47 protein-coding genes (2 of these 47 cut by a window edge) are annotated in these 57671 nt (G+C 66.3%); 19 read left to right on the top strand and 28 right to left on the bottom strand.

Features of this window, described 5'->3' with window-relative positions:
• The 4 genes from G342_RS0116995 to G342_RS24460 all read right to left on the bottom strand — a co-directional run.
• Positions 1–396 carry the 5' portion of an EamA family transporter gene (locus tag G342_RS0116995; RefSeq protein WP_018184371.1) on the bottom strand. The gene continues 30 nt to the left of window position 1, outside the view, so the window shows 396 of its 426 coding nt (coding positions 1–396); the start codon lies at positions 394–396; its stop codon lies off the left edge, out of view.
• Positions 397–742: 346 nt separating this feature from the next.
• Positions 743–1240, bottom strand: a complete 498-nt coding sequence (locus tag G342_RS0116990; protein ID WP_026304539.1) for a GNAT family N-acetyltransferase — start codon at positions 1238–1240, stop codon at positions 743–745.
• A 59-nt stretch (positions 1241–1299) separates the two neighbouring features.
• On the bottom strand, positions 1300–3735 hold the full coding sequence (locus G342_RS0116985) for a penicillin-binding protein 1A (protein ID WP_018184369.1): 2436 nt from the start codon (positions 3733–3735) through the stop codon (positions 1300–1302).
• Between the two features lie 322 nt (positions 3736–4057).
• A complete protein-coding gene (locus G342_RS24460) occupies positions 4058–5242 on the bottom strand; it encodes an N-acetylmuramoyl-L-alanine amidase (protein ID WP_018184368.1) in 1185 nt (394 codons plus the stop codon).
• Positions 5243–6198: 956 nt separating this feature from the next.
• Between G342_RS24460 and G342_RS0116975 the strand changes: the two genes are divergently transcribed.
• Positions 6199–9102: an Rne/Rng family ribonuclease gene (locus G342_RS0116975; RefSeq protein WP_018184367.1), complete on the top strand. Its 2904-nt coding sequence runs from the start codon at positions 6199–6201 to the stop codon at positions 9100–9102.
• Between the two features lie 85 nt (positions 9103–9187).
• Here the strand turns inward: G342_RS0116975 and G342_RS0116970 are convergent, their stop codons facing one another.
• On the bottom strand, positions 9188–9616 hold the full coding sequence (locus G342_RS0116970; RefSeq protein ID WP_018184366.1) for an organic hydroperoxide resistance protein: 429 nt from the start codon (positions 9614–9616) through the stop codon (positions 9188–9190).
• A 190-nt stretch (positions 9617–9806) separates the two neighbouring features.
• Here G342_RS0116970 and G342_RS0116960 point away from each other — a divergent pair, with 190 nt between their 5' ends.
• The 4 genes from G342_RS0116960 (at position 9807) to G342_RS0116945 (ending at position 16072) form a co-directional block, all read left to right on the top strand.
• The gene (locus tag G342_RS0116960; protein WP_018184364.1) at positions 9807–10292 is read left to right on the top strand and encodes a MarR family winged helix-turn-helix transcriptional regulator; all 486 of its coding nucleotides are present in this window, start codon (positions 9807–9809) and stop codon (positions 10290–10292) included.
• Positions 10293–10398: 106 nt separating this feature from the next.
• Entirely contained in the window at positions 10399–10803 is a 405-nt protein-coding gene (locus tag G342_RS0116955) for an NADH:ubiquinone oxidoreductase subunit NDUFA12 (RefSeq protein ID WP_018184363.1), read from the top strand.
• An 879-nt stretch (positions 10804–11682) separates the two neighbouring features.
• A complete protein-coding gene (locus G342_RS0116950) occupies positions 11683–15390 on the top strand; it encodes a vitamin B12-dependent ribonucleotide reductase (RefSeq protein WP_018184362.1) in 3708 nt (1235 codons plus the stop codon).
• A 394-nt stretch (positions 15391–15784) separates the two neighbouring features.
• Complete coding sequence (locus tag G342_RS0116945) at positions 15785–16072, top strand: GIY-YIG nuclease family protein (protein WP_026304538.1); 288 nt, start codon at positions 15785–15787, stop codon at positions 16070–16072.
• 297 nt (positions 16073–16369) lie between these two features.
• On the opposite strand, the gene G342_RS25390 is transcribed toward G342_RS0116945, so the two are convergent.
• Positions 16370–16846, bottom strand: a complete 477-nt coding sequence (locus G342_RS25390) for a porin (protein WP_018184360.1) — start codon at positions 16844–16846, stop codon at positions 16370–16372.
• Between the two features lie 66 nt (positions 16847–16912).
• Positions 16913–17395 (bottom strand): YadA C-terminal domain-containing protein, encoded by a 483-nt coding sequence (locus G342_RS0116935; protein WP_156830986.1) that lies wholly within the window; start codon positions 17393–17395, stop codon positions 16913–16915.
• Positions 17396–17677: 282 nt separating this feature from the next.
• Between G342_RS0116935 and parS the strand changes: the two genes are divergently transcribed.
• On the top strand, positions 17678–18106 hold the full coding sequence (gene parS, locus G342_RS0116930) for a type II RES/Xre toxin-antitoxin system antitoxin (RefSeq protein WP_018184358.1): 429 nt from the start codon (positions 17678–17680) through the stop codon (positions 18104–18106).
• Positions 18107–18173: 67 nt separating this feature from the next.
• A complete protein-coding gene (locus G342_RS0116925; RefSeq protein WP_018184357.1) occupies positions 18174–18611 on the top strand; it encodes an RES family NAD+ phosphorylase in 438 nt (145 codons plus the stop codon).
• An 84-nt stretch (positions 18612–18695) separates the two neighbouring features.
• On the opposite strand, the gene G342_RS0116920 is transcribed toward G342_RS0116925, so the two are convergent.
• From G342_RS0116920 to G342_RS26090, 3 genes are read right to left on the bottom strand one after another with little or no spacing between them, the layout of a single operon-like run.
• Complete coding sequence (locus G342_RS0116920; protein WP_018184356.1) at positions 18696–19697, bottom strand: TRAP transporter substrate-binding protein; 1002 nt, start codon at positions 19695–19697, stop codon at positions 18696–18698.
• Positions 19698–19708: 11 nt separating this feature from the next.
• A complete protein-coding gene (locus G342_RS0116915) occupies positions 19709–21559 on the bottom strand; it encodes a TRAP transporter large permease (RefSeq protein ID WP_018184355.1) in 1851 nt (616 codons plus the stop codon).
• 10 nt (positions 21560–21569) lie between these two features.
• Complete coding sequence (locus tag G342_RS26090) at positions 21570–21884, bottom strand: NIPSNAP family protein (protein WP_018184354.1); 315 nt, start codon at positions 21882–21884, stop codon at positions 21570–21572.
• Between the two features lie 264 nt (positions 21885–22148).
• Between G342_RS26090 and G342_RS25740 the strand changes: the two genes are divergently transcribed.
• The 5 genes from G342_RS25740 (at position 22149) to G342_RS0116885 (ending at position 26988) form a co-directional block, all read left to right on the top strand.
• Positions 22149–22847, top strand: coding sequence for a pentapeptide repeat-containing protein (locus G342_RS25740; protein WP_018184353.1), 699 nt, complete (start codon positions 22149–22151; stop codon positions 22845–22847).
• 92 nt (positions 22848–22939) lie between these two features.
• Positions 22940–23113, top strand: coding sequence for a hypothetical protein (locus G342_RS26085; protein WP_018184352.1), 174 nt, complete (start codon positions 22940–22942; stop codon positions 23111–23113).
• A 224-nt stretch (positions 23114–23337) separates the two neighbouring features.
• The gene (locus G342_RS26080; RefSeq protein ID WP_018184351.1) at positions 23338–23505 is read left to right on the top strand and encodes a hypothetical protein; all 168 of its coding nucleotides are present in this window, start codon (positions 23338–23340) and stop codon (positions 23503–23505) included.
• A gap of 211 nt (positions 23506–23716) precedes the next feature.
• The gene (locus tag G342_RS0116890) at positions 23717–24859 is read left to right on the top strand and encodes a hypothetical protein (RefSeq protein ID WP_018184350.1); all 1143 of its coding nucleotides are present in this window, start codon (positions 23717–23719) and stop codon (positions 24857–24859) included.
• Between the two features lie 161 nt (positions 24860–25020).
• Entirely contained in the window at positions 25021–26988 is a 1968-nt protein-coding gene (locus tag G342_RS0116885; protein WP_018184349.1) for a hypothetical protein, read from the top strand.
• A gap of 61 nt (positions 26989–27049) precedes the next feature.
• On the opposite strand, the gene G342_RS0116880 is transcribed toward G342_RS0116885, so the two are convergent.
• Positions 27050–27688, bottom strand: a complete 639-nt coding sequence (locus tag G342_RS0116880) for an FMN-dependent NADH-azoreductase (protein ID WP_018184348.1) — start codon at positions 27686–27688, stop codon at positions 27050–27052.
• 111 nt (positions 27689–27799) lie between these two features.
• Between G342_RS0116880 and G342_RS0116875 the strand changes: the two genes are divergently transcribed.
• Complete coding sequence (locus G342_RS0116875) at positions 27800–28411, top strand: TetR/AcrR family transcriptional regulator (protein ID WP_018184347.1); 612 nt, start codon at positions 27800–27802, stop codon at positions 28409–28411.
• Here the strand turns inward: G342_RS0116875 and cydC are convergent, their stop codons facing one another.
• Together cydC and cydD are read right to left on the bottom strand one after the other, a co-directional pair.
• The gene (gene cydC / locus G342_RS0116870; RefSeq protein ID WP_018184346.1) at positions 28412–30064 is read right to left on the bottom strand and encodes a thiol reductant ABC exporter subunit CydC; all 1653 of its coding nucleotides are present in this window, start codon (positions 30062–30064) and stop codon (positions 28412–28414) included.
• The gene (gene cydD / locus G342_RS24450; RefSeq protein ID WP_083931259.1) at positions 30064–31848 is read right to left on the bottom strand and encodes a thiol reductant ABC exporter subunit CydD; all 1785 of its coding nucleotides are present in this window, start codon (positions 31846–31848) and stop codon (positions 30064–30066) included. The genes cydC and cydD overlap by 1 nt, the downstream gene beginning before the upstream one ends.
• Before the next feature lie 148 nt (positions 31849–31996).
• Here cydD and G342_RS0116860 point away from each other — a divergent pair, with 148 nt between their 5' ends.
• Genes G342_RS0116860 through cydX form a run of 3 tightly spaced genes read left to right on the top strand, consistent with a single transcriptional unit; the run spans position 31997 to position 34898 of the window.
• Positions 31997–33586, top strand: a complete 1590-nt coding sequence (locus tag G342_RS0116860) for a cytochrome ubiquinol oxidase subunit I (RefSeq protein ID WP_018184344.1) — start codon at positions 31997–31999, stop codon at positions 33584–33586.
• Between the two features lie 15 nt (positions 33587–33601).
• Positions 33602–34753 carry a cytochrome d ubiquinol oxidase subunit II gene (gene cydB / locus G342_RS0116855; protein ID WP_018184343.1) on the top strand — a complete coding sequence of 384 codons (1152 nt, stop codon included), beginning with the start codon at positions 33602–33604 and terminating at the stop codon, positions 34751–34753.
• A 16-nt stretch (positions 34754–34769) separates the two neighbouring features.
• Positions 34770–34898: a cytochrome bd-I oxidase subunit CydX gene (gene cydX, locus G342_RS25735; protein WP_018184342.1), complete on the top strand. Its 129-nt coding sequence runs from the start codon at positions 34770–34772 to the stop codon at positions 34896–34898.
• Between the two features lie 84 nt (positions 34899–34982).
• Here the strand turns inward: cydX and G342_RS24445 are convergent, their stop codons facing one another.
• The gene (locus tag G342_RS24445; RefSeq protein WP_018184341.1) at positions 34983–35996 is read right to left on the bottom strand and encodes a CorA family divalent cation transporter; all 1014 of its coding nucleotides are present in this window, start codon (positions 35994–35996) and stop codon (positions 34983–34985) included.
• Positions 35997–36185: 189 nt separating this feature from the next.
• On the opposite strand from G342_RS24445, the gene G342_RS0116840 reads away from it, so the two are divergent.
• The 3 genes from G342_RS0116840 to G342_RS0116830 all read left to right on the top strand — a co-directional run bounded on the left by G342_RS0116840 (position 36186) and on the right by G342_RS0116830 (position 40639).
• Positions 36186–37469: an NAD(P)/FAD-dependent oxidoreductase gene (locus tag G342_RS0116840; protein WP_026304534.1), complete on the top strand. Its 1284-nt coding sequence runs from the start codon at positions 36186–36188 to the stop codon at positions 37467–37469.
• Between the two features lie 36 nt (positions 37470–37505).
• Entirely contained in the window at positions 37506–39050 is a 1545-nt protein-coding gene (gene amaB, locus G342_RS0116835) for an L-piperidine-6-carboxylate dehydrogenase (protein ID WP_018184339.1), read from the top strand.
• Positions 39051–39514: 464 nt separating this feature from the next.
• Positions 39515–40639, top strand: coding sequence for an ABC transporter substrate-binding protein (locus G342_RS0116830; protein ID WP_018184338.1), 1125 nt, complete (start codon positions 39515–39517; stop codon positions 40637–40639).
• Between the two features lie 112 nt (positions 40640–40751).
• On the opposite strand, the gene G342_RS0116825 is transcribed toward G342_RS0116830, so the two are convergent.
• The 14 genes from G342_RS0116825 to cofH all read right to left on the bottom strand — a co-directional run.
• Positions 40752–41249, bottom strand: a complete 498-nt coding sequence (locus G342_RS0116825) for an Lrp/AsnC family transcriptional regulator (protein ID WP_026304532.1) — start codon at positions 41247–41249, stop codon at positions 40752–40754.
• Between the two features lie 241 nt (positions 41250–41490).
• Positions 41491–42258 (bottom strand): GntR family transcriptional regulator, encoded by a 768-nt coding sequence (locus G342_RS0116820; protein ID WP_018184336.1) that lies wholly within the window; start codon positions 42256–42258, stop codon positions 41491–41493.
• 229 nt (positions 42259–42487) lie between these two features.
• Positions 42488–43720, bottom strand: coding sequence for a xanthine dehydrogenase family Fe-S subunit (locus G342_RS0116815; protein WP_018184335.1), 1233 nt, complete (start codon positions 43718–43720; stop codon positions 42488–42490).
• Positions 43717–44556: an FAD binding domain-containing protein gene (locus tag G342_RS0116810; protein ID WP_018184334.1), complete on the bottom strand. Its 840-nt coding sequence runs from the start codon at positions 44554–44556 to the stop codon at positions 43717–43719. Before G342_RS0116810 ends, G342_RS0116815 begins: the two co-directional genes overlap by 4 nt.
• Positions 44553–46919 (bottom strand): xanthine dehydrogenase family protein molybdopterin-binding subunit, encoded by a 2367-nt coding sequence (locus tag G342_RS0116805; protein ID WP_026304531.1) that lies wholly within the window; start codon positions 46917–46919, stop codon positions 44553–44555. Before G342_RS0116805 ends, G342_RS0116810 begins: the two co-directional genes overlap by 4 nt.
• A 219-nt stretch (positions 46920–47138) precedes the next feature.
• Complete coding sequence (locus tag G342_RS0116800; RefSeq protein ID WP_018184332.1) at positions 47139–48527, bottom strand: NAD(P)(+) transhydrogenase (Re/Si-specific) subunit beta; 1389 nt, start codon at positions 48525–48527, stop codon at positions 47139–47141.
• Positions 48524–48847 (bottom strand): NAD(P) transhydrogenase subunit alpha part 2, encoded by a 324-nt coding sequence (locus tag G342_RS0116795; protein ID WP_018184331.1) that lies wholly within the window; start codon positions 48845–48847, stop codon positions 48524–48526. The genes G342_RS0116800 and G342_RS0116795 overlap by 4 nt, the downstream gene beginning before the upstream one ends.
• Before the next feature lie 156 nt (positions 48848–49003).
• A complete protein-coding gene (locus G342_RS0116790) occupies positions 49004–50143 on the bottom strand; it encodes a Re/Si-specific NAD(P)(+) transhydrogenase subunit alpha (protein ID WP_018184330.1) in 1140 nt (379 codons plus the stop codon).
• A gap of 249 nt (positions 50144–50392) precedes the next feature.
• A complete protein-coding gene (locus tag G342_RS0116785) occupies positions 50393–51676 on the bottom strand; it encodes an ArgE/DapE family deacylase (RefSeq protein WP_018184329.1) in 1284 nt (427 codons plus the stop codon).
• A 99-nt stretch (positions 51677–51775) separates the two neighbouring features.
• Positions 51776–52762 (bottom strand): LLM class flavin-dependent oxidoreductase, encoded by a 987-nt coding sequence (locus G342_RS0116780; RefSeq protein WP_018184328.1) that lies wholly within the window; start codon positions 52760–52762, stop codon positions 51776–51778.
• A 21-nt stretch (positions 52763–52783) separates the two neighbouring features.
• On the bottom strand, positions 52784–53554 hold the full coding sequence (locus G342_RS0116775; protein WP_018184327.1) for a CoA-transferase subunit beta: 771 nt from the start codon (positions 53552–53554) through the stop codon (positions 52784–52786).
• On the bottom strand, positions 53547–54512 hold the full coding sequence (locus tag G342_RS0116770; protein ID WP_018184326.1) for a CoA transferase subunit A: 966 nt from the start codon (positions 54510–54512) through the stop codon (positions 53547–53549). The genes G342_RS0116775 and G342_RS0116770 overlap by 8 nt, the downstream gene beginning before the upstream one ends.
• Positions 54513–54549: 37 nt before the next feature.
• Complete coding sequence (locus tag G342_RS0116765) at positions 54550–56052, bottom strand: pyridoxal-phosphate dependent enzyme (protein ID WP_018184325.1); 1503 nt, start codon at positions 56050–56052, stop codon at positions 54550–54552.
• A 134-nt stretch (positions 56053–56186) separates the two neighbouring features.
• Positions 56187–57671: the 3' portion of a 5-amino-6-(D-ribitylamino)uracil--L-tyrosine 4-hydroxyphenyl transferase CofH gene (cofH, locus tag G342_RS0116760; RefSeq protein ID WP_018184324.1), read on the bottom strand. 945 nt of this gene lie beyond the right edge of the window; the window shows 1485 of its 2430 coding nt (coding positions 946–2430); its start codon lies off the right edge, out of view; its stop codon occupies positions 56187–56189.

Here is a 57671-nt window from a genome sequence, read left to right as displayed (position 1 = left end):
AGCGATCAGCAGCACGCCGAGCCAGTTGCGGAAAGAGAGGTTTTCGCCAAGGAAGGCGACGCCGAACACGGCCACCAGGACGACGCTTAGTTTGTCGATCGGCGCCACCCGCGCCGCGTCGCCGAGGCTCAAGGCGCGGAAGTAGCAGAGCCACGAGGCGCCGGTGGCGAGACCCGACAGGACGAGGAAGGTGTAGCTGCGGGGAGAGACCGAGCCGAAAGGCTGCCACTGCCCGCTCGCCGTCAGGATGAAGGCGATCGAGAGCAGAATGACAAGGGTGCGGATGAAGGTGGCGAAATCGGAGTTGACGCCGCTGATGCCGATCTTGGCGAAGATGGCGGTGAGCGCCGCGAAGGCCGCCGAGAGCAGCGCCCAGAAGATCCAGGACGTCAGCATAGTCCGCACCACCCGCGTCCCTCGGCACCGACACGAAGCGAGCGTTGCAGAAGGCGAGGCCGGACGCAATGCGGGCTGCAAGCTGCGGGGACAGGTGCGCTCCGTCCGGGACGGCGTGCGAGCTCCGATGCTGGCAAGCAAGCCTCGTACCGGGGGCGCCAGTTGATGTCGCTCCGCCGCCAGTTCCACCCTCGCCGTCATCCCGGGCTTGACCAGGGATCCATTCAGGCGCTGCTCCCGAACTCGGTCGCCGCCTTCGCGGGAGTGACGCTCGAGCACGCACGGCGCGCACCGTCTTTTCCGATGCCGCCGCAGCAGAAGTCCGAGCCGACGACGGGCGGTGGAACTAGTCCAGCGGCCGGATCATGTAGCAGGCGTCGTCGTCATAGCTGCGGAGCTTTTCGGCAAGCTCGGGAACGTCGACGGAGCGAAAGCCGTGCCGGCTCCAGAACCCGGTCGAGCCGTTGACGGCGACCAGCGAGACATCCGGGCAACCCGCCCGGCGCGCGCTGTCCAGCAGAAGGTCAACCACCGCCGAGCCCGCCCCCTGCCCGCGCGTCTCGGGCAGCAGGGCGAGGTCGTGGATGTAATAGGTGGTCGGCGGCTCGGGCAGCGCGCCGAGCAGCGAATTGAGCGGCGGCGGCGCGAAGGCGTGGCCCGGGTGGCTCAGCACATAGGCGATCGGAACCCCGTCGCGCTCGTAGACGAGGCATCCCTCCGGCCAGAGCCGGAGCCGCTCGGCGAAGACAGCCGGATCCTCCGGATAGGCCTCATGCACGCGATCGGCGATCGTCTCGACCGCCGCCAGATCGTCCGGCCGCATCGGCCGCCAGTTACCCATCATTCCACTCAACAGTCCCGCAAAAGCGATCGGGCCGCGGAGAGTTTCCGCGGCCCGCTGGATCAGTACAGTCCGCCGGTACCGGACATCGCCGCTCCGGCGTCCGGCGGTGCCGGATCGCCATAGGAATTGCCCTGGCCGATGATCGAATAGGTATCCGGCGGCCCCGTTCCCGGCTTGAAGGCCTCGAGGATGGTACCAGCCGCGCCGGCACTGGCGCGCATGCCCGTCTTGCGATCGATCGGGATCAGCGTCAGTCCTTCCGGAACACGGAACGGGATGGCCGCCTTGTCGGCGAGCGCCAGCTTGAAGAAATCGCCGGCGATCGGCGCCGCGATCTCGCCGCCGGTCATGCCGCGGCCCATCGGCTTCGGATTGTCGTAGCCGATGAAGACGCCGACGACGAGGTCAGGCGAGTAGCCGATGAACCAGGCGTCCTTGTAGTCGTTCGAGGTGCCCGTCTTGCCGGCGAGCGGCTTGCCGACGCTCTTCAGCACCGTCGCGGTACCGCGCTGGACGACGCCTTCCAGCATCGACGTGACCTGGTAGGCCGTCATCGGATCGAGCACCTGCTCGCGATTATCCGTGATCACCGGCTCGTCCTGATGCGCCCACTGCTCGACGTCGCATTCCTCGCAGATCCGCTCTTCATGCTTGAAGATGGTCTTGCCGAAACGGTCCTGGATACGGTCGATCAGCGTCGGCTTGACCTGGCGGCCGCCATTGGCGAACACGGAATAGCCGGCGACCATGCGCAGCACCGTCGTCTCGGCCGCGCCGAGCGCGTTCGGAAGGAACGGTCCGAGCTTGTCATAGACGCCGAAGCGCTTGGAATATTCGGCCACGAGCGGCATGCCCATGTCCTGCGCCAGGCGCACGGTCATGACGTTACGCGACTGCTCGATGCCGACACGCAGCGTCGACGGGCCATAGAACTTCTGGGCGTAGTTTTCCGGCCGCCAGATCGGCTGACCGAAGCCGGGATCGACCTCGATCGGCGCATCCAGCACCACCGAGGACGGCGTGTAACCATTGTCGAGGGCTGCGGCGTAGACGAAGGGCTTGAACGACGAACCCGGCTGGCGCAACGCCTGGGTGGCGCGGTTGAACTGGCTCTCCGCATAGGAGAAGCCGCCATCCATCGCCAGCACACGGCCCGTATGCGGATCCATCACCACCATGGCGCCGGCGATGTTCGGCACCTGACGCAACCGGTAGGAACCGGGCTTGCCGTCGGCGGGCTCGACATAGACGACGTCGCCGACGGCCAGCGCATCGCTGGCACCGGTCAGCTTCTTTCCGGCGGGCTTGGCCCACTTCATCTCGGAGAACGGAATGACGCCGGTCTCACGGTCCGGCAGCAGCTTGCCGGTGCCGTCACGGCCGGGCTGCAGGCCGATCTGGGCCTCGTCCTTGTCGACGCCGGTGACGATGGCGAGGCGCCATTCGATGATGTCGGCGAGCGCCGGCACCGAGCCGACGGCGACGCCCCAATCGGCCTCGATCGGAACGTTCTTGACCGGGCCGCGCCAGCCATGCTGTTCGTCGAAGGTGACGAGGCCGTTCATCAGCGACTGCCGCGCCATCACCTGCATGCCCGGATCGAGCGAGGTGCGGACCGAGAGGCCGCCGTCATAGAGCGCCTTCTCGCCATAGATCTGCATCAGCTGGCGGCGCACTTCCTCGACATAATAGTCGGCGGCGAAGATATGCGGGCTGGCGACGCGGGTCTTGACGCCGAGCGGCTGCGCCTTGGCGGCCTCGCCCTCATCGGCGGTGGCGAAACCGTTGTCGACCATGCGGTCGATCACCCAGTTGCGGCGTTCGATCGCGCGATCGGCATAGCGGAACGGATTGTAGTTGTTCGGGCCCTTCGGCAGGGCGGCGAGATAGGCCGCTTCCGAAAGGGTCAGCTCATGCACCGACTTGTCGAAATAGGACAGCGACGCGGCGGCGACACCATAGGAACCAAGGCCGAGGAAGATCTCGTTCAGGTACAGCTCGAGGATCTTGTCCTTCGAGTTGGCCTGCTCGATGCGGAGCGACAGGATCGCTTCCTTGATCTTGCGGTCGAGCGAACGCTCGTTGGTCAGGAGGAAGTTCTTCGCGACCTGCTGGGTGATCGTCGACGCGCCGATCAGGCGCTTGTCGGACGAAATCGCCGAGATGTTCTGCAGGGCAGCGCGGGCGATGCCGTAATAGTCGAGGCCGGCATGCTGGTAGAAGTTCTTGTCCTCGGCCGCGATGAACGCAGCCTTGACGCGATCCGGGATTGCCTGGATCGGCAGATAGAGGCGGCGCTCGCGGGCATATTCGCCGACGAGCTGACCATCCGACGCGTGGATACGCGTCATCACCGGCGGTTCATACTTCGCCAGGACCTCGACCGAGGGCAGCCCGCCCGTCAAGCCGGACACGTACCAAGCCACACCTGCAGCAACAGCCAAGAAAAACACGGCGCCAATCCCGAATAAGTAGCCGATCAGTCGCAGAAACATATCGCTCGCGTTCCCCGCTGGATCGCCTTTCGGCGACTAGCTCAAGCCGACGAGACGAACCCCGGTTCGAAATGGGTTGATCCGTTCGGCATCCGTCGCCTCGCGGGTCCTGAATCACTAACGACACCGATCGCGCCTGTTGCACGACCAACGCCTGGAGGCACCGGGCTCAACCGCCCGTTGCCCGCCGGCGAACTACTGGTTCGTCTGGCTTCGATAGACCCAATGGGTCTGTTCTTCCAGTCGATTTGTGGAGAAACTTGGGCGATCCCACCGATCAGGAACGGCGGAGCCGACCCGTGGTGTTCAGGCAACAGCCCCGTCATGGCTCGCCGACCCCCGTCGTCACCGGAGCCGAAGCGGCCATGTTTGCAACCCGGGTGCGAAAAAACTCGTCGATGGCGCGGGTCACGGCGACCGCCGTCTTGTCGCGCCATTCGGGCGAAGTCAGCAGTTTCTCGTCATCCGCGTTGGAGAGATAGCCGAGTTCGACCAGGGCCGAAGGCACGTCCGGCGCCCGCAACACCATGAAGCCCGCCTGCTGGTGTGCCCGCTTGAACAGTCGCACGTCGGGCTTCAGTTCCTTGATGACATTGCGTGCGAAGACGACGGCGAAATTCTTCGTCTCGCGCCGCGCCAGGTCGATCAGGATGTCGGAAACCTCGTTGGTATCCTCCGGCACGTCGACGCCGGCGAGAATGTCGGACTTGTTTTCCGATTCCGCGATCGAGGCCGCCATGCGGTCGGAGGCGCGCTCCGACAGCGTATAAACCGTGGCGCCGCGGACATCGGCGCCCGAGAAGGAATCGGCGTGGATCGAGACGAACAGATCGGCGTGTTTCTGGCGGGCGAACTGCACGCGGCCGCGCAGCGGCAGGAACGTGTCGTTGTTGCGCGTCATGATGATCTCGTAGCGATCATTCGCCTCGAGCTTTTCTTTCAGCGTCTGCGCGAAGGCGAGAACGACATGCTTCTCCAGCGCGCCCGACTTGCCGATGGCGCCGGAATCGATGCCGCCATGGCCGGGGTCCAGCACGATGCGCAGCTTGCCATCATTCGGCGCCGGCCCGGGGGCGACATCCGGCTTGTGCGCGGCGTTCTGGCGATCGCGGTCGCGCGACACGCGCAGCGTCTCCAGGAAGGCGGTGCGAGTGCTCTTGACCAGATCGACCACGACGCGGGCCGGCTGATCCTTTTCGGCCGGCAGGACGAAGGCCTTGTCGATGGCGACCGGACCGGTGGCGTCGAGCACGATGCGCGACTTGCCGGCCGAGATCAGGCCGTAGCGGAAGGCCGAAACCAGGCCCTTGCCGCTCTTGCCGGTATCGACCGGCAGCTCGAAATGCGTCTCGGGCAGGTCGACGACGACCCGGTAGGGCTCGTCGAGCATGAAGACGGAAAGTGCCGCGGGTCCGGAAAGATCCATGACGAAGCGGGTACGCGAGCCGTCGCCGACTACCCGCGCTTCGCGGGCGACCACCGGCAGGCCGGCATGCGCCGCGGCCACCGGGGCCGCATCCGGCGCGGCGGATTGGGAAGCTTCAGCCGCGGCGGCATCCGCCGGAATGCTCGGCCGGGTCTCGGCGGCGGGCGCCGTGACAGCCCCGTCTCCGGGGGCAGGCTGGGGCGATTGAGCGACTGACGTCAGCGCGGAAGACAGCAATAGAATGCCCGCGACGAGCAGTCGTCCTGCCCCTCGCCCGCTATTGCGCCGACCCTGTCGATCGGCGGTGACGCCTGTTTCTGCCTGCATCTGCTCGTGTCGTCCGGTGCCAGCCCCACCTCGCCCCGATATTCGGCTGTTTAGACGATTAGGCCGCAATGGTTAAGAGCCGATAACCAGAGCGTCTCCAAGTTTAGCCTATCCACACCCATCCTGTCCGATGGATCGGGCGGAGGGGCCGCCTCCCCCCGCACGACCCCCAATATCCTTGCCAAGAATCGCGGCCTTCCATAAAAGGAGATTACGGAATTCATCCTCCGGCCGGTTAGCTGCCTTACGTGGCGTGATCGGCGTGATGCGGAGGGGGCGCTGCGGGTCGATCGGCGAATATTTTATGCCGCCCGATTCATGTGCGTCCCGGTCACTTCGGTGCACGGCCAGGGGATGGGGACAGGGATCCGGCTCGTGCAGCTCTTCTGATTTCTCCAGAGCGCACGATGAAGGAACCTGCAGTCCGGCGACGGTGCGGCGCGGAAGCGTCGCCTGTCGAGTTCCCGTCGGGGTTCGCCCCGGCGGTATGTTCTTCAAGAGGCTCAAAGCGCGTACCCAATGTTTTTGCCGACCCCCTACCGTCACGCCAACCTTGAACCGGCCATCGCCGGTCGTGTGGCATCGACGGTGCTGGCGCAGGCGCGCGCACGTTCACTTTTCCCCCATCACGGTCCGCTCGCGATCAACACGGCATCGGCGCCTGGCGCCGGCCGCAGACTTGCGCGCGTGGGCCATGGAGAGTTTCCAATATGGCAAACAAGATGCTCATCGATGCCACCCACCCGGAGGAGACCCGGGTTGTGGTGGTTCGCGGCAATCGGGTCGAGGAATTCGACTTCGAATCCGCGAGCCGGAAGCAGCTGCGTGGCAACATCTACCTAGCCAAGGTCACCCGCGTCGAACCTTCGCTGCAGGCGGCCTTCGTCGAATATGGTGGCAATCGCCACGGCTTTCTCGCTTTCTCCGAAATCCATCCGGACTACTACCAGATCCCGGTCGCCGACCGGCAGGCCCTGATCGAAGCCGAGGAGCAGGAAGAGCGCGAGGCTGAAGAGCGCGCCGCCGCCAAGGCCAAGAACGGTCGCCGCCGCGGCAGCAATCGCTCGGCCGCCGCCAAGGCCGCCGACGAAATGCGCACCGGCGAAGTCCGGGCCGACGGCGACAACGCCGACGCCCAGAATGGCGACGGCCATTCCGATGATCACGCCCATGGCGACGAGCATCATGGCGACGACCACCACCATGATGATCATCATGACGACGATCACCACGACGACGCGTCGCATGACGAGGACAACGCTCCGGCCGAGGCTTCCGCTTCGGGCGAGCATCACGACGACCATCATTCCGAGCTGGACGCACCCGCTTCCGACCACAGCGTCGAAGAAATCGGCGGCGTCGAGGAGATCGGCAGCGACGAAGAGCATGACGAGGACGCCGTCGACACCGTCGGCGCCGAGGACGCGCTCGAGGAGCTGCCCGAGCGGCGCCGCGCCCGTGCGCGCCAGTACAAGATCCAGGAAGTGATCAAGCGCCGCCAGGTGCTGCTCGTCCAGGTCGTCAAGGAAGAGCGCGGCAACAAGGGCGCGGCTCTCACCACCTATCTGTCGCTCGCCGGCCGGTATTCGGTCCTGATGCCGAACACCGCGCGTGGCGGCGGCATTTCCCGCAAGATCACCAACACCGCCGATCGCAAGCGCCTCAAGGAAGTCGCCGCCGATCTGGAGGTGCCGGAGGGCATGGGCGTCATCCTGCGGACCGCCGGTGCGACCCGCACCAAGGCCGAGGTGAAGCGCGACTTCGAATATCTGCTGCGTCTGTGGGAGAACGTCCGCGAGCTGACGCTGCGCTCGGCCGCCCCGACCCTCGTCTATGAGGAAGGCAGCCTGATCAAGCGGTCGATCCGCGATCTCTACAACAAGGACATCGACGAGGTTCTCGTCGCCGGCGACGACGGCTATCGCGAGGCCAAGGACTTCATGCGCATGCTCATGCCGAGCCATGCCAAGAACGTCCAGCCCTACCGCGAGAGCCAGCCGATCTTCGCCCGCACCGGCATCGAGGCGCAGCTCGACGCGATGTTCTCGCCGCAGGTGACGCTGAAGTCCGGCGGCTACATCGTCATCAACCAGACCGAGGCGCTCGTCGCGATCGACGTCAACTCGGGCCGGTCGACGCGCGAGCACAATATCGAGGACACCGCCTACCAGACGAACCTGGAGGCCGCCGAAGAGGTGGCACGCCAGCTCCGCCTGCGCGATCTCGCCGGCCTGATCGTCGTCGACTTCATCGACATGGAGGAGAAGCGCAACAACCGGGCGGTCGAGCGCAAGCTCAAGGACGCGCTGAAGAACGATCGCGCCCGCATCCAGGTTGGCCGGATCTCGCATTTCGGCCTGCTCGAGATGTCGCGCCAGCGCCTGCGCACCGGCGTCGTCGAGAGCTCGGTCGAGACTTGCCCGCATTGCCACGGCACCGGCTATGTCCGCGCGCCGGCTTCGGTGGCCCTGCACGTCCTGCGTTCGCTCGAGGACAATCTGCTCAAGAGCGCCACGCATAATCTGACGATCCGCACCAAGACGGTCGTCGCGCTCTACATCCTGAACCAGAAGCGCAACCACCTGGCCGAGATCGAGGCGCGCTTCGGCATCGCCATCACCGTTCTCGCCGACGAGACCGTCAACTCCGCCCAGCATTACATGCTTGAGCGGGGCGAGCCGGTTGCGCCGCGCGACGTGCCGCTGGTCGCGGCCCCATCGCCCATCGTCCATCCGGATACGATCTATCCGGAAGACGAGGAGATCGAGGACGAGGCCATCGCCGACGAGGCAGAGGCCGAGACGGAAGCCGCGAGCGAAAGCTCGAGCGAGGCGGCCCGCGCAGATGAAGGTGGACGCCGCAAGCGTCGTCGCCGTCGTCGGCGGCGGGGTGGCGAGGCTGGTGCTGCCGGCCAGGACGGCGCATCCGGCGAGCATGGCGACGAGGACGAGGACGGCGAAGGCTCCGAATCCGGCGAGACCGACGGCGCTGCCCAGGAAGCTTCCGACGAAGCGGCCGAGGCCGATGGCGAAGGCCAGGACCACGACGAGAATGGCGAGCCGCGTCGTCGGCGCCGCCGGGGCCGTCGTGGTGGCCGTCGCGGTCGTCGCGGCGCCGAGGGTGAAGGCGCCGAGGGCGAGGGTTCCGAAGAGGGCCAGACGCTGGAACTCGACGAGACCGGCGAAGTCCTTTCCGAGGACTATGTCGAGGTCGAGGAGCGGGGCATCCGCGATGTCGAGCCGGAAGATGCGGGCGACCGTCTGATCGCCGCCGACATCCCGGTCGCCGATATCGGCGACATGTCGCAGCCCTTCCTGGACGATATCCAGGACGAGCCGGAGCTCGACATGCCGGAAGTCGGCGACAATGAAGACGACGCGCCGGCCGAGGAGCGCCCGAGCTTCACGGTGATCACCGATGACACGATCGAGGCGGAGCAGGTCGCAGCGGCGGAGGAAGCGGCGCGCGAGCCGGCCGCCGCCGAGGCCTCACAGCCGGAGCCGGTCGCAGCCCAGGCCGAGCCGGCGCCCGCGCCGAAGGTCGAGGCCGAGGCCCAGCCCGAGGACGATCGTCCGAAGCGCGGCGGCTGGTGGCAGCGCCGGTCCTTCTTCTAGGACCGTCGCGGCGCAATCCGCCGACTGACGAAACAGGAAAAGGCCCGGCGAACGCCGGGCCTTTTCTTTTGTCGCGACGGAACCGTCAGACGGTGACCGAGGGGCGAATGTCGAGATTGGCGCGGGTGGCCTCCGAATAGGGGCAGACCACATGGGCCTTGGCGACGAGGTCCTCGGCGACCGCCCGGTCAAGGCCGGGGATGGCAACGGCGATCGCCACGTCGAGGCCGAAGCCGGTGCCGTCGGCACGCGGACCGATGCCGACTTCCGCCGTCACCGCCGTATCGTCCGGCAGCTTGTGCTTCTCCTTGCCGGCCACGAAGCGCAGCGCCCCCATGAAGCAGGCGGCGTAGCCGGCGGCGAACAGCTGTTCCGGATTGGTGCCGGGGCCATCATTGCCGCCCATCGACTTGGGGATGCTCAGCGGCAGGTCGAGCCGGCCATCGGAGGTGGTGGCGCGGCCGTCGCGGCCGCCGCCGGTCGAAGTCGCTTCGGCAGTATAAAGGATCGTCATGATGTGGCTCCTGGAGACAGCGGCGACGATGGCGCCGGAATGGGAACAGGCAATCGCTGGACGATCGATTAAATCGCACACGATCTAATCGTTGACGATGCATAAATGTGCATGGCCGGGATGCGTTTCCAGCGCTTCCGCTTGTATCGTGCACGATGTAATAGAGGGGATTTCACCGGAGACGACGCCCATGCCCCAGCCGGCCTCCCCCGCAACGACGCTCGATCTCGACCGCATGCTCTGCTTCGCGATCTATTCGGCCAATGGCGCGTTCAACCGCGCCTATCGTCCCCTGCTCGATCGGCTCGGCCTGACCTACCCGCAATATCTCGTGCTGATGACGCTTGGCGAAGCGGACGGCCTGACCGTCGGCGAGATCGGGGCGCGGGTCTTCCTCGAATCGAACACGCTGACCCCGCTGCTGAAGCGGCTGGAGGCGGCCGGCCATCTCGTCCGCCGCCGCGACGCCGCCGACGAGCGCCAGGTCCGCGTCTCGCTGACGACGCAAGGGCGGGCGCTGCTGCAGGATGCCTGCGCGGTGACGCAGTCGCTGGCCGGCCGGCTTTCGATCTCGGAAGCGCAGGCGATGGCGCTGCGGGACAGCATCGCCGCTCTGCGCGACACCCTTGCCGAAGCGGGATCGATCGAGACAGCGGCAGGCGACCGCGACGGATGAGCGCAAGACAGACGGCAATCCCGCCTCGGACCGCTCGCAACCTTTGACTCGGGCGCGTCAGGACGGCATAAGCAGGTCGAAATACCTGTCGAGAGAAGGGTCGAAAATGGGCTGGTTCCTGACCGAGCTGTTCACCTGGTGGAACGGCCAGACCATGGGCACGCGCCTCTATACGCGCCGCAAGGGCGAGAAGGTCGGCACGGACGAGTTCGGCAATACCTATTACCGCACTCCCGACAAGGATCGCACGGCCGGTGGCTTCCCCGAGCGGCGCTGGGTCATCTACAAGGGCTATGCCGACGCCTCGACCATCCCGACCGGCTGGCATGGCTGGATCCATCACCGGATCGAGACGCCGCCGTCGCAGTCGAGCTATACGCCGCGCGAATGGCAGAAGCCGCACAAGCCGAACGCCACCGGCACGGCGAACGCCTATCGCCCCAAGGGCTCGATCGTCGGCGCCGACCAGCGTCCGCGCTCGACCGGCGACTACGAAGCCTGGACGCCCTAGTCGCCTCCAACGCCTATCGGTTGATTTCGAGAGCCCTCCCAGCGGAGGGCTCTTTTGTTTTGGCGGGGCGGATAGTGCGCCCACCTCTCGCTCCGGCGGGATGACAATGACGCCTTCCCCTTCCGCGCGCGCCTCTAGCGACCCTTCAGCCCCCTTTCCGACGTCCCACGGCCCGCCGAGACACGAAGCGCGGATCGGATGCGGTGCGATTCGCGCGGTCCAGAAATGAGGATTGTGGGCCGCCCGGAACAGGACGGCGGCTTTCCGCCGTTTCGAGTTTCGCAAGGCCGCATGGGCAACATCCGGGCCCGAAATGGCCATCTGTGGAGATTGAGGATAAGGCGACGATCCGACCGCCCGCCCCCGGTCCGGCAAGCCGGCGTCGCCAATCGGGCTGTTCCGGCGCAAGGCTTTGTTAACCTTGAAACTCCCGCCGTTTCAAACAGCTGCCCCGGCTCGCTACGCAACCTCCGCCTGAGATTGCAACCGAAATCCACATCTAGCCGGCTCAGAATTGACCACCACTATTCCTTGACGGTTTCGCCGGACTCGGCATAGCTTCCGGCTGAGAGTTGGAATGCGCTCTGGGTCGCTCGACCCAGATTTTCCAGGACATTGTCGGCAGGACCAACATACGCGGACGGGCGGACTCCCCTCCTCGTCTGATCGCCCTATTGTGTCTTGGGTGCGGGTTCGCGGCGCGTGACTTTTGGCTGTGTAAATACTATATTTAGAGTCTCAGCGTATCTTGAGCACAAGATGATGGGTGGGTAGAACCCCAGCCACGTGTAATGCGTTGGGCAAGGGACAGAGCGGGCGCGCTGGCGCCGGCCGGTGGTGCGCCAGGGCGCGCCACCAGAAAGCAAAGGGCTTGAGACGATGCGGATCGAACGGCGCTACACGACAGCGGGCCAGTCAGCCTATGCCGGCATCGAGTTCCGAACGACCAAGAGCGAGATCAAGAACCCCGATGGTTCGATCGTGTTCCGGCTTGAGAACATCGCTGTCCCCGCGACCTGGAGCCAGGTGGCGAGCGACATCATCGCCCAGAAATATTTCCGCAAGGCAGGCGTCCCGGCGCGGCTGAAGCGCGTCGAGGAGAACGACGTGCCGTCGTTCCTCTGGCGCTCGGTCGCCGACGAAAAGGCGCTCGCCACGCTGCCCGAGAAGGAGCGCTTCACCGGCGAAACCGATTCGCGCCAGGTGTTCGACCGTCTCGCCGGTACCTGGACCTATTGGGGCTGGAAGGGCGGCTATTTCGACACCGAGGAAGACGCCCAGGCCTTCTTCGACGAACACCGCTTCATGCTGGCGACGCAGAAGGTGGCGCCGAACTCCCCGCAATGGTTCAACACCGGCCTGCACTGGGCCTATGGCATTGACGGCCCGAGCCAGGGCCATTTCTACGTCGACTTCAAGACCGGCAAGCTGGTCAAGTCGAAGACCGCCTATGAGCACCCGCAGCCGCATGCCTGCTTCATCCAGTCCGTCTCCGACGATCTGGTGAACGAAGGCGGCATCATGGACCTCTGGGTCCGCGAGGCGCGCCTGTTCAAGTACGGCTCCGGCACCGGTTCCAACTTCTCCGCGCTCCGCGGTGAAGGCGAAAAGCTTTCCGGCGGCGGTAAGTCGTCCGGCCTGATGAGCTTCCTGAAGATCGGCGACCGCGCGGCGGGCGCCATCAAGTCGGGTGGCACGACACGTCGCGCCGCCAAGATGGTCGTCGTCAACGCCGACCACCCGGACATCGAGAAGTACATCAACTGGAAGGTGCACGAGGAGCAGAAGGTCGCCGCCCTCGTCACCGGCTCGAAGATCAACGCGCAGCACCTGAAGGCCATCATGAAGGCCTGCGTGAACTGCGAGGGCTCGGGCGATGATTGCTACGACCCGGCCAAGAACCCGGCCCTGAAGCGCGAAGTGCGCGCCGCCAAGAAGGCGCTGGTGCCGCAGAACTACATCCTGCGCGTGATCCAGTTCGCCAAGCAGGGCTACACCGACATCGAATTCCCGGTCTACGACACCGATTGGGACTCGGAAGCCTATCTGACCGTCTCCGGCCAGAACTCGAACAACTCCGTCTCGATCTCGGATGATTTCCTGCGCGCAGTCGAGACCGACGGCGACTGGAACCTGATCCGCCGCACCGACGGCAAGATCGCCAAGACGCTGAAGGCAAGGGACCTCTGGGAGCAGATCGGCCACGCCGCCTGGGCTTCCGCCGATCCGGGCCTGCACTTCAACACGACGATGAACGAGTGGCACACCAGCCCTGCATCTGGCCGCATCAACGCGTCCAATCCGTGCTCGGAATACATGTTCCTCGACGACACGGCCTGCAACCTCGCCTCGCTGAACCTTCTGCAGTTCCGCAACGAGGACAAGTCGTTCGACGTCGAGCGCTACGAGCATGCCTGCCGGCTCTGGACCGTCGTGCTCGAGATCTCCGTGCTGATGGCGCAGTTCCCGTCCAAGGAAATCGCCGAGCTCTCCTACGAGTTCCGCACGCTCGGCCTCGGCTACGCCAATATCGGCGGCCTGCTGATGACCGCCGGCATCCCGTATGACTCGGCCGAAGGCCGCGCCATCTGCGGCGCGCTGACCGCGATCATGACCGGCACCGCCTATGCCACCTCGGCCGAGATGGCCAAGGAACTCGGCCCGTTCCCCGGCTTCGCCAAGAACCGCGACCACATGCTGCGGGTCATCCGCAACCATCGCCGCGCGGCGCATGCGGAAGCATCCGGCTATGAGGGCCTGTCGGTGCTGCCGGTGCTGCTCGACCACGCCTCGCTCAGGGATGTCCGCCTCGGCGAGCATGCCAAGGCCGCCTGGGACAAGGCGCTTTCGCTCGGCGAACAGCATGGCTACCGCAACGCCCAGGCCACCGTGATCGCGCCGACCGGCACGATCGGCCTGGTCATGGATTGCGACACCACCGGCATCGAGCCCGACTTCGCGCTGGTGAAGTTCAAGAAGCTCGCCGGCGGCGGCTACTTCAAGATCATCAACCGCGCCGTTCCGGAAGCCCTGCAGGGCCTCGGCTATGCCGAGCACCAGATCGCCGAGATCGAGGCTTACGCGGTCGGCCACGCCTCGCTGCGCCAGTCTCCCGGCGTCAACCACACGACGCTGAAGGCCAAGGGCTTCACCGACGAGGTGCTGGAGAAGCTCGAAGGCGGCCTCGCCTCGGCCTTCGACATCAAGTTCGTCTTCAACAAGTGGGCGCTCGGCGAGGACTTCCTGAAGTCGCTCGGCTTCACCGAGGCGCAGCTGAACGACCCCGCCTTCGAGATCCTGCCGGCCCTCGGCTTCTCGAAGAAGGAGATCGAGGCCGCCAACGTCCATGTCTGCGGTGCGATGACGCTGGAGGGCGCCCCCTTCCTGAAGCTCGAGCACTATGCCGTGTTCGATTGCGCCAATCCCTGCGGCAAGCTCGGCAAGCGCTATCTCTCGGTCGACAGCCACATCCGCATGATGGCGGCGGCGCAGCCCTTCATCTCGGGCGCGATCTCCAAAACGATCAACATGCCGAACGACGCGACCGTCGAGGACGCGAAGAACGCCTACATGCTGTCGTGGAAGCTGGCGCTGAAGGCCAACGCGCTCTATCGCGACGGCTCGAAGCTGTCGCAGCCGCTCAACTCGCAGATCCTCGCCGATGACGACGAGGATGCCGACGACGTCGTCGAGGCCTTCGTCGCCAAGACGCCGGCGGCGCGCGCCGAGCAGCTCGCCGAGCGCATCGTCGAGCGGATCATCGAGCGCGAAGTCCGCAAGCGGGAGAAGATGCCGGATCGCCGCACGGGCTACACCCAGAAGGCGAATGTTGGCGGCCACAAGGTCTATATCCACACCGGCGAATATCGCGACGGCCGCCTCGGCGAGATCTTCATCGACATGCACAAGGAAGGCGCCGCCTTCCGTGCGATGATGAACAACTTCGCCATCGCCATCTCGCTCGGCCTGCAATATGGCGTGCCGCTGGAAGAGTATGTCGAGGCGTTCGTGTTCACCCGCTTCGAGCCGGCCGGCATGGTCACCGGCAACGAGGCGATCAAGAACGCGACGTCGATCCTCGACTACGTCTTCCGCGAGCTCGCCGTCTCCTATCTCGGCCGCAACGACCTGGCGCATGTCGTCCCCGACGACAACAACGCCACGACGCTCGGCGGCGGCGACCAGCCGACGTCGAAGCCGCCGCAGGTCAGCCACGGCCTCGTCCGCGGCAAGACCGAGCGCTTCAAGCTGGTCGACAGGGCCGGTGAATCGAAGGGCGCGGCGACGGCCCCTGCCCCGACCGGTTCGACCGTGACGGCGCTGCGCACGACGGGCATCGGCGGCGCCGCCGCCACCGCCTTCAAGCGCGACGTGGCGAGCGAGACGGAACTTGCCGTCGGCCATGCCGAGCCGGTTGCCGCGGCGCCCGCCGCCCAGCCGAAGCCGAAGGCGGCCGAGCAGGTCGCGATCGCGCGGATGAAGGGCTATGAGGGCGAAAGCTGCACCGAATGCGGCAACTTCACCATGGTGCGCAACGGCACCTGCCTGAAGTGCGACACCTGCGGAAATACGAGCGGCTGTTCGTAAGAGGGAATCATCTGAGCCGGGCTTCACGCAAGCGGAGTCCGGAATGCGGATGACCACAAAGGCCGGTTGCCGACGAGGCGGCCGGCCTTTTTCCTTTTCGGGGGCGACCTTCAGGTCGCTTCTTGTAGCCAAGAGCCCGGCTGCATGGATCCCCGCTTTCGCGGGGATGACTCCGGAGATTTTGCCGGGGCGGCACCGCGTCCGCCTCACGCTCGCCGTCATCCCGGGCGGAGCGTAGCGGAAGCCCGGGATCCATCCAGCCGGGGTGCTCATCGAGACCATAAACCCGGCTGCATGGATCCTCGCCTTCGTGAGGATGACGGCGGAGCGCGGCACAGCGGCGGGGTATCTCGGAGGGACTGACAAACATCTCGCCGACGCGCATCCTTGCGCCATGCAACCCTGCGCCTACATCCTTGCCAGCGGCTACAACGGGACGCTCTACATCGGCGTTACCAGCGCGCTGCCGCAACGCGTCTGGCAGCACCGGGAAGAGATCTTCGACGGGTTCACCAAGCGCTACGGCGTCAAGACGCTCGTCTACTACGAGCCCCATGACAGTATCGGAGAGGCCATCCGTCGCGAGAAGCAGCTGAAGCACTGGAACCGCGCCTGGAAGATACGCCTGATCGAGAAAGACAATCCCGACTGGCGCGACCTCTATCCGGAAATCGCGATCTAACCACCACCGTCGTCCCGGGCGGAGCGCAGCGAAGACCCAGCCCCATTCAGCCAAAGCGCAAATCGCGACGGAGAATCCGGCTGCATGGATCCTCGCCTTCGCGAGGATGACGCCGGAGTGAGTGGCTGGCAGGTGCCGCCACGCGCGCCCCACCCTCGCCGTCATCCCGGGTGAAGCGTAGCGGAAGCCCGGGATCCATTCAGCCGAAGCGCTGTTCGCGGCCAAGAACTCGGCTGTATGGATCCCCGCCTTCGCGGGGATGACGCCGGAGCGTGCGGCAGCGGATACTCCGCCCCCTTACCACGACACGTTCAACCCCACCCTGCCGCCGACGCTGCCTTCTTCCGCGCCGACCGCGACACCGCCGTTCAGCGTCACATTGGCGTTGATGCGGAAGGCGCCGGCGAGGCCGAAGGCGCCGTCGTCCTCGAACTGGGCGTAGTTGCCGGCGATCGCGAAATTATGCCCCTTCTCGATGATGGGCACCGGCAGCGCGCCGATCACGGCGGCCGCCCGGCTCGTATCCTCGGCGGCGGCGAACGCCTGGTCGATCCGCTCAGCGAGTTCCGTCTTGCCGTAGACCGGGCCATTTTCGGTTTCGACGGCGGTCTCGCCGGTATCGACCCGGACGCAGGTCTCCGTCCCCGGAATGTACTGGTACCCGACGCCGAAGCGGTGACAGACGCGCACATATTCCTTCGGATATTCTTGGGCGACGGCCTGACAAGGGCCGGCCGCGAGCGCGGCGGCTGCCCAGATGACTTGCTTCCACATGATTTGCCCCGATCAGAACGGGCCGTGAGCGCCGAAGGTCCTCCAACGAACCGGACGGCGACGGCGCTACCAGGAAAGGTTGAAGCCGACGCGGCCGCCGACATTGCCCTCGTCGGCCCCCACCGCGACGCCGCCGTTGAAGGTCAGGTGGCTGTTGACGCGAAAGGCGCCGGCAAGGCCGAAGGCGCCGTTGCTCTCGAACTGCGCGAAATTGCCGGCCAGAGCGAAATTGTGGTTCTTCTCGACGAAGGGCACCGGCAGCGAACTCATCACCGCCGCGCCTTCATTGGCGTCGTCGATCGCCTCGAAGGCCTGGTCGACGCGCTTGGCGAGCGCGGTCTTGTCGCGGACGACGCCGTCCTTGGTATCCGTCCGTGTCTCGCCGGTCGCGACCTTCACGCAGGTCTCGGTGCCGGGGATGTACTGGTAGCCGGTGCCGAAGGCATCGCAGACGCGGACATATTCGATCGGTGCCGCCACCGCGGCGCGAGGCATGAGAATAGCGCTCGCCGCGACGGCCGCCGCGGCGCCAAAAGCCGACATTTTCATTTGTAGCCCCCAAATGATGAAGCTGTGCCGTAGCGACACCGCTTGATCCGGCGTGAGACTAGCGCCCCGGTTTCGATTCCATCAAGGACGGCTTACGCATGGTAAGGAGCCCCATTAATCAATGATTAAGACTGTTGCAGGATTGCAACCGTCAGGTGCGCCGGGGTTGCAGGAACGGCCGCGTCGGCGAACGGCGCCCGCCCCGACCGCGCGACCCAACTTGCCGTTGCGGCCACATGCCCCTATCTTTGGTGCATATCGCCATATGGCGGGGAGATCCGAATGAGCCATACCCATGCCCTGGACATTGTCGGCGGCGAAACCGCGCTCGGGCTTTCGATCCGCAGCGGGCGCGACCTGATCGCGGCGGTCCGGCACGGGCTTTCGGTCAAGGCGGTCGAGCATGTTCTCGACACCGGCCGAATGACCCTCTCCGAGATCGACCTCGTCGTGCTGCCGCGCAAGACGCTGTCGCACCGCCGCAAGATCGGCACGCTGACGGCCGACCAGTCCGACCGGCTGATGCGCGCCGCGCGCGTCCTCGCGGCGGCCGAGGATACGTTCGGCAGCCAGGAGAAGGCGGCGAAATGGCTGCGCCGGCCGACAAGCGCTCTGGACGGCGAGACGCCCCTGTCCCTGCTCGACACGTCGGAAGGCGCGCTGCAGGTGGAAAACCTGCTCGGCCGGATCAGCCACGGCATCGCCGCCTGATGGCGCGCGCCGGGGCCAGTGGCCGCGCGACCCTGCCCGCCGGGCCTCCTCCTCCGGGGGATGTCCGTTGATCGCCTGGCGCATCAGCCGCGCCCCCTTCGCCGATCTCACGGGCACCGGCGCGCGCCTCTATGGCGGGCGCTGGAACTCGCCCGGCCGGGCGATGGTCTACGCGGCCGAAACCGCGGCCCTCGCTGTGCTGGAAGTGCGCGTCCATCTGGACCTGACGCCTGATTTGCTGCCGGACGATTATGTGCTGACGGCGATCGAGTGCGGCGCTCCGGCGATCGAGATGGTAACGGCCCTGCCCGACGATCCACGCGCCTTCGGCGATCGCTGGCTCGCCGAGGCGCGGACGGCTGTACTGCGGGTGCCCTCCTTCATCGTACCGGAGAGCGCCAACCTGCTCCTGAACCCGGCCCATCCGGACGCAGGCCCGTTTGCCGTGGAGAGCCAGCGCCCCTTCCGCTTCGACGAGCGTCTCTGGCTGCCGGCCAACGCATGAGCGACCGTCCTCGCATCTTGAATCGAGAACGACCGCCAACCCGTTGTTTTGACTGCCCTAATGGTGGAAAGGCCCGCGAAGGTCTCAGTCGATGGCGCGGATGGCCTCGATTGCCTCCATGCCGCCGACCTTGTCGGCGAACTGCTGCCAGACCGTACGGGCGCCCGCTTCCCAGGCGGGGCGATCCTCCGGCTGGGTGACATGGCCGCCATTCTCCAGCGCGATCTCCATCGAGGCCGCCTCGTCGGCGACGATCAGCGCGTCGAAATAGGTGGCGCCCGCCACGGCGGCCTGCTGGAAGACTTCCTTCTCGGCGTCGCTCAGACCTTTCCAGAACGGAGCTGCGAACATCACCACGCCGGAGGCCCAGATATGGCCGGTCTCGGTCAGCCAGGGCACCACCTCGTAGAGCTTGAAGCCGGCATAGGCCGATTTGGTCAGGTCCATGGCGTCGACGACGCCGGTCGCCAGCGCGTTGTAGGTCTCCGGAATCGGGATCGCAGCCGGGTTAGAGCCGAAGGCCGACCAGAGCGCGGTATGCAGCGGGCTCTGGATGACGCGGATGCGCTTGCCAGTGAGCTGCTCCGGCACGGTCACCGGCTGCTTGGTCAGCAGGTGGCGGGCGCCGTAATTGATGTAGTCGGCGACGACGAACTGCTCGGCCGCGAATTTCTGCTTGAGAGCGGCGCCGAGATCGCCGTCGAGCACCCGGTTCAGATGGCCGCCGTCGCGGAACAGGAACGGCAGGTCGAGGATCTGCGCCTCCGGCACCCAGCCGGAAAGCGCCGAGACGGTCGACAGCGACGCCTGGATCGAGCCGAGGCGGAGGCCTTCCGCGACCTCCTTCTCGCCGCCGAGCGCCGCGTTCTGGACGATGTTGAAGCGAAACGCGCCCGGCAGTTCCGCCTCGACGCGATCGCGGATGTTCTGCCAGATCATCGTCTCCGGCTTGTCGGGGCCAAGCAGCGAGGCGACGGTGAGCGAGCGCGCCGCCTGGGCCCGGCCGATCAGGGCGGGCGTTGCCAGCGCGACGGCGCCGAGGGCGGTGGCGGAACGAAGGAACTGGCGACGATCGAAGGCGGACATGGCAGGGCTTCCTAGCGGGCGGAGAGGAACGCGCTGGCAACGACCGCGCCCGCCGAAAGCAGGGCGAGCGAGGCGATCAGCGCGGCGAGATAGGGCAAGATGGCCCGGAACAGCGCCCCGGCCGGCAGGCGGGTGACGCCGCTGACGACATAGACCAGCATGCCGACCGGTGGCGTCAGGCCGCCGATCATCAGATTGACGACCAGAATGACGCCGAAATGGATCGGGTCAATGCCGGCGGCGATCGCGAGCGGCATCAGCAAGGGCCCGAACAGCAGGATCGCCGCGCCGATATCGAGCACGAGGCCGACGACCAGCAGCAGGACGTTGCTGAACAGCATGACGGCGATGGCGCCGCCGCCAAACAGCGCGGCGAGGCTCGCCACCATGCCGGAAATGTCGTCGACGGCGAGCAGGAAGGCGAACGGCGCCGCCGTGCCGATCAGAAGGCCGATGGCGGCCGCCTCGGCGCCGGCCTGGCGGAACGCGCCATAGAGGCTGGCGACGCCGAGCCGCCCGAACAGGCCGAGCGCCAGCGTATAGAGCGCGGCGAGCGCCGCCGCCTCGGTCGTCGTCACGATGCCGAGACGGATGCCGGCGACGACGATGAAGCCGAGGCCGAAAGCCGGGATCGCCGCGACGCCGGCGCGCCATTTCTCCGCGCCGGAGGACGGTGGCGCCGTGCCGCCGGACCGGGCTGTCCAGTGGATGGCGATCGCCAGCGCCACCGCCATCACCGTGCCGGCGACGAAGCCGCCGACCAGCAGCTTACCGACGGAAAGATTGGTCGCGGCGGCGAGGATCAGGAACGCGATCGACGGCGGGATGACGTTGTCGAGCACCGAGGTCGAGGCGATGATGGCGCCGGCCTGCGCCGGCGGATAACCGTGCTTGACCAGTTCCGGCTGGAACGTACTGGCGCCGAAGGCGGCATTGGCGACCGAAGAGCCGGAGGCGCCGGAGAAGAGCACGCTGGTCAGCAGAGTCGTCTGCGCCAGCCCGGCCCGCTTGTGGCCGACTAGTGCCGCGGCGAAACGCACCAGCTGGCCGGCGACGCCGGAGGCGGTAAGCAAGCCTCCCGCCAGCAGGAAGAACGGAATGGCGAGCAGCAGGAATTTCGACAGGCCCGACACGACCGAGGCGACCATCGCCGGCTCGGGCATGGTGCTGCCGAACGGAATGGCCAGATAGGCGGCGGCAAGGAGGGCGTAGGGCAAGGGCGCGGCGACGACGAGGCCGGCGAGCGCGATCAGCCCGAGCACGAGGCTCGGCGGCAGTGCGGTCGCGACCTGGAGATTGCCGGCGCCGGCATAGACGATGGCGGCGAGCCCCGCAGAAGCGAAGATCGGCACGCCCCGCCCCGCCGCGAGGCGCTGCAGCAGGACGGCCAGGACCGTCAGCGCGCCACCCGCGCCGAGCACGGCGAAACGGATCCATTCCGGAAGGCCGAGCATCGGCGACACGCCGCCGAGCAGGGCTGCGATCTCGGCGCCGCCGGAGACCAGCACCAAGCCGCCCAGGACGACGAAGGCGTCGGCGAGGATCTGGGCGGCGCCCTGCCCCCGGGCCGGCAACAGGCGCGTGAAGACGTCGAGCCGCATGGCGAGCGCGCTGTTGACGGCGAGCGGCGCACCAGCCGCGACCAGCGCCACATGCAGCCAGATCGCCAGTTCATCCGAGCCGAGGAAGCCGCCGCCGAAGCCGTAGCGGAGGATGACCGCCGTGATCACCACGCCGAGCAGCGCGACAAGCAGCAGGGCGCAGACGAGGCCGAGCCCGCGTTCGAGGCGACGCAGCCAACGGGCCGCCGCGACCGATCCGAAGGCCGGTTCCGGCGCCGCCAGGACGTTGCTCTGCGCCAAGGCCTCGCTCCTAGCGCAGCGGCGAGAAGGCGGTCGGCCGCAGGATGCGGCTACGCATGCTCTGGACGAAGCCCGAGGTCTTGGCGCGGAATTTCAGCCATTCGGGATCGGCTTCCATGGCGGCGCGGCGACGCTCGCGCTCGCCCAGCCCGTCAAAGCCCCACATGTGCACCACCTCGTTCACCGTGCCGACATCGGTGGTGAACCAGCCAATCAGATGGCCGAGATGATGGACCTGCAATTCCATGCCTTCGCGGACATAGAGGTCGAGATAATCGCGCACATGGGCAGGGTGAATGGCATAGGTCCGCTCGTCGACGATCATCGCTGGCTCCGCTTCTTCCGGCCCGCCTCCCGCCGCCACCATGGCGGAGGAAAGATCCCGAACCTTCTGATCGGACTACGCAAACCGCTCGATCCACCCAAATCCGACCGCCATCGACTTAGGGTAAATCCCCCGGCTTGGCGACCGCATTCGAGACCGGCGCAAGGATATTTCCCGATTGGCGCCTCCGGTTGGAAAGCCATCCCGCATGGCGCCGGTTCCGGCGCGGCGGTACAACGGAGGGACCAACCAAGGTCCGATTCGATGCCCAAAACCTCGCCGCGCCTCTTCGAGAACCTCGTCGCACAGGATGTCCGGCTGACGAAGCTGCTCGACGGCGCGAGCCAGCTCACAGGGGCGCGCTTCGTCAATTGCCGGCTGACCGATTGCGACATGACCGGCGTCGCGCTTGCCGACGCGGTGTTCGAGCATTGCGATTTCAGCGGCAGCGATTTGCGCGGCGTCGACGCCACCGGCACGAGCTGGAACGCGACACGCGGCCTGAAGATCAACTGCGCCGGCACCGACCTCGCCGAAGCCCGTTTCAGCCACTGCAATTTCAGCAATTCGGACTTTGCCCGGGCGCGGCTCACCAATGCGAGTTTCGAAGACTGCAAGCTGACCGGCGGCGACTTCCAGGCCGCCGCGACCATCGGCATTTCGTTTCGGCGCTCCCGCCTCAACGGCGCGATGCTGCGCAATGTCTCGTTCCGCAAGGAGACGATCGACGGCGTCGATTTCGCCGATGCCGATCTTGCCGGATCGGATTTCCGCCACGCCATCTTCGTTGACTCGTCGCTTCGCTCCGCCAATCTGCGGGCGGCGAAGTTTGAAAGCGCCGACCTGCGCGGCTGCGATCTGGGCGCCATCACGCTGGCGGATGCCACCCTGTTCCGGAAGGCGATCATCTCGAAGTCGCAAGCGACCGAACTGCTGAAGGGCGTCGGGCTGATCGTGCTCTGAGCGCACCCGCAACCGCTCCTACAACCCGCCTAGCCAAAGGGCTGCCCGGCGCTATATTGTGGAGCTTCGGAGACAACCAAGGGTAAGCCACCATGCGCGCTTTTCTGGCAGTTCTCGCGATCAGCACCGGGCTTGCCGGTCTCACCGGTCTCGCCGGCTGCACGACCAATCAGAATGCTCCCGCCATCGAGGCGATGAATCCGGTGAATGCGTGCGGCCCCGGCGGCTCGTCCAACGCGGAAGACTGCCCGAGCAGCCGTCGCTAACCCAGGTCGAGCCCCAGGCTCCGCCCTTTCCGGCATTGATCCATGTCCACCGCCCGGCGGCCTGGCCTGGACCAGATCCCGATCGTTCCCGGCACGCCGGCAGTGCCGCCTATCGGCTTCGTCTGATCACTACGACGCACGGACTCTTCGGACGGCGACGTATGGCCATCCGATCGGCCGACGCTATTTGCCCCTGCAACGCATCGAAACAACGGTCCGTCATCATGCGCCAGTTGCCTGCGACCCTCTTCGTACTTGCCAGCCTGCTCAGCGTCGGCGGCTGCACCAGCGACCCGAACTCGCCGGCCATCAAGGCGATGCAGCCGGTCAATGCCTGCGGCCCCGGCGGCACGCCCGACATCAACGCCTGTTCCTCATCCGGGACGCGTTGAGAACGATGTCGGGAGCGGACGCGAATCGGCCAACGGCAACAACCGCGAGGGCAGGCCGCGCGCAGCTGCAACCCTTCAATTCATCATAGGTGACCCGCGTCACAGCCGGTGCGCGCGTTCTTGCTCTCGCCATGAACTCCGTCCAGAATGCCGCCCAGTCATTGCCCGGGCTCATTCCCGGGCACTCTTGATTCGTTCCTTGGAGGACATAATGAACCTGACGGTTTCCGGCTTCGCGGTGCGCAGCCTCACGCTGGCTTCGGCGCTGATGCTGTCGACGGCGGCCTTCGCTGCCCCCGATGCCAAGAAGATCGCAGACGCCTTCGTCGCCGCGGCCCAGACCCGCGACGAGGCGAAGGTTACCTTCGAGGCAGCCAAGGCCGACGGCGACAACGTCACCCTGTCGAACGTGCTGATCAAGGCGAAGGACGGCGGCGACGTGACGATCCCGCTGGTCGTCATCGAGAGCCCGCTGGAGCGGACTGCCGGCGGCTTCACGGCGGCGAGCATCAGCTTCGATTCGGGCAAGATCGCCGACGCCGAGACGACGATCACCTGGGCCAAGGGCATCGCCAAGGACGCGATCGTTCCGGCGCCGAAGGAGATCAACTCCCAGGCCAAGATCACTCCGTTCTCCAACCTCGAAGTGTCGACGATCAGCGTCACCTCGACCGAGACGCCTGCGCCGATCAGCATCGACAGCTTCACCGTCGCGCTCGGCAACGTGATCGAGGGCGCGCCGAACGACGGCCAGCTCAACATCAAGGGCATCAACGTCCCCGGTGACGTGCTGAAGTCCGACGAGCAGACCAAGGACTGGGTCGAGCAGCTCGGCTATGACAAGCTGAACTTCGACGTCGCCATCGACGGCGGCTATGACGGCGGCAACAAGACCTTCACCTTCCGCTCGATCAGCTTCGACGGCGCGGACGTCGGCAAGCTCGCCATCACCGGCACGTTCGGCGGCCTGCCGCGCGAGAAGCTGCAGGATCCGGACAAGCTGTCGGAGCTGGCCGCGACCGCTACCGTCGACGCAGCCACGATCCGCTTCGACAATGCCGGCATTGTCCAGCGCATCATCGACATGCAGGCGAAGGCCATGGGCGCGACGCCGGACCAGTTCGTCGAGCAGATCTCCGGCGCGCTGCCGCTGCTGCTCTCCGTCGTCGGCAACCAGGGCTTCCAGGACCGCATCGCCACCGCCGCGACCGCCTTCCTGAAAGATCCGAAGTCCCTGACGATCACGGCCGCTCCGGGCAACCCGGTCCCGGTCATGCAGATCTTCGGCGCCGCCTCGACCGCTCCGCAGACGCTGCCGGACGTCCTGGCCGTCGACATCAAGGCCAACGACTGATCCTTGCGCTCCAGCGCCCGCGCCTGAAGCGCCTGAAGCGCCTTGAATGAATCCCGGGCGGTGCAGACCGCCCGGTTTTTTCTTTCCGCGATCGGAAAGACCGCCTCTGAGAGGGCGACGCCGGCACAGCGCCGATCGCCCCGCCGCCATGGAGCCTTGTTATGAGTCGTTCGTCGCTACGCCACCGTCTTCTCGCCGTCGGCGTCAGCGCCGCCGCGATGACGGCCTCGCTGCCTGCCCTTGCCGAGGAACCGGTCGAAACGGCGATCCGCGGCTGGGTCGCCGCGCTCGATGCCTCGCCGAACTGGGTCGCCGGCTTCGCCGAGCTTTCCTATGACGAGAGCCAGCGCGCAGCCACCATCCGCAACCTGACCATTCGCAGCGAGACGCTGGCGACCAAGATCGAGATCAGCTTCGGGACGCTCGGCGTCACCGGCTATGCCGAGACCTCGGATGGCGGCTTCAAGGCGATCGAGCTCAGCGCCGACGACAGCAAGATCGTGGTTGGCGACATCGCCGACGTGAAGATGCGCGACATCCGCGTCGACAATCTCTCCGTGCCGAGCTTCGCCAATTTCGTCTTCGATCCGGCCCGCGCCTTCACCTCGGTGGTCAAGGGCCTTTCGATCGCCGCCAAGACGTCGATCGACAGCATCCGCATCGGCCATGTCGAATCGACCCAGTCGGCCGAGGGGCAGACCTCCAAGGCCTCCTATGGCAGCTACGAGCTGAAGGGCATGGCCGACGGCAAGATCGACCAGGTCACGCTCGGTCCGGTGTCGCAGGAGATGCCCTCGCCCGACGGGCTGGTGACCTTCAAGGTCGACAAGATCGAGGCCCGCAAATACGACCTCGACGCGCTGATCGCGGTGCTCGATCCCGATCGCTTCGTCGGCGGTGTCGGCGACGGCAAGTGGCGCGACGTTCTCGGCCTCGAAGTCTATAGCAACTTCGCCGTCGACGTGCCCGGCGCCTCGGTCCGGGTCGGTTCGTTCGAGGCAGAGAATCTGCGCGTCCGGCAGCCGAAGCGCAGCTTCTCCGAGCTGTTCGACACCCTGTTCGCCAAGCCGGATATGTCGGAAGACGACATGGCCCAGCTCGCGCGCGACCACATCGCCGGCCTGTTTAGCGTCGTCGGCGTCGGCGCGCTGCGGATGAACGATCTCGACATCACCGCGCCCGAGGTCGAGCGCTTCCACCTCGGCGATTTCCACATCAACGACTTCTCGAGCGACGGCATCGGCGAGATCGGCCTCAGCGACCTCGACGCCGCCGTGCAGGACAAGGGCTCGATCGGCGCCGAGCGCCTGGCGATCGGCGGCTTCAAGTTCCCGGATCCGGACCTGCTGGTGCAGGCGATCTACGCCAGCGAACGCGGCATCGACGTCAATCCGCTGCCGCTGGTGCCGACCTTCGGCTTCGCCGAGGCGATTAATTTCGACGTCACGCAGAGCGGCAAGAAGCTCGGCTCAGTCGACCGCGCCCGCACGGATCTCAGCGACTATATCGGTCCGGTGCCGACGAAGATCGTCACCGACATCCGCGGCCTCGACCTCGACCTGTCGCAGATCGAGGATCGCCGGGCGCGCGAGATGATCCGCGGCCTCGGCTATGACCGGCTGATGGCCGACTACGGCTTCAAGATCGCCTGGCGCGAGGCCGACGAGAGCGTGACGATCGATTCGTTCCGCCTCGCCATCAAGGACATGGCAACCGTGACCATGGACGCGACGCTGACCGGTTTGACGCGGCGGGCGATCGAGGATCCGAAGGCGCTGGAAGCAGCGCTGCCCTCGCTCCTGTTCACGCGCGGCAAGCTGGCGATCGAGGACAAGTCGATCGTCGAGCGCGCCGTCGGCATGCAGGCCAAGAAGATGAATGTCGAGCCGGACAAGTTCCGCCAGCAGATCGCCGGCGCGCTGCCGCTGTTCCTGATGGTGCTGAAGAACCCCGGCTTCCAGGCCAAGCTCGCCCCTGCCCTGCAGGCCTTCATCAAGGCGCCGGGCACGATGACGATCACGGCGGCGCCGGCGACGCCGATCCCCGTCCTGCAGCTGATCGACGCGGCGGAGAACACGCCGCAGAAGCTGCCGGACCTGCTGCAGGTCGAGATCAAGACCACCCCGTAACGACAAACGGCCGGATCGCAAGATCCGGCCGTTTTCATTCAGGCTATGGCTCGGGCGGGGATCAGGCCGCCTCGGCCACCACGGTGAGTGCCCGCGCCGCCTCGGTCGCCCGGATCTCGGCGGCGGCCAGCGCGCGCTCGGCATGTTCCGGACCGAAATTGACACCCTCGACGGCGATCACGTCGACATCGGTCATGCCCAGGAAGCCGAGCACATAGCGCAGATACGGCCCCTGGAAATCATGCGGCTTCATCGGGCCTTCCGTGTAGATGCCACCCTTGGCCTCGACCAGGACGACCCGCTTGCCGGTGACGAAGCCGACCGACTTGCCGTCGACATAGCCGAACGTGCGGCCGGCGCGCGCGACATAGTCGAGCCAGGTCTTCAGCGTCGAGGTGATGGTGAAGTTGATCATCGCCGAGGCGATGACGACGATATCGGCGGCCAGAAGCTCGTCGACGAGCTTGTCGGAGAGTGCGACGAGCGCCTTCTGTTCGTCGGTGCGGTTCTCCGGCGGGCCGAACAGGGCGCCGAGATAGGTTTCATCGAGATGCGGCAACGGCTCGCGCGCGAGATCGCGGCGAACGACGGTGGCATCGGGGTTGCTGGCGACGAGATCGGCGAGCACGCGCTCGGCCACCTTGCTCGAATGCGAGGCGCCACCACGGGGGCTCGAGGTCACGAAAAGGATGTTGGTCATCGGTCTTCCCTTCACTATGTTACGGAAACCGGCCCAATCCCGGGGGAGCGGCATTGGTACCGTAGAGTAACATTATTAAATGTTACTATCGGGTAACATCGAGTCAATGGAATGGATGCGAAAATCGCTGAACAGTCTGTTCACCGGAACGCGGAGGACCGCCCGGCGCGGCCGCGCGAGCGCATCCTGATCGCTGCCCGCGAGCTGTTCGCGCGCCATGGCGTGCATGGCGTCGGGGTCGAGGCGATCGCCGAGCGGGCCGGCACCAACAAGATGACGCTCTACCGGCACTTCGAATCGAAGGATCTGCTGGTCGCCGAATATCTGCGCGGCCTCGCCGCCGAGGGCGCGGCGGTGTGGGTCGAAATCGAGGCGGCCCACCCGGCCGATCCGCTGGCGCAGATCAACGCCTGGCTCTGCCGCATCGCCAATCATGCCGAGCACGGCAATGAGAGTGGCTGCGCGCTCGCCAGCGCCGCCGTCCAGATCACCGATCCGTCGCATCCCGGTCGCCGGGTGATCGAGGACAATACCCGCCAGCACCGCGACAACCTGATCCGGCTCTGCCGCAATTCGGGCCTGTCCGAGCCGGAGCTGCTGGCGGATCAGCTGTTCCTGCTGGTCGAGGGCTCGCGCGTCACTTGGCAGCATGCCGGCGAGGACCGGCCCGGCGCCGATCTGGCGACGCTCGCAGCCGGCATCATCGCCTCGCACCGGCGCTGATCAGCCCACCGGGCTGAGCGCGCCCGCTTCCAGCCGGTAGACCTGGTCGACCGCGCCGTCCGGCAGCGCCGCATGCGTGGCGAGCACCAGCGTGCGCCCGGTCGTCACCGCCAGCAGATCCGCTAGGAAGGCAGCTTCGGTCGGCCGATCGAGACCGGCGGTCGGCTCGTCGAGCAGGAGTACCTTCGCCGGCGACAGCAGGGTGCGTGCCAGGCAGAGGCGCCGCGCCTGTCCGGCCGAAAGCGTCTCGCCCGACTCCCCCAGCCACGTGCCGAGCCCTTGCGGCAGACCGCGCACGAAACCGTCGAGCCGGGCCTTGGCCAGCACCGCGTAGAGAGCCTCATCGTCGGCCGCGGGATCTGCGATCTGGAGATTGTCGCGGATGGTGCCGATGAAGACGGGCGCCTCCTGGGTCAGCAGGGCGATATGGGCATGCAGATCCGCCTGACGGACGTCGCGGATATCGACGCCGCCGATCCGGATCGCTCCCGCATCGACTTCGTAGAGCCGAAGCAGCAGGCCGAGCAGCGTCGACTTGCCGGTGCCGCTCTCGCCGATGATGGCGATGTGCTCGCCATCGCGGATGTCGAGGTCGAGGCCCGACAGCACGACATGGTCGCGGCCGTAGCTATACCCGACGTTCTCAAACGAGATCGTGCCGGACGCCGGCATGGCGACCGGCCGGGCCGTATCGCGGATGGCCGGCTGCATGTCGACGAGCGACTGCACCCGGCGCGCCGCGGCGCTGGCGGCCCCCAGCCGCCCGGCTCCGCGCAGGATCGGCCCCGCGACCTCGAAGATGGCGGTGACAGCGAGCAGCACGCCGACCATGACCGGGCCGCTGACGCGGCCCTCGGCCAGAACCTGCAGCCCGACCCAGAGCGTGCCGATCAGGGTGGCGCCCGAACCGAGCACGACGAAGCCGGGACCGCAGGCGATGCGCCACGCCTGGCGTAGCCGCGCGCGCCGCACCTCGGCGGCGGCGGCATCGACGGTCTGCCGCGCCTCGCCGACGGCGCCGAGCGCGACCAGATCGGCATGGCCATCAATGCCGTCGAGCACGGCGATCCGCAGATCCGCCGCCGTCCGGACCGTTTCGGCGCCGCTGTGCCGGCCGGCGACGACGATCAGCGCCGGCAACGCCAGCGCGGTCAGCCCGAAGCCAATCAGGACGACCGGCAGCGCATCCGGCATGACGAGGACGAGGAAGATGCCGAGGCCGACCGCGCCCAGGATCGCCGTCGCGATCGGCGCCACCATCTGCAGGAACACCATGTCAAGCGTCTCGACATCGGCCGTCAGCCTGGCGACGAAATCGCCGGTGCGATGGGCGGCCGCCTTGAACGGCACCAGCGGAATCAGCCGCGAGAAGATCCGGACGCGAATGTCCGACAGGATCTTGAAGGTGGTGGCATGGCCGGACAGCCGCTCGCCATAGCGCGAGGCGATGCGCAGGAACGAGAAGCCGCGCACCATCGCCGAGGGCGCGAACAGATCGAAGGTCATCGCCGAGGCGGCCAGTGCCGCCCCGGTCAGGAACCAGCCGGATACGCCGAACAGGGCGACGCCTGCCGCAAGCGTCATGCAGGCGAGCGCCAGCGCCAGCGAGAGGCCCCCGGCGCGCGCCGCGAAAAGGCTGCAGAGAAGGCGCATCAGGCCGCTCCGTCGATTGGGATGGCGGCGGAAGACAAGCCGAAACCGGGCGCGCGGCGAGCGATCCGCTTGCGGTCGTCAATCTCGTAGATGGTGTCCATCTGCGCCGCCACGGCCATGGAATGGGTGGCGATCAGCAGGGTGCGGCCCTCGGCGAAGGCGAGAATCGAGCGGATCACCCGTGCTTCCGTCTCGGTGTCGAGATGGGCCGTGGGCTCATCCAGCAGGACCAGCGCGGGATCGCGCAGGAAGATGCGGGCAAGCGCGACGCGCTGGCCCTCACCACCGGACAGGCCCCTGCCCCGCTCGCCGATCGGTGTCGCCAGCCCCTCGGGCAGCCGATCGGCGAAATCGAGTACACAGGCCCGCTCGGCCGCGCGGCGTACCTCGGCATCGGTAGCCGCTGGACGACCGAGCCGGATGTTGCTGGCGATGGTGCCATGGAACAGGCGTGGACGCTGGCCGAGCACCGCCACATGCCGGCGGAGCGCCTCCTCCTCGATCGCCGCGAGCCCGGTGCCGCCGATCCGGATCTCGCCCTGATGGCCGCGCAGGCGCGCCAGCACCTCGATCAGCGTCGACTTGCCGATGCCGCTGGGACCGAGCAGCGCCACGGTTTCGGCCGCCGCGATCTCCAGCGTCGCATCGGAAAGGATGGTATCGCGCTCCGGCGTATCGATGGTCAGGTGGCGCGCGGAGACGGCGACCGCGCCGTTCGCCGTCCAGCCGGCGCCACGCGGCGCTTCGGCGGGCTCGACCGCCGGCAGGCCGCCGAACGCCGCCTCGATGCTGGCCACCGCCGCCTTGGCGTTGGCGCGGTCGTGATAGTGGGCCGCCAGGGTGCGCAGCGGCATGTAGACCTCGGGTGCCATCAGCAGGCAGAACAGGCCGGCCTGCAGGCCGAGCTCGCTGCTGCCGCGCAGGTTCAACATGTCGAGATAGGTGAGGCCGACATAGAGCGCGACGCCGGCGACGCCGAGTGCCGCGAAGAACTCCAGCACCGCCGAGGACAGGAAGGCGATTCGCAGCACGGCGAGCGTGCGCTGGGCGAATTCATCGCTGGCGTTGCGCACCCGGACGACCTCGTCCTCGGCCCGGCCGAACAATTTCAGGACGAGCAGGCCGCGCAGGCGGTCGGCGAACATGCCGGAGAGCCGCGACAGCGCCGTCAAATGCTGCCGGCTCGCCGCCTCGGCGCCCCAGCCGGCCAGCGCCATGAAGACGGGAATGAGCGGGGCGGTGACCAGAAGCACGATGCCGACGACCAGATCGACCGGCATCAGGCCGACGGCGAAGGCGATGGGCACGACGCCGGCGGCGATCATCGCCGGCACGAATCGGGCGAAATAGCCGTCAAGAGCCTCGACCTGATCGAGGATCTGGCTCGCCAGCTCTCCCGAGGCGCGTTGCCGCATCCAGTCGGGCCCGCGCCGCATCAGCGCGGCGAAAAGGTCCCGGCGAATCGCCAGTTTGATGTCCTCGGCGGCGCGAATACCGGCCGATTCGCCGATCCATGCCAAAGCGGCGCGCACGGCCACGAGGCCGGCCAGGCCCAGCAGAGCCGGAATCTGCGTCTTGGTGGCGACCTGGTCGACAATGGCACGGTGAAGGATGGTGGCGAGCCAATAAGCCTGCGCGACCGTGAGGCAGGCGCTCAGCAACGGCACCAGAATCGCGATACCGATAGCGTGACGGCCGACTCGCCCCCGTTGCTTCAGCCATCGGATTTCGTGCGACGACGAACGGGCGGGCGCGGAACCCGGTGTGGAATCGACTGTGTTCATGCACCAAAGCTTATCGTGTTGAGGGCATTTACAACCGCCCCTGTGCCAATCGACCGCACGCGTAATCTCGCTGCATTGATTTCGCGCAATGTTGGGAGCCTACTAGCGTCCTAGCTGTGCAGGACTGGCGGCTCAGAAGGTATAGGCCATGATTGATATCGATGTCGTTACGCTGTCGAGGCTGCAATTCGCAGCCACGGCTATGTATCATTTTCTCTTCGTTCCCCTAACGCTCGGGCTCTCCTTCCTGATGGCGATCATGGAGAGCGTCTATGTTATGACGGGCCGCGAGGTCTGGCGTCGCATGACCTTGTTCTGGGGTACCTGCTTCGGCATCAACTTCGCCATGGGTGTGGCGACGGGCGTCGTCATGGAGTTCCAGTTCGGCATGAACTGGTCCTATTACAGCCACTACGTGGGCGACATCTTTGGCGCGCCGCTGGCGCTCGAAGGCCTGATGGCGTTCTTCCTCGAAGCCTCCTTCATCGGCCTGTTCTTCTTCGGCTGGGACCGGATGTCGAAGGTCGGCCACCTGTGCGTCACCTGGCTGGTTGCCTTCGGCGCGAACTTCTCCGCGCTCTGGATCCTGGTCGCCAATGGCTGGATGCAGCATCCCGTCGGCGCCGTCTTCAATCCCGACACGATGCGCATGGAAGTCACCGACTTCATGGCCGTCGTGTTCAACCCGGTCGCACAGGCCAAGTTCGTCCACACCGTCAGCGCCGGCTACGTCACGGGCGCGATGTTCGTGATGGCCGTCAGCTCCTGGTTCCTGCTCAAGGGTCGCCACCAGGAATTCGCCAAGCGCTCCATGGCGGTCGCCGCCAGCTTCGGTCTCGCCGCGGCGCTTTCCGTCGTCGTTCTCGGTGACGAGAGCGGTTACGTCACGACGGAAAACCAGAAGATGAAGATCGCCGCGATGGAAAGCATGTGGCACACCGAGCCGGCGCCCGCCGCGCTCAACATCATTGCTTTCCCGAACATGGAGAAGCAGGAAAACACCTTCGCCATCAGCGTCCCCTACCTGCTCGGCATCATCGGCACGCGCTCGCTAACGACCGAACTTCCCGGCATCGTCAATCTGGTCGAAACGGCCAAGGAGCGGGTCCGCGACGGCATCGAGGCCTACAAGGCGCTCCAGGTCGTCCGCGCCAATCCGGGTGACACGGCCGCCCGCGAGATCTTCAGCCAGAAGTGGCCGAACCTCGGCTACGGCCTGCTCGTCAAGCAGATCCGCCCCGACGTCGAGAACGCGACCGAAGCGGATGTCGCCGCGGCCGCCGCATCGACGATCCCGAACGTCCCGGTGGTGTTCTGGAGCTTCCGCGTGATGGTGGGCCTCGGTTTCTACTTCATCGCCTTCTTCGCCGCCGCCTTCTGGATCGCCTCGCGCCACAAGCTCGGCGAACAGCGCTGGACGCTGTGGGTTGCGCTGTTCAGCCTGCCGCTGCCCTGGCTCGCCATCGAATGCGGTTGGCTCCTGGCCGAATATGGCCGCCAGCCCTGGGCCATCGAAGGCGTGTTGCCGACCTTCTACGCGGCATCCGGCCTGACCTTCACCGACCTCGTCATCAGCCTGTCGATCTTCCTTCTGATCTACAGCGTGCTGGCGGTGATCGAAGTGATCCTGATGGTGAAGACGATCAAGAAGGGCCCGCTGGAGCACGATCCGCTGCAGCCGACCATCGCAGGCCCCGACGTGCTGCCGATCACGGCCGCCGCCGGCCCCAAGCTCTGATCCGCGGGGATTGAGATGAGTAATCTGATACCGTTCGACTACGAAACGCTCCGCCTGGTCTGGTGGCTTCTCCTCGGCATCCTGCTGATCGGCTTCGCCGTCATGGACGGCTTCGATCTCGGCATCGGCGCCCTCCTGCCCTTCGTCGCCAAGACGGATGAGGAACGCCGCGTCGTGATCAATGTCGTCGGCCCGGTCTGGGAGGGTAACCAGGTCTGGCTGATCCTCGGCGGCGGCGCCATCTTCGCCGCCTTCCCGATGCTCTATGCCGTGTCGTTCTCGGGGCTCTATCTGGCGATGATGGTGATCCTGGTCGCCCTCATCCTGCGGCCGGTCGGCTTCAAGTACCGCAGCAAGATCGGCGATCCCGGCTGGCGTTCGACCTGGGACATCATCCTGTGCATCGCCGGCACCGTGCCGGCCCTGATCCTCGGCGTCGCCGTCGGCAACGTGCTGCTCGGCCTGCCGTTCGAATTCGACGACACGCTGCGGACCTTCTATCGCGGCAACTTCTTCCAGCTGCTGACGCCCTATGCCCTGCTGGCCGGCCTCGTCAGCCTCTCCATGCTGATCATGCATGGCGCAGCGCTGCTGACGTGGAAGACCGAAGGCGTCATCGCCGACCGGGCCCGTAGCTACGGCCGCCTGGCGGCGCTCGCCACCATCGTACTGTTCGCGGTGGCCGGCGTCTGGACCGCCTACGGCATCGGCGGCCACGTCCTGACCAGCGTTGTTGACCCGCTCGGGCCGTCGAACCCGCTCGGCAAGACCGTCGCGGTCGAACCCGGCGCCTGGCTTGCCAACTACACGGCCTATCCGTGGATGATGATCGCGCCGATCCTCGGCTTCGCCGGTGCCCTGCTGGCCCTGGTCGGCTTCACGGCCAAGCGTCCCGCCCTCACCTTCATCACCTCGGGCGTGGCGATCTTCGGCATCATCGCGACGGCCGGCGTGTCGCTGTTCCCCTTCCTGCTGCCGTCCTCGCTCGATCCGAGCAACGGTCTGACGGTCTGGGATGCGTCCTCGTCGAAGCTGACCCTCTGGGTGATGCTGCTGTCGACCGCCTTCTTCCTGCCGATCATCCTGATCTACACGGCCTTCATCTACCGGGTCATGCGCGGCAAGGTGACGACGGTCAGCATGGACAAGAACCCGAACGCCTATTGAGCGGAGGATTTGAGCAATGTGGTATTTTTCCTGGATTCTCGGCCTCAGCCTCGCCTGCGCCTTCGGCATCCTCAACGCCATCTGGTACGAGCTGCGTGACGACCGGCTGAAGGGCCGCCTCGGCATCACCCAGCCGCGCGACTGATCGGCCCAGCCGAGCCTGAACGAACCGAACGACCGCCGGCGGGATCTAACGATTCTTCCGGCGGTCGTTTGCATTTGGGTTGCTTCAGTCGAAGAAGCCGAGCCGCCGTAGCAGGAGCAACGTGAAACCGGACGCGACGGCGCCGATGATCGACGCGCCGATCCAGCCATTGGCGCCATCGAGGAACGGCAGGCCGCCGGTATTCATGCCGAAGAAGCCGGTGACGAGGGTCGGCGGCATCAAGAGCGCAGTCATGATCGACAGCACGTAGAGGTGGCGGTTGCTGATATTGGCGAGCTTCGCCGCGATCTCGTCCTGCAGGAAGCGGGCGCGGTCCTGCACCTCCTGCACCTCCTGGTCGAGCGTCTCGATCCGCCGCAGCAGCCGTTCCGCCGCCGCGGAGGCCGCATGGTGGTTCTCCTCCGTCTCGCAGTCATCCTCCGGAAACTCGCGCAGGATGCTGCGGAAGCCCGACAGCTGGCGGTGCAGCTTCACCGCCGTCCGCCGCAGCGGACCCAAACGGCGCGACTCGTCATGCAGCCGCTCGTCCAGCACCCGATCCTCGATCGAATCCGCTTCCGTCCGTAGCGCCCGCAACATCTCCGCCATGGCGCGCAGCACCTGCTCGATCATCAGTTCGAACAGCGCCACCGGCCCGGCGACAGGCTGGCCGCCCTCGATGCGGCTGCGCGCCAGCGCGGCGGCGCGGACGGGATGGCGACGCCCGGAAACCAGATAGCCCGGACCGAAGGCGAAACGCATCGGCACCGAGCGGTCGGTGTCCTCGCCCGGATGATCCTGCAGCGTATCGGAGAAGCGCCCCCAGACGGCATGGGCGTCGAAATCGAGCGTCGGATGGTCGTCGACGGAGAGCAGCAGCCGGCGCGCCGCCTCGCTCAGCCAGTCGAGGCCGTTGACCCAGTCGCGCGCCAGCCGGTCGACGAAGTCGATATGCACCCAGACGAAGCCGTCGGCGGGATCGCTGGGTCCGACCGCCTGGTCCAGCGCGATCGCCTGCGCCCGGCCGCGAGCGTCGAAACGATAGGCCCAGATCACGCCGGATACGGGACGGGACCGCAGATGGCCATCAGCGGGCATTGCCGGGTTGTTCATCACATCGCTTGCCGGTCAGGCTGGGACACTCGACGCCGCGCGCGGCGGCACCACATGTGACGGATCCCATGACAGAACGATGACAGCCGGATGCAGCCGTGGAATTCCATTGTCGGCGACGCGCTCGCCAGCCATGATCCCATTCGTCATCCGGGCAGCTGGCGGAACAGGCAGATGCAGAACGATCCGCGATCGCACGGTCTCTGGGAACGCACGGCACCCCCGAGCCCCGCCACAGCGCCGCTTGCCGGCGATCTGAAGGCCGATGTGGTGGTTGTCGGCGGCGGCTATACCGGTCTCTCGACCGCGCTGCACGCGGCGCGTGACGGGCTCGACGTCGTGCTGCTCGAAGGGGTCGAGATCGGCTTCGGCGGCTCCGGGCGCAATGTCGGGCTGGTCAATGCCGGCATGTGGGTGATGCCCGACGACGTGCCGGCGACGCTCGGCCGCGAGCATGGCGACCGCCTGCTCGACCTTTTGGGCGATGCGCCGAAGCGGGTGTTCGAGCTGGTGAGGATGCACGGGATCGATTGCGAGCTGGAGACGGCCGGCACCCTGCATTGCGCCGTCGGCGCCAAGGGACTGGCCGAACTCGGCCAGCGGGCGGAACAATGGCTGGCGCGCGGCGCCGACGTCCGCCTGCTCGACGCCGCGGAGACGGCTGCGAAGATCGGCAGCCCCGCCTATGCGGGGTCGCTGCTCGATCGTCGGGCCGGGACGATCCAGCCGCTCGCCTATGTTCGCGGCCTCGCCAGGGCAGCGCTTGAGCATGGCGCCCGCATCCACACGCAAAGCCCGGTACGGGCAGCCGAAAAGGTGCCGGGCGGCTGGCGCGTAGCAACCGAAACGGGCTCCGTCACCGCCGACTGGATCGTGGTGGCGACCGACGCCTACACCAACCTGCCCTGGTCCGAGATCCGCACCGAGCAGATCCACCTGCCCTATTTCAACTTCGCCACTGTGCCGCTCGACGAAGCCCTCCGGCGCTCGATCTTGCCGGAGCGGCAAGGCGCCTGGGACACCAAGGACGTGCTGAGCTCGTTCCGCTTCGATCGCGCCGGCCGGCTGGTCTTCGGCAGCGTCGGCGCATTGCGCGGCACTGGTGCGCGGGTCCACCGCGCCTGGGCGAAGCGGGCCTTGGCGCGGATCTTCCCGCAGCTTGGCGACGTCGCCTTCGAGGCGGAATGGTATGGCCAGATCGGCATGACCGAAAACAGCCTGCCGCGCTTTCACCGGCTCGCGCCGAACGTCGTCGCCTTCAGCGGCTACAACGGCCGGGGCATCGCGCCGGGGACGGTGTTCGGCCGCCTGCTGGCCGAGCATGTCGCCGGACGGATCGGAGAGGCCGATCTGCCGCTGCCCGTCACGGACGCCCGCGAGGCGCGCTTGCGCCGTCTCAAAGAAGCCTATTACGAAGTGGGGGCGCAGATCGCCCATCTCGCCGACGCCCGGCTCTAAGCCGGGGCAAGATCCGGATTTCGAGGAAGAAGCATCATGACCATCGTCATCAAGAACAGCCTCAAGGCCGAGGTCGACATCCTTCTGGCCGGCATGGGCGTCGCCACCTCGACGCTTGCGGGCGGGACGCTCGCGGTCCACTCGCCGATCAGCGGCGAGGAGCTGGCGCGGCTGGCGGAAGCCGGCGAGGCCGATGCCGACCGCGCCATCGAGGCGGCGCATGCGGCGTTCCTCGAATGGCGCTCCGTGCCGGCGCCGAAGCGCGGCGAACTGATCCGCCTGCTCGGCGAGGAACTTCGCGAACACAAGGCCGCCCTCGGCCGGCTGGTCTCGATCGAGGCCGGCAAGATCGTCTCCGAAGGGCTCGGCGAAGTGCAGGAGATGATCGACATCTGCGATTTCGCCGTCGGCCTGTCGCGCCAGCTCTATGGCCTGACCATCGCCACCGAACGCAGCGACCACCGGATGATGGAGACCTGGCATCCGCTCGGCGTCACCGGCGTGATCTCGGCCTTCAACTTTCCCGTCGCCGTCTGGTCGTGGAACGCGGCCCTGGCGCTCGTCTGCGGCAACAGCGTCGTTTGGAAACCGTCGGAGAAGACGCCCCTGACGGCGCTGGCGACCGCAGCTCTGTTCGAGCGTGCGAAGCAGCGCTTCGTGGCCGAAGGCGGCACTGCCCCGGCCGGCCTTTCGACCGTGCTGATCGGCGGCCGCGGCGTCGGAGAACGGCTGGTCGACCATCCGCTCGTGCCGCTGGTCTCGGCCACCGGCTCGACCGCCATGGGCCGCGCCGTCGGCCCTCGCCTCGCCGGCCGCTTCGCCCGCGCCATCCTGGAGCTTGGCGGCAACAACGCGGCCATCGTCTGCCCGTCGGCCGATCTCGACCTGACGCTGCGCGGTGTCGCCTTCGCCGCCATGGGCACGGCCGGCCAACGCTGCACCTCGCTCCGCCGGCTGTTCGTGCATGACAGCGTCTATGACCAGCTTGTGCCGCGCCTGAAGCAGGCCTATGGCTCGGTCGCCATCGGCAATCCGCTGGTCGCCGGCACGCTGGTCGGGCCGCTGATCGACGCCCGCGCCTATGACGGCATGCAGAAGGCGCTCGAGGCGGCAAAGGCGGCTGGCGGTACGGTGACCGGTGGCGCCCGCGTCGATGCCGATACGGCGCCCGGCGCCTATTACGTCCGCCCGGCGATCGTCGAGATGCCGGAGCAGAGCGGCCCGGTCGCGCAGGAGACGTTCGCGCCGATCCTCTATGTCATGCGCTATGCGGAGTTCGAGGACGTGCTCGCACTGCACAATGCAGTGCCGCAGGGTCTTTCCTCGTCGATCTTCACCAACGATCTGCGCGAGGCAGAGACCTTCCTGTCGGCGCGCGGCTCGGATTGCGGCATCGCCAATGTGAACATCGGCCCGTCCGGCGCCGAGATCGGCGGCGCCTTCGGCGGCGAGAAGGAAACCGGCGGCGGCCGTGAATCCGGATCCGACGCCTGGAAGGCCTATATGCGCCGCGCCACCAACACCATCAACTACGGCAAGACGCTGCCGCTGGCGCAGGGCGTCCAGTTCGACATCGCCTGAGCCGCGAGACGCATCCCGCTCGACGACCCTACGGGTCCGGCCATCGCCGGGCCCGTTTTCTCATGGCCTCATCGAAAGCGCGGCGGCTGACGGCGTGCCCCTCTCATCCATCCGGGACAGCTCCGGCCGCCGGTCGTACCAACATAGGACCACAGGAAGGCCTAGCAACATTTTGATCTTGTGAAGATTTTCGTCGCTTCGTCCGTTAGGGAAATTGGCGAGCTAGACCGTCGTTACGGCGCGAAAAGAGTTTCTATATTCCTCTTGCGAGAACATCCTAAAAACAGCAAGATAGTACCAATGCGTCAGGCCCTTGACTGAGCGAAGATGAGGCAAGGCCTGCTCCAACGACGATGTCCAAAGCTGTACGCGGCCGCCCAGGTTGTACGGCGTCGTCGTGGGCGCGCAGATGCATGCGGCCCAACCGAGGAGAACGAATGCCTATGACAAGAACTTCCATCCCGATGCTGGCCTTGTCGCTTCTCATGGCGACGACCGGCCTGTCGGCTGCTGACGCGATCAAGATTGGCGTCAACCAGCCCCTCACCGGACCGTTCGCGGCCTCCGGCACCTATATCGTCGACGGCGCCAAGATCGCCGTCGAGCAGATCAACGCCGCCGGCGGCGTTCTCGGCAATCCGATCGAGCTCGTGATCGAAGACAATAAGAGCAACCCGACCGAAGCCGCCGCGGTCGCCGAGAAGCTGATCGAGCGCGACAAGGTGCCGGTCATGATGGGCGCCTGGGGCTCCAGCCTGACGCTCGCCGCCATGCCGAAGCTGATGCAGTATGAAGTGCCGATGCTGGTGGAGACGTCGTCGTCCAGCAAGATCACCAAGCAGGGCAATCCGTTCATCTTCCGCATCTCGCCGCCCTCCTTCGTCGAGGCGGCCTTGTTCAAGACCCTGCTGCCGGATCTCGGCATCAAGAAGGTCGACTTCCTCGCCATCAACAATGACTGGGGTCGCGGGACGATCACCGACTTCACGGCGATGTTCAAGGAGAACGGCGTCGAGGTCGGGCTGTCCGAGATCATGGACCAGGCCGCGCAGGACATGAGCGCGCAGCTCTCCAAGATCAAGTCGTCCGACTCCGACACCATCATCGTCACCACCGCCGTCGAGCAGTTGACGCTGGTCCTGAAGCAGGCGGCGGCGCTCGGCATCACCAAGCGGATCATCACCACGGGCGGTTCGCAGAACCCCGACCAGCTGATCGAGCAGGCCGGCTCCGCCGCCAACAACACCATGCACATGGTGTTCTTCGCGCCGTGGGATCCGGCCAAGACCCCGCATCCCGACCAGGCCAAGGCCTTCATCGACGCCTGGGCCAAGGCTGGCCATGGCAGCGCCGGCCTGACCGAGAGCTATCGCGGCTATGACGGCATCCACGTCATCAAGGCCGCCATCGAGAAGGCCGGCGTCGCCGAGCCGAAGGCGATCCGCGATGCGTTCTGGCAGATCTCCGTGCCGACGCTCAACGGCACCGTCACCTTCGTCAAGGACGGCCCGGAAGGCCGGGAAAGCGGCCAGTACATGGCGAACGGCACGCTGGTGACGATCGTCGACGGCAAGGTCACGCTGCCGTAGTCACAACCGAAACGACAGAAAGCCCCGGCAGCATCCGCTCGCCGGGGCTTTTCTTTGTCCAGAATGTCGTTCGGGCAAGGTCGAAGGCGGCTCGTGCCCCCAGCGAAAGGGTCTAGCCGACGGCGTCCAGCGGCACGGCGAGGCTGGTCTTGATGCGATCCATTACCACCAGGGTGCGGAAGCGCTTCACATTGTGGTTCTGGAAGAACAGGCGGCGCGTCAGCGCCTCATATTCGCTCATCGTCGCGACCGTGACGATCAGGACGAAGTCGGCATCGCCGGTGACGTAGTAGCATTGCTGCACTTCCGGCGCCTCGGCGAAGCTCTTCTTGGCGCCGTCGAGCAGATCCAGCCTCTCGCTCTCGATATGGACTTCGACGACGATGGTGAGCGGCCGTCCGACACGGCCCGGATCGACGCTGGCGACATTGCCGGCGATCACCCCGTCCGCCTCCATGCGGCGGATGCGACGATGCACGGCGGCGGCGGAGAGGTGCACCTGCTCGCCGATCAGACGCTGCGGCGTCGTGTTGTCCCGCTGCAGAATAGCCAAGATCGCCAGATCGAAGCGATCAAGCCCTGACGGCCCGTTAGCAGTTTCACTTTGCAAAACACAACTCCCCGCAAGAACCTTTCACCAGACCTCGCAAGTAGAGCGCAGTTCGCGTCACAATTGCAATGAACTTGCTCGGCTTCAAGCGGGAAATATCTATTGAAACCTGCGCCCGATCTTGGTCCGACCTTGCGGCGAACGAGATCGACCTCGACGAACGAGGTCCGGACACGGCTGCGGTCGGAGATTGCGATTCCGGGCCTGATGCTCCGCATCAGGCCGCAGGAATGCGGAAGCGTTACTTCCCGGCGCCGCGCCGCGGCCCGCTTCGCTCCAGCAGGTCGGTGCGGAGCGCGAAGCAGTTCTTGTGATAGTGGATGTCGGCGACATAGATCGCCACGTCCTTGTCGTCCACCAGCACGAGCCGGCAATCCGCCGTCGGTTCGCCCAGGCCAATCTTCAGAAGGTCGGCCGTTTCCGGGCTGGCGACGCCGATCGTCAGCGTCTGATGCGCGTGGCTGATCGTGACATCCGCCATCTCGACGATCTTCGGCAGCGCGGCGGCATGCATGAACTGCTTGCCGCCCTTGTCGAAGATCGAGCGCGCCAGGTGCAGATTGACGACGGAGAACGGCTCGCCGCTATTGTACTGGACGCTGCGCAGGAAGACGTAGCCGTCCTCGGCGAGCTGGCCCTCGCCTTCTGAAAGCTCGGGGCTCGACGCAGTCTCCTCGATATGGACGCGCTTCAGCACGTTGTCCTTGATCGAGGACACCATCACGTCGAAGTCGTTGGCGAGGTTCAGCCAGCGATTGTGCTTGGGCTTGCCGGAGACAAAGGTTCCCCGGCCCTGCTGGGCGTTGAGAAGACCTTCCTCACGCAGAAGCTCGATAGCCTGGCGGATGGTGACGCGGGCAACGGCGAACTCCTTCTCGAGCTCCTCGAGCGTCGAGATCTTGTCGCCTTCCAGCCAGTGCCCGGTATCGATGCGCTGGCGCATCACGGATGCGACCTGAATGTAGAGCGGAACGCGGCTGCGGTCGTAGATCGATGTCAGTTTATTCATAATACCAACATACGTCAGATGGCCCTAATTTGCCAGCACAACCCGATGGACGGATTGACCAAGGCGTCGCGCCACTCTCCCGAAATTGTCACGATGACGAAATCGCGACGCGAAACCCAACGCCCCCACAACTTCGATACGTCCAGCCAGTCCCTGCGGCAACCCCCTGTATGGCGCTCGACGGAGGCCGCCGAACGGGCGCGCGCCCCTGGCCGAGCCTGCGCCGCTGTCAGCGGCGACCGAACAGCGCGGCAAAGAACCGCTTGATCCGGCCCAGGATGACCGAAGACACCAGCGATCCCGCATCGAGCTCCGTGATGACGGGCGGCGCCTCGGCGTCCCCGCCACCGGACTGATGCGAAAGCTTGGCCTCCAGATTCTTGACGAAGGCGGCGATCAGCCGGCCGGCGACATCCTGCACCAGCCCGGACCGGCCGAACTGTGCCAGAACACCGGTCAGCGTGTAGCCGATGCTGACATCGACGCGGGTCTCCCCGGGCTTGTCGCCCGGCTTGACGGCATAGCCGATCAGGCCGCGCGTCGCCGAATTGCTGCGCTTGTCCTTGCCAGAGCCGTTGATCGTGCCGGTTCGGGTCGCCTCGTCGCGACTGACGTCGGCCACGCCCTGGAACTCGGCCGAGATCGGCCCGACCTTGATGCGGATCTGGCCCTCGACATGGCCGTCGACCGGCTCTCCGGCGAGCGACGCTCCCGGCAGGCAGGACGCGACTTCGCCGATACGGTCGAAGAACGCCCAGACCTCATCGACCGGATGGCCGACGACGAAGCTCTCGGTGAAGGTCGTCTGCGGCTTCCAGTCAGCTTCCTGGCGCGGGGCCGCGGCAGCCTTCGCCGGGGTCGCCGCCGCCAGGGCGGGAGCCGCCGGACTGGTCCGGATGCGCGTGGCCGTACCGTTGGCGGAGGCCGTGGCATGGCCGGATCCGGCCGGGCCAAGTGCCTTGCGATGGTCGCCGCCGGGAATGGCGGCAATGCCGCGCGCGCGTCGCGCCGCGATCACGCCCTGGATGGCGCGGACGATGCCGACATAGCCGGTGCAGCGGCAGAGATTGCCGCTCATCGCCACGCGGATCTCGTGCTCGGTCGGCTCCTGCATGCGCAGCACGACGTCGCGGGCCGAGACGATCATGCCGGGCGTGCAATAGCCGCACTGGAGCCCATGCTCCTTACTGAAGGCAGCTCGCAGTTCCGTCGCCACCTCGTCGGCATCGAGCCCTTCGACGGTGGTCACCTCGGCCTGCTCGCAGGCAACGGCGAAGGTGATGCAGGAGCGCGTCGGCACGCCGTCGACCAGGATGGTGCAGGCGCCGCAGACGCCATGCTCGCAGCCGATATGCGTGCCGGTCAGGTTCTGGGTGTCGCGCAGGAAATCGGCCAGATGCATGCGCGCTTCGATGTCGGCGCTGGCCGGCTTGCCGTTTACCTTGAGAGTGACGGTGTTCATGCTGAATAGGCTCGCTCGATGGCGCGCCGGAGCGCGACGACATGGGTCTGCCGGTCGATCGGATCGGCCATGCCGGCAGCGGCGATCGCTTCGGCGGCGGCGTGGCTGTCAAAGACCCGATCGAGGCGCTCCGCCCGGCCGTCCCCAATCAGATGCTGCGCATCGGTGACGACGATCGGCCGGCTCTCGGTGGCGCCGATGACGACGCGGCTGACACCCCGTTCCGGATCGGACAGGAAGGCGCCGATCGCATGGGCGAATTCGCCCGTCTTGCGGCAGCTCTTGTAGTAGCCCCAGCGCGCCGACCGGCCGAGTTTGGGCACGGTGACGGAGACGAGCATCTCGCCGGGACGGAGATCCGCCTCGAGCGCGCCGAGCATGTAGTCCTCGACGGCGATCGTGCGGTTGCCGGCCGGGCCGCGCAGCGTCACCCGGGCCCCGACGGCGGAAAGTATCGAAATCCAGTCGGCCGACGGATCCGCATGGGTGAGGCTGCCGCCGACCGTGCCGCGATTGCGCACCGCCCGGTAGGCGATGCCGTTGGCGACGCTAGGCAGCGCGCCGCGCGTCACGTCCGGAACGCGCCGGTCCTCGATGTCGGCATGGGTGATGCAGGCGCCGAAGACGATCTCGTCCGGCCGGTCCGTCACCTGCTTCAGTTCCTCGATGCCGGCGATATCGACCAGCAGATCGGGCTGGACCAGCCGCATGTTGAGCATCGGCCCCAGCGACTGGCCGCCGGCCATGATCTTAACCGCGAGCGTGTCGTCGGCCAGGAGAGCGAGCGCCGCGCCGACATCTGCCGGCCGCGCATAGTCGAAATTGACCGGCTTCACGCCATCTCTCCCTGAGTCATTTCAAGGACTTCCTTTGATTGCTTCGCGCTTTGAATCGCCTCCAGCACCCGCCTCGGCGTCATCGGCGAGCGCAGCAGTTCGGCGCCAAAGCCCTTGAGCGCGTCGTTGACGGCGTTGCCGATCGCGGCCGGCGGTGCGATGGCGCCGCCCTCGCCGATGCCCTTGACGCCGAATTCGGTATAGGGCGCCAGCGTCTCCATGTGATCGAGGCGCGGGGCCGGCACCTCGGTCGGGCCGGGCAACAGATAGTCGGCGAAGGTCGAAGCCAGCGGCTGGCCGGAGGCGTCGAAGTTCATCTCCTCGTAGAGCGCCGTGCCGATGCCCTGCGCCAGGCCGCCATAGATCTGGCCATCGACGACCATCGGATTGATCAGCTTGCCGCCGTCTTCGACGATGACGTAGTCGAGGATCTCGATGTCGCCCATTTCCGGGTCCACGGCGACGACAACCGCGTGCGCGGCGTAGCTGAACGTGCCGGAATCGCGCACCGGCTTGTAGCCGATCGTCGATTCCAGTCCGCGCGGGTCGACCGAGGCCGGCAGGTCCTGCGGCCGGCGGTACCAGGTGAAGGCGACCGTCTCGAGAGAGACGCTGCCGCTCGGGCCGACGACATGACCATCGACCAGCTTCACGTCGGCGACATCGGCCTGCAGCAGATGCGCACCGATCCCCTTGGCGAGACCGGCCACTTCGCGCGCCGCCGTCGCCACCGCGCCACCCGCCATCACGGCGCAACGCGAGCCCCAGCTGCCCGTCGAATAGGGCGTGTATTCGGTATCGCCATGCACGAGCTTGATCTTGGCGGTGTCGATGCCGAGGATCTCGTGCGCGACCTGCGGCAGCGTCGTCTCCATGCTCTGGCCATGCGAATGCACGCCGACGCGGATTTCGAGGCCACCATCCGGCGTCATCCGCGCCGTCGCCTGTTCATGGCCGGGCACCATCGGAATGCCCCAGCCGGCATAGACCGAGGTGCCATGCGCGCCCTGCTCGCAATAGATCGAATGTCCGATGCCGATAAGCCGCCCGTCCGGCTCGCCCTGGCGCTGCCGGGCACGGATGCCTTCGAGGTCAATCGCCGCCATGGCGCGCTGCAGCGCCTCGGGATAGTCGCCCGAGTCGAAATGCTTGCGGGTGATGTTGTCGAACGGCATCTGCTCGGGCTGGACGAGGTTCTTCAGCCGAACTTCATGCGGCTCGATCCCCGCTTCGCGGGCGATCGCGTCGAGGACCAGCTCGAGGGCGTAGCAGACGCCGGTACGGGCGACGCCGCGATACGGCAGGATCGGGCACTTGTTGGTGGCGACCGACCAGGTGCGGCAGCGATAGGACGGGAAATCATAGGGGCCCGGCAGGATGCTGGCGACCTGCGCCGCCTCCAGGCAGGCCGAGAACGGATAGGACGAATAGGCGCCGGAATCGACGGTCGCCTCGCACTCGATACCGCGCAGCTTACCGTCGCGGTCGGCATAGCCGGTGATGATGTAATGGTGCTCGCGGCAATTGGCGCCGGCCGTCAGATGTTCGCGGCGATCCTCGATCCAACGCACTGGATGGTCGAGCTTCATGGCGAGGAAGGCGAGGCAGATGTCCTCGGGCAGCAGGATGCCCTTGTAACCGAAGCCGCCGCCGACATCCGGCGAAACGATGCGGACCTGCTCCTGGCCGAGGCCGAGGCATTCGGCGAGGCCGGTGCGGACGATGTGCGGCATCTGGCTGCCGGTATGGAGCACGAGCTGCTCCATCCGCTTGTCCCAGACGGCTACGGTGCCGCGCCCTTCCATCGGCGCCATGCTCTGGCGCGCCGTCGAGATCTCGCGCGTCACCTTGATCGGGGCGTCGTAGGCGGCCTCCATGTTGACATCGACGAAGGTCTCGAGAAAGACGTTGTCGCCCCAATGCTCGTGCACCAGGGCGGCGCCGGGCTTGCGGGCGGCGATCATGTCGTGCAGGGCCGGCAATTCGTCGAGATCGAGCTCGACCGAGGCGGCGAGGTCCTCGGCCTCGGCGCGCGACGCGCCGACGCAGACCGCGAGCAGCTCCCCGACCTGGCGCACCTTCTCGAAGGCCAGTACCGGCTGCTCGGACACCTTGAAGCCGGCGAGACCGGACACCGCGACGATCGGCTTCACGCCCTCAAGGTCGGCGGCGACATAGATGCGGTCGCGATTCGCGTCGGGAATGCGGATGCCAGCGATCCTGGCATGGGCCAGCGGCGAGCGAACGAAGGCGACGTCCTTCATGCCGGGCAGGCGGATATCGGCAACATACTGGCCGCGTCCGCGGAGGAAGCGATCATCCTCCTTCCGGAGCAAGGACGCGCCAACACCCTGTTCAGTCATGGTAATCCTCCCGATGCAGGGCTAATCAGCGCTGGCGAACGGATGCCGGCCACTGACCTCCTGGTCGCCTACGGTCGTTAGCTCATCTTATTTTTGGAATGATAGCAAGACTATTGTGGTCAGCGCCCACCCAGGCTTGCCGGACGCGACGCCGATGCCGGCAGCACCCGAATCGGTACGGGATGGCGCCGACCCAACGGCGCCATCCCGATTGCCACGCTAGGCCAACTTGACCTCTGCGCCCAGCCGCGTCAGCGACTCCTTGGCATCGCCGAACAGCATCGTCGTCTTCGGGGCGACGAAGAGATCGTTCTCGACGCCCGAGAAGCCGGCGCCCTTGCCGCGCTTCAGCACGATGACGCTTGTGGCTTCCGACACGTTGAGGATCGGCATGCCGTAGATCGGCGAGCTCTTGTTGGTGCGCGCCGCCGGATTGACGACGTCGTTGGCACCCACCACCAGCGCCACGTCGGTGCCGGCAAAGCGCTCGTTGATGTCCTCCATGTCGATCAGCTTGTCGTAGGAGATTCCCGCCTCGGCGAGCAGCACGTTCATGTGCCCGGGCATGCGGCCGGCAACCGGATGGATGGCGAAGCGTACGTCGACGCCGCGCTTCTCCAGGAGGTCGACCAGTTCGCGCGCCTGGTGCTGGGCCTGCGCGACGGCGAGGCCGTAGCCCGGCACGATGATGACGCGATTGGCGAAGGCGAGGCGCAACGCCGCGTCGTCGACCTGGATCGCCGTCATTTCGCCGGAGGCTCCGGAAGCGGTCGCCTCGTCCGGGCCACTCGCGGAACCGAAGGCGCCGAACAGCACGTTGGCGAAGGAGCGGTTCATCGCCTTGCTCATGGCGACCGAGAGGATGAAGCCGCTGGCGCCGTCCAGTGCGCCAACCACGATCAGCACGTTATTGTCGAGGGCAAAGCCGGTCGCTACGGCGGCGAGGCCGGCATAGGCGTTGAGCAGCGAGACGACGACCGGCATGTCCGCGCCGCCGATGGGCATGACGATCAGGATGCCGACGAGCAGGCCAATCACGCAGATGAGGCCGAAGACCCAGACGTCATAGGGGAAAATCACGACCCAGATGAGGCCGGCGACGCCCAGCGCGAAGAGAGCCAGGTTGAAGAAATTCTGGAAGGGGAAGGTGATCGGCCGGCCGGGCAGCAGTTCCTGCAGCTTGCCGAAGGCCATCAAGCTTCCCGTCACCGTCAGCGCGCCGAGCAGCACTTCGAAGCCGAGCGCCGTCATGACGCCGCGGGTCAGGCTCTGCTCATGATAGAGATGCGCATATTCGCCGATGCCGACGAGGGTGGCGGCCAGCGCACCGAAGGCGTGGCTGAAGGCGATGCGCTGTGGCATCGCCGTCATCGGCACCCACATGCCGAGCGGGTAGCCGATCAGCGCGCCGACGGCGGCGCCGATGAGGATCCACTCATAGGTGACGATGCGCGTATGCAGCAGCGTCGCGGCGACGGCGATGAACATGCCGAAGGCGGCGAGCTGCATGCCGCGCCGCGCCGTATCCGGGCGGCTCAGCGAACGCAGCGCGAAGATGAAGAGGACCGAGGCCAGCAGATAGGCCAGTTGGATGAAGACGTCGATCAATGGACCTTAGCGCTCGCGCGCTCCCCCTGCTTGGTGGCCTTGGCCTTGTCGAACATGGCGAGCATGCGGTCGGTGATCAGGAAGCCGCCGACGACATTGGCCATGGCGCAACCGACGGCGATGGTACCGAGCACCGTGCTCAGCAGGCTCTGATTGGCGCCGGCGAGCACGATCGAGGCGACGAGTGAAATGCCGGAGATGGCGTTGGTCGCTGCCATCAGCGGCGTGTGCAGCAACGGCGGCACGCGGGTGATGGCCTGGAAGCCGACAAAGCCGGCGAGCACGAAAACAAACAGCTGAATGACGGCGGTAGACGTCATGACGATCCTCCAAAATTATGACCGGCCGTCGCGGAGGGCGGCGCAAGAAAGGTCGTTCCCCCGCGGTCGCCCGCGGGAGTTGTGCCGAGCCGTCCTGCGGCTGGCCGATGGAACTAGGAATGAAGCCGCGTCAGCGCGGCCGGCCGGCGAAGCCGGTCAGCTCGCCAGCGCGTTGGCAAAGGACGGATGAACGATCTGCCCTCCCCGCGTCAGATTGGTGCTCTTGATCAGATCATCGTCCCAGTTGATCGCGAGGTCGGCGGTGCGCTGATCGACGAGCGTCGAGACGAACGAGTAGAGATTGCGCGCATAGAGATTGGATGCGGTGGCAGCGACTCGCAGCACGCTCGAATTGCCGAGGATCTTCACGCCATTGGCGGTGGTGACCACCTCGCCGGCCTTCGCTCCCTCGACATTGCCGCCGCGCTCGACGGCGAGATCGACGATCACCGATCCGGCACGCATCGGCTCGATCATCGCCGAGGTGATCAGGATCGGCGCCGTACGGCCCGGGATCAGCGCTGTGGTGATGACGATGTCCTGGCGGCGGAGATGCTCGCTGACGAGCTCCGCCTGCTTGGCCTGGTAGGCCTTCGACATCTCCTTGGCATAGCCGCCGGCGGCCTCGGCCTTCTTGAACTCGTCGTCCTCGACGGCGATGAACTTGGCGCCGAGCGACTCGACCTGTTCGCGCGCCGCCGGACGAACATCCGTGGCCGTCACCACGGCGCCGAGGCGCCGCGCGGTGGCGATCGCCTGCAGGCCGGCGACGCCGGCGCCCATGACGAAGATCTGGGCGGCGGGGACGGTGCCGGCCGCGGTCATCATCATCGGCAGCGAGCGCGTGTAAGCGGCTGAGGCGTCGATCACCGAGCGGTAGCCGGCCAGATTGGCCTGGCTCGACAGCACGTCCATGCTCTGCGCCCGGGTGATGCGCGGCATAAGCTCCATGGCGAAGGCGGAGACGCCGGCGCTCGCCATGACGTCGAGCGAGTCGGCCGGGCGATGCGGATCCATGGTAGCGATGACGATCGCGCCCGGCTTGCAGGCGCGGATGACGTCTGCCGAGGGCCGGTTGACCGACAGCACGATGTCGGCATGGCGGACCGTCGTGGCGGCGTCGGGCGCGACACGGGCACCGGCACGCTCGAACTCCTGATCGGAGAAGCCGGCGCCGTGGCCGGCGCCGCCCTGTACCAGGACCTTCCCGCCCAGCGTCTCGTATTTCTTCACCGTCTCCGGGGTGGCTGCCACCCGCGTGTCGGTCATCGTATCGGACAGAACCGCAATATGCATGGCCTCGTCTCCTGAACTGGCAAGACGGCAGAGCCGACAGTGTGCCCCCACGGTCATTTGCCCTGACATCGAGCCCACACTGCGCCCAGCGCAAAATAGAATCAACCTATTTATAGTAAGATAGAAACTATTGATGTCGAAATTAATAGCCACCTCAGGGCACAACCCCAGAGCGAAACGCGCATAAAAAAAGAGGCATCGCCAGGCGATGCCTCTTCCCCTCCTCGGGCCGCTGCGGGTCGGCGGCCGTCAGGCCTTCGCGATCGGCTCGCTGTTGCACCAGTCATAGATGCTGAGCGCCATCACCTTGATCGAGGTGAGGTAGTCGTCGATCGAGACATATTCGTCATTGGCGTGCATGACCGCCGTCGAGCCCGGTCCGAAGATCACGGTCGGGGTATGGCCGTACTCGTTCAGGAAGCGGGTATCCGCGGCGCCCTGGCGGCCGCTGATCACTGGCGTCTTGCCCGTCACCTCGGTATAGGTCCGGCACACCGTCTCGACGATGCCGTGGTCGCGCGGGATCTCGGACGCCTGCGCGTCATAGCCGACGAAGCGGACGACCGGCGGATGGTCCTTCATCCAGGGATCGTTCTTCGCCATTTCGGCGATCTTGTCGACGAGGCTCTGCTTGACGCCCTCGTGGTCCTCGCCCGGCACGGTGCCGATGCTGCCCTTGAGCACGGCGCTGGCCGGGAAGGCGCTCGGATAGTTGCCGGCCTGGAACGAGCCGATGATGCAGGGCAGCGAGTCGAGCGCGCTCGGGTAGAGCGGATGCTTCACCGTCGCGACGCGGTGATCCTCCAGCTCCTGCACGGCCTTGACGACCTTGTTGCCGAGCTCGATGGCGCTGATGCCCATATAGCGCTGCTGGATGCCGGCCGGCTTGCCCTGCACGTCGATCTGGAACCAGATGCGGCCGATGCAGGCAGGCTGGACGGCGAGATCGCTGGTCTCGCCCGAGATGCCGGCGTCAGCGGTGTAGCCGCGGATGACGGTATCGAGCGTGCCGTGACCCGACACCTCCTCGTCGATGACGACGTTGATGTAGACATCGCCCTTCAGATCGATGCCGGCTTCCTTCAGATACTGGACTGCCAGGATGTGGCTGGCGACGCCGCTCTTCATGTCGCAGGAGCCGCGGCCATAGATGCGGCCATCCTTGATGGCGGCCGACCACGGATCATCGCTCCAGCCCTCGCCATTGCCGACCGGGATGACGTCGGTATGGCCGTTCAGCAGCAGCGAGCGGCCGCCACCGGTACCCTTGCGGGTGGCGACGATGTTGGGGCGCCCCTCATAGCCGCGATCGACCGGACGGTAGCCGGGGTGCTTCTTCAGCTCTTCCCAGTCCGTCTCCCACATGTCGACGTCGAGGCCGATCCCGGTCATGTAGCCGGAGACGAACTCCTGGATCGCGGCCTCGTCGCCGGTCACGCTGGGAATGGCGATCATGTCCTGCAGGAAACGGATCGCCTGATCACGGTTCCCGTCGATCGCATCGATAATCTTCTGGCGGTTGGCATCGGTCATGGAGAAGTCCCCGGAATCCTTCTGGACGTTGTTGTTCTTCCGCGAATGGCAGCGGCCCGCCCCCGCGCGGTAACGCGCGGGGGCTTTTGGCAAGACGGCTTAGAGAGCCTTCAGGCGCGGAATGATCTCGCGGGCGATCGTCTCGATCTGGTCCGTCTGATACTTGTAGGGGACGAAGATGATCTTCTGGACGCCGGCGTCGATATGGGCGCGAAGCTGCTCGACGCACTCGTCGACCGAGCCCATGATCGCGCTCTCGCGGGTGCAGTCGCTGTGCTCCGGGAAATCCCATTCCTTGTTGAGCCAGTCCATCATGTCGTCGTGGACGGCTTCCTTGGACGGGCCGACCATGATCGGCAGCTGCGAGGCGTTCATGACCTTCGACGGGTCCTTGCCGGCATCCTTGGCGAAGCCGAGCACCTTGTCCCACGACTTCTTGAAGTCTTCGGCGCGATAGAAATAGGTCAGCCAGCCATCGCCGGTGGTGCCGGCACGCTTCAGCGCCGCATCGGCATAGCCGCCAATCAGGATCGGCAAATGCGGCTGCGCGGGCTTGGGATACATCACCGCCTTCGACAGCTTGTAATTGAGCTGCACGCCGGTAGCTTCGTCCTCGATCGTATAGTCGCCAGTGACGAGGTCTTCGGTCCACAGGCGGCGCATGATCTCAAGGTTCTGGTCCATGATCTTGCCGCGCTTGCTGAACGGCAGGCTCATGGCGTCGAACTCGCGCTTGTACCAGCCGGCGGCCATGCCCATGACAAGGCGACCATTCGACAGTTGGTCCATCGACGAAAGCTGCTTGGCGAGCGCGACCGGATTGCGCAGCGGCAGGACGAGGATGCCCGTGCCCATCTTGAGGCGAGTGGTGCGGGCGGCGATGCCGGTCAGCGCGGTCAGCGAGTCGATGATCGGGAAGTTCGGGTCGACGCCGAGCAGCATGTGATCCCAGACCCATACCGAATCGTAGCCGAGCTCCTCGACGCGGACGCCGTAGTCAACGAGCGCGCGGGCATCGGGCATGTTCGGATAGGCGACGAAGTTCCGCGCGGCGATGCCGAACGTGTTGGACAGAGCAGTGGTCATTGAAGTCCTCCCAATGAAAAATCAGGCAGTGAAGAGCCGCTCGGGATCGAGCATCCGCAGCGTCTCGAGTTCGTGCTCGGTTGGCGGCGCGGTGATCGCGATCTGCTCGTCGAAGACGAGGTCGAAGCCGGTATTGTCCTGGACGTTCTCGCGGCTGACGCCGGGATTGAGGGCCAGAACCTTCATCCGGCGCGTCTCGGCATCGAAGCCGAAGACGGCGAGTTCGGTGATGACGCGGAACATGCCGCCGGCCGGCAGGCCGCTCTCGGCGCGGCTCGTGCCGCCCCGGATGAATCCGGGGCTGGTGATGAAGTCGACATGCTCCACGAAGCGGCGCTTCTCGTGCTTCATCGCCACGATCATGTTGGTGAGGCTCGAGATGTCGTTGCCACCACCCGTGCCGGGCAGACGCGTCTTCGGCGCGGCGGGATCGCCGATGAAGGACGAGTTCAGATTGCCGAACTGGTCGATCTGGGCGCCGCCCATGAAGCCGATGTCGACATAGCCGCGCTGCAAGAGCAGCAACACGTCGGCGCTGCCGAGCACCATGTTGGCGCGCTTGGTGCAGCGCTGGTCATTGGTCGAGGGCGGCAGCTTGCCGGGCTCGACGAAGGCGCCGACGACACCGCCTTCGAACAGGATGGTGAGGCCCGGGCAACGAAGCCGCTGGGCCAGCGTCGCGGCGAGAAGCGGCGTGCCGACGCCGGCGAACACCACCTGCCCGTCCTTCAGCTGACGGGAGCTGAGGATCGCCAGGATCTCACTGGCTGTGTAGCGCGGGGTATCAGTCATTGTAGATGCTCCGGCCCCTCTGGCTCGCTTCGAGGACTTCTTCCATGCCGATCAGCGAGAGGTATTCGTTCCAGGATTTCGGCGCGTAGAAGTAGCGCTCGAGGTAATCGCGCATGCCTTCCACCGGGTCCGAATTGACCTGGCCGACATAGGCTTCCATGTGCTTCAGCATCGGCTCGTACAGGCCGAAGCACTCATGCGGCGCCGAGCCGTAGGGAACCTCGACGACGGCATCGACACAGAAGAACGGGATCTTGGTCTGGTCGGGCGCGCGGCGGATCTGGTCGTTGGAGACGATCCGCTCGGTCGTCAGGATGACCCGGTTGGCGGCAAGCGCCAGGTCGATGTCCATGAACTGCAGGCCGTCGATCTGCGCATTGCCATAGGCGTCGCAACGCTGGACGTGGATCAACGCCACGTCGGGATTGAGCGCCGGCACCAGCAGCAGCTTCTCGCCGGTGAACGGGCAATCGATCGGCTTGGCCTCGGGGCGCTGATCCATGACGCCGGAACCGAGCATCGAACGGATCGGCAGGAACGGCACGCCCATGCCGCCGGCACGGAAGCGCATGCCGACCGCCATGTGGCTCCATTCCTCGTAGCGGGCGAGGCCCTGCTCGACATGGCGCCGCATCACCTTGGACAGACCCCACAGGATGCCCTGCGCGAACCAGCTGGTGATGATGTGGTCGGAGACGCCGGATCCGAACAGGATGTCGCCATCCGTCGAGGTTATGGCCCGCGAGCAGGACAGGTTCTTGCGGCGCTGGCGGACCAGCTCCCAGATCATCGCCATCGGCGTGCGCGACATGGTGGAACCACCGATGCCGACCTTCATGCCGTCCTGGACGAAGGAGGCAGCTTCCTCCAGCGTCATCACCTTTTCGCGCAGACTGCGGTCGCGCTGGGACAGATTCTCCCTGAGCCGCTCGTAGGGCTCTACCTGGGCGTTCAGCACACGCTTCTCCTTACGCTGGCGGCACGGGCCGCTTCTGCTAGTTCAGGCCGACTTCGGCATTGAATTCGGTGATGAGCCGGTCCCAGGCGGGCACGGACGCGGCGATGTCCTTCCAGAAGGACTGCTGGCGGCGACCGTCGAAATCCTCGACGGTGACGCCCTGCTGCTCGACCCAGGTGTAGTAACCGAGGTTGAACACCCGCCGCCGGCCCGGCTGGCCGAGTTCGAGCACATGCTCGTCGGACAGCTCGGCTAGGCAGCTCGCGAAGATCCCGCCGGCATCGGCAGACGAGAAGCCGCCGGGATAGAACTTCGTTTCAGCCCCCTGCATCTCGGTTTCGTAGAGACGGGCGCTGTCGGTGGCGATCGTCATCACGACATCGTCCGGGCCGTAATCCATGTAGCGGGCGAGCTTGATCGCCGCCGCAATGTTGGCAAGGCCGGAAATGCCGATCTCGGCGAAGGCAGCGACGAGATCGCCGTCGAGGTCCGGGCGCGACGCCAGATAGGCCTTGCCGGTCGGGGTGTTGAACAGCAGGTTGAGCTTGTCGCTGACCCGGTCGGAGACGGCGATGACGAAATCCGTGTTCATCACGTTGTGGATCAGCGGGATGTGCTTGTCGCCGATGCCCTGGATGTTGTGCTCGCCATAACCGTTCTCCAGCATGGTCGGGCATTCGAGCGCCTCGACGGCGGCGATGCGGGTGCCATGCGCCTGCTTCAGGCGGTCGCCTGCCGCGATCGTGCCGGCGGAACCGGTGGCCGAGACGAAGGCGGCAAGCCGGGCATCCGTATGCTTCGCCTGGACGTCGGTGAACACCCGATCGCAGGCAGCGCCCGTGCAGGCGTAATGCGCCATGTAGTTCGAGAAGGCGGAGAACTGGTTGAGGATGACGTTGTCGTCGCTCGCCGCCAGTTCATGGCACTTGTCGTAGATTTCCTTGACGTTGCTCTCGGTGCCGGGCGTGCGGATGATGTGCGAGGGATCGGCGACCCAGCGCTCGAGCCAGTCGTAGCGCTCGCGGCTCATGCCCTCGGGCAGCACGGCGATGCCGTCGCAGCCGAGGATACGGGAGATGGCGACGCCGCCGCGGCAATAATTGCCGGTCGACGGCCAGACGGCGCGATTCTGGTCGGGATCGAACTGGCCGGTGACGAGCCGCGTCACGAGGCCCGCATAGGCCGGCAGCACCTTGTGGGCGCCAATCATCGGAAAGCGCGAACCGAGCAGGACGACGATCGGCGCGCGAACGCCGGTCAGGGCCTGTGGCAGCACGACATGGGCCGGCACGTCGACGCGGCCACGCCGGTCGGGACCGTTGTACCAGTGCACCCGCCAGAGGTTTTCGGCATGCGGCGCATCCGGATCGACATCGGCGAGCCGCGCCTCTACCTTGGCCGGGATCGGCGCCTGGCCGGCGAGCTCGGCGAAGGTCGGCAGCACGATGCCGCGACTGCGCGCACGCTCCACGGCGGCGCGGCGTACCGCCCCGTCAGTTATCTCGGGCATGGCGACGAGCCCCGTCACGACATCCGCCATCTCTGCTAGCTCCCGTCCCCATTCAGCCGCCCCACTCAACGGCCAAATCAGGCTATCATACTAATGTTAGTACTACTATCCCATGGCGTGAATATTCCACCGCGCGGACGCGGTGGAATGGGATCGCGAGGCCGTCAGTTGGCGTAGGCGGGCTCAGGCGGCGCCGAAATGTCCTGGCGCGGCGAGAAGGAACGCTCGTAGAGATCGGTCGGCGGATGGCCGTAGAGCGTGTTGCGCTGGCGCGGCAGGCGGTCGGCCGTGCGGATGATTTCCTCCATCCGCTGTGGCGTCATTTCCTGGCCGTGGCTGGCGCCGGCGGAGCGCGAGATGCTCTCGTCCATCAGCGTGCCGCCAAGATCGTTGACGCCGGCATTCAGGCAATGCCGTACGCCGTCCGGACCGAGCTTGACCCAGGAAGCCTGGATATTGGTGATGTGCGGGTGCAGCGCCAGGCGCGCCACCGCATGCATCAACATCACTTCCCGGAAGGTCGGCCCCGGCCGCGACTTGCCCTTGAGGTAGATCGGCGCCTCCATGTGGACGAAGGGCAGCGGCACGAACTCGGTGAAGCCGCCGGTCTCCGCCTGCAGATCGCGGACGCGGATCAGATGGCGCGCCCAGTGCTCGTAGCGCTCGATATGGCCGAACATGATCGTGGCGGTCGAGCGGTAGCCGAGGCCGTGCGCGGTGCGCATGACGTCGAGCCACTCGGCGGTGTTGACCTTGTCGGCGCAGAGCAGCGCCCGCACTTCGTCGTCGAGGATCTCGGCCGCCGTGCCGGGCAAGGTATTGAGCCCGGCCACCTTCAGCTGCTGCAGGAACTCGGCCACCGGAATGCCGAGCGTCTTGGCGCCCTGCGAGACCTCGAGCGGCGAGAAGGCATGCATGTGCATGCCGGGCACGCTTTCCTTCACCGCCTGGCAGAGCTCCAGATATTTCCGGCCGGTATAGGAGGGATGGATGCCGCCCTGCATGCAGACTTCCGACGCCCCGCGCTCGGCCGCCTCGCGCACCCGGCGCGCGACTTCCTCCATCTCCAGATCATAGGGACGGCCGCGCAGGTTCTCGCTCATCTTGCCCTTCGAGAAGGCGCAAAACTGGCATTTGAAGTAGCAGACATTGGTGTAGTTGATGTTGCGGGTGACGACGTAGCTGACGATGTCGCCATTCACCTTGCGGCGAAGCTCGTCGGCGGCGGCGCAGACGGCCGTGAACTCCTCGCCACGCGCCCGGAATAGCCGCACGATCTCGGCTTCGCTCAGCGCCTTGGCGGCCATCGCCTTGTCGAGGATCGCCCGTACTTCGGCCTTGCTGGCGGAAGGCGCCTTGGTCGAAGACGGCGCCTTGGCCCGCAGCAGCGCGACATCGTTCTGCGGCAGCGGATCGGCGCGGCCCGGACACCAGCTGTCGCTGCGCGGCCAGCCGTCGCCATCGACGAGATTGTAGAGGCCGGTCCGCAGCGCCGGATCGACCCAGCGCAGCGAATGGCGCGCATGCGCCGGATAGATAGCCAGCCGTTCGGTCAGTTCCTTGCCGGCGGCGCGGGTCGCCTCGGCGAGCTCCTGCACATGCGGCCACGGCGCCTCGGGATTGACGTGGTCCGGCGTGACCGGCGAGAC

The sequence above is a fragment of the Kaistia granuli DSM 23481 genome, from assembly GCF_000380505.1.
GTDB classification, from domain to species: Bacteria; Pseudomonadota; Alphaproteobacteria; order Rhizobiales; family Kaistiaceae; genus Kaistia; species Kaistia granuli.
Note: the sequence above shows the minus strand (reverse complement) of the source record. Positions and strands in the feature narration are given on the sequence as shown.

What these genes read in the sequence shown, in the direction of transcription:
- G342_RS0116990 (WP_026304539.1), bottom strand. Translation starts at nt 1,240, where the DNA reads ATGATGGGTAACTGGCGGCCGATGCGGCCGGACGATCTGGCGGCGGTC.
- G342_RS0116985 (WP_018184369.1), bottom strand. Translation starts at nt 3,735, where the DNA reads ATGTTTCTGCGACTGATCGGCTACTTATTCGGGATTGGCGCCGTGTTT.
- G342_RS0116975 (WP_018184367.1), top strand. Translation starts at nt 6,199, where the DNA reads ATGGCAAACAAGATGCTCATCGATGCCACCCACCCGGAGGAGACCCGG.
- G342_RS0116970 (WP_018184366.1), bottom strand. Translation starts at nt 9,616, where the DNA reads ATGACGATCCTTTATACTGCCGAAGCGACTTCGACCGGCGGCGGCCGC.
- G342_RS0116960 (WP_018184364.1), top strand. Translation starts at nt 9,807, where the DNA reads ATGCCCCAGCCGGCCTCCCCCGCAACGACGCTCGATCTCGACCGCATG.
- G342_RS0116955 (WP_018184363.1), top strand. Translation starts at nt 10,399, where the DNA reads ATGGGCTGGTTCCTGACCGAGCTGTTCACCTGGTGGAACGGCCAGACC.
- G342_RS0116950 (WP_018184362.1), top strand. Translation starts at nt 11,683, where the DNA reads ATGCGGATCGAACGGCGCTACACGACAGCGGGCCAGTCAGCCTATGCC.
- G342_RS0116945 (WP_026304538.1), top strand. Translation starts at nt 15,785, where the DNA reads ATGCAACCCTGCGCCTACATCCTTGCCAGCGGCTACAACGGGACGCTC.
- G342_RS25390 (WP_018184360.1), bottom strand. Translation starts at nt 16,846, where the DNA reads ATGTGGAAGCAAGTCATCTGGGCAGCCGCCGCGCTCGCGGCCGGCCCT.
- G342_RS0116935 (WP_156830986.1), bottom strand. Translation starts at nt 17,395, where the DNA reads ATGAAAATGTCGGCTTTTGGCGCCGCGGCGGCCGTCGCGGCGAGCGCT.
- parS (WP_018184358.1), top strand. Translation starts at nt 17,678, where the DNA reads ATGAGCCATACCCATGCCCTGGACATTGTCGGCGGCGAAACCGCGCTC.
- G342_RS0116920 (WP_018184356.1), bottom strand. Translation starts at nt 19,697, where the DNA reads ATGTCCGCCTTCGATCGTCGCCAGTTCCTTCGTTCCGCCACCGCCCTC.
- G342_RS26090 (WP_018184354.1), bottom strand. Translation starts at nt 21,884, where the DNA reads ATGATCGTCGACGAGCGGACCTATGCCATTCACCCTGCCCATGTGCGC.
- G342_RS25740 (WP_018184353.1), top strand. Translation starts at nt 22,149, where the DNA reads ATGCCCAAAACCTCGCCGCGCCTCTTCGAGAACCTCGTCGCACAGGAT.
- G342_RS26085 (WP_018184352.1), top strand. Translation starts at nt 22,940, where the DNA reads ATGCGCGCTTTTCTGGCAGTTCTCGCGATCAGCACCGGGCTTGCCGGT.
- G342_RS26080 (WP_018184351.1), top strand. Translation starts at nt 23,338, where the DNA reads ATGCGCCAGTTGCCTGCGACCCTCTTCGTACTTGCCAGCCTGCTCAGC.
- G342_RS0116890 (WP_018184350.1), top strand. Translation starts at nt 23,717, where the DNA reads ATGAACCTGACGGTTTCCGGCTTCGCGGTGCGCAGCCTCACGCTGGCT.
- G342_RS0116885 (WP_018184349.1), top strand. Translation starts at nt 25,021, where the DNA reads ATGAGTCGTTCGTCGCTACGCCACCGTCTTCTCGCCGTCGGCGTCAGC.
- G342_RS0116880 (WP_018184348.1), bottom strand. Translation starts at nt 27,688, where the DNA reads ATGACCAACATCCTTTTCGTGACCTCGAGCCCCCGTGGTGGCGCCTCG.
- G342_RS0116875 (WP_018184347.1), top strand. Translation starts at nt 27,800, where the DNA reads ATGGATGCGAAAATCGCTGAACAGTCTGTTCACCGGAACGCGGAGGAC.
- cydC (WP_018184346.1), bottom strand. Translation starts at nt 30,064, where the DNA reads ATGCGCCTTCTCTGCAGCCTTTTCGCGGCGCGCGCCGGGGGCCTCTCG.
- cydD (WP_083931259.1), bottom strand. Translation starts at nt 31,848, where the DNA reads ATGAACACAGTCGATTCCACACCGGGTTCCGCGCCCGCCCGTTCGTCG.
- G342_RS0116860 (WP_018184344.1), top strand. Translation starts at nt 31,997, where the DNA reads ATGATTGATATCGATGTCGTTACGCTGTCGAGGCTGCAATTCGCAGCC.
- cydB (WP_018184343.1), top strand. Translation starts at nt 33,602, where the DNA reads ATGAGTAATCTGATACCGTTCGACTACGAAACGCTCCGCCTGGTCTGG.
- cydX (WP_018184342.1), top strand. Translation starts at nt 34,770, where the DNA reads ATGTGGTATTTTTCCTGGATTCTCGGCCTCAGCCTCGCCTGCGCCTTC.
- G342_RS24445 (WP_018184341.1), bottom strand. Translation starts at nt 35,996, where the DNA reads ATGCCCGCTGATGGCCATCTGCGGTCCCGTCCCGTATCCGGCGTGATC.
- G342_RS0116840 (WP_026304534.1), top strand. Translation starts at nt 36,186, where the DNA reads ATGCAGAACGATCCGCGATCGCACGGTCTCTGGGAACGCACGGCACCC.
- amaB (WP_018184339.1), top strand. Translation starts at nt 37,506, where the DNA reads ATGACCATCGTCATCAAGAACAGCCTCAAGGCCGAGGTCGACATCCTT.
- G342_RS0116830 (WP_018184338.1), top strand. Translation starts at nt 39,515, where the DNA reads ATGCTGGCCTTGTCGCTTCTCATGGCGACGACCGGCCTGTCGGCTGCT.
- G342_RS0116820 (WP_018184336.1), bottom strand. Translation starts at nt 42,258, where the DNA reads ATGAATAAACTGACATCGATCTACGACCGCAGCCGCGTTCCGCTCTAC.
- G342_RS0116815 (WP_018184335.1), bottom strand. Translation starts at nt 43,720, where the DNA reads ATGAACACCGTCACTCTCAAGGTAAACGGCAAGCCGGCCAGCGCCGAC.
- G342_RS0116805 (WP_026304531.1), bottom strand. Translation starts at nt 46,919, where the DNA reads ATGACTGAACAGGGTGTTGGCGCGTCCTTGCTCCGGAAGGAGGATGAT.
- G342_RS0116795 (WP_018184331.1), bottom strand. Translation starts at nt 48,847, where the DNA reads ATGACGTCTACCGCCGTCATTCAGCTGTTTGTTTTCGTGCTCGCCGGC.
- G342_RS0116790 (WP_018184330.1), bottom strand. Translation starts at nt 50,143, where the DNA reads ATGCATATTGCGGTTCTGTCCGATACGATGACCGACACGCGGGTGGCA.
- G342_RS0116785 (WP_018184329.1), bottom strand. Translation starts at nt 51,676, where the DNA reads ATGACCGATGCCAACCGCCAGAAGATTATCGATGCGATCGACGGGAAC.
- G342_RS0116780 (WP_018184328.1), bottom strand. Translation starts at nt 52,762, where the DNA reads ATGACCACTGCTCTGTCCAACACGTTCGGCATCGCCGCGCGGAACTTC.
- G342_RS0116775 (WP_018184327.1), bottom strand. Translation starts at nt 53,554, where the DNA reads ATGACTGATACCCCGCGCTACACAGCCAGTGAGATCCTGGCGATCCTC.
- G342_RS0116765 (WP_018184325.1), bottom strand. Translation starts at nt 56,052, where the DNA reads ATGGCGGATGTCGTGACGGGGCTCGTCGCCATGCCCGAGATAACTGAC.